This window comes from Stenotrophomonas sp. A3_2 (genome assembly GCF_036624925.1).
Taxonomy (GTDB): Bacteria; Pseudomonadota; Gammaproteobacteria; order Xanthomonadales; family Xanthomonadaceae; genus Stenotrophomonas; species Stenotrophomonas hibiscicola.
Window position 1 is genome coordinate 55,998 of sequence record NZ_JAZKVY010000327.1, and the last position, 57,417, is coordinate 113,414.

49 protein-coding genes and 2 pseudogenes (2 of these 51 running past the window's edge) are annotated in these 57,417 nt (G+C 62.5%); 33 read left to right on the forward strand and 18 right to left on the reverse strand.

Features of this window, described 5'->3' with window-relative positions:
- From R5H29_RS15315 to R5H29_RS15330, 4 genes are all read left to right on the forward strand, one after another.
- On the forward strand, positions 1-84 hold the end of the coding sequence (locus R5H29_RS15315; protein WP_019661618.1) for a hypothetical protein. 441 nt of this gene lie to the left of the window's left edge; only the last 84 of its 525 coding nucleotides appear in the window; its start codon lies off the left edge, out of view; it ends in the stop codon at positions 82-84.
- Between the two features lie 52 nt (positions 85-136).
- Complete coding sequence (locus R5H29_RS15320; protein WP_332329395.1) at positions 137-712, forward strand: hypothetical protein; 576 nt, start codon at positions 137-139, stop codon at positions 710-712.
- Between the two features lie 122 nt (positions 713-834).
- Positions 835-2,559, forward strand: a complete 1,725-nt coding sequence (locus R5H29_RS15325; protein ID WP_251102170.1) for a peptidoglycan-binding protein — start codon at positions 835-837, stop codon at positions 2,557-2,559.
- 141 nt (positions 2,560-2,700) lie between these two features.
- A complete protein-coding gene (locus R5H29_RS15330) occupies positions 2,701-4,113 on the forward strand; it encodes a TPM domain-containing protein (RefSeq protein ID WP_332329396.1) in 1,413 nt (470 codons plus the stop codon).
- Position 4,114: 1 nt separating this feature from the next.
- Here R5H29_RS15330 and R5H29_RS15335 read toward each other — a convergent pair whose 3' ends face one another.
- From R5H29_RS15335 to R5H29_RS15345, 3 genes are read right to left on the reverse strand one after another with little or no spacing between them, the layout of a single operon-like run.
- On the reverse strand, positions 4,115-4,786 hold the full coding sequence (locus tag R5H29_RS15335) for a VOC family protein (protein WP_332329397.1): 672 nt from the start codon (positions 4,784-4,786) through the stop codon (positions 4,115-4,117).
- Between the two features lie 54 nt (positions 4,787-4,840).
- The gene (locus R5H29_RS15340) at positions 4,841-5,884 is read right to left on the reverse strand and encodes an alpha/beta hydrolase family protein (protein WP_407073538.1); all 1,044 of its coding nucleotides are present in this window, start codon (positions 5,882-5,884) and stop codon (positions 4,841-4,843) included.
- A gap of 49 nt (positions 5,885-5,933) precedes the next feature.
- Complete coding sequence (locus R5H29_RS15345; protein WP_021201967.1) at positions 5,934-6,761, reverse strand: AraC family transcriptional regulator; 828 nt, start codon at positions 6,759-6,761, stop codon at positions 5,934-5,936.
- A gap of 201 nt (positions 6,762-6,962) precedes the next feature.
- Here R5H29_RS15345 and R5H29_RS15350 point away from each other — a divergent pair, with 201 nt between their 5' ends.
- Positions 6,963-9,365 carry a TonB-dependent receptor gene (locus R5H29_RS15350; protein WP_332329399.1) on the forward strand — a complete coding sequence of 801 codons (2,403 nt, stop codon included), beginning with the start codon at positions 6,963-6,965 and terminating at the stop codon, positions 9,363-9,365.
- On the forward strand, positions 9,365-10,666 hold the full coding sequence (locus tag R5H29_RS15355) for an aminotransferase class V-fold PLP-dependent enzyme (RefSeq protein ID WP_332329400.1): 1,302 nt from the start codon (positions 9,365-9,367) through the stop codon (positions 10,664-10,666). The genes R5H29_RS15350 and R5H29_RS15355 overlap by 1 nt, the downstream gene beginning before the upstream one ends.
- Here R5H29_RS15355 and R5H29_RS15360 read toward each other — a convergent pair.
- From R5H29_RS15360 to R5H29_RS15375, 4 genes are read right to left on the reverse strand one after another with little or no spacing between them, the layout of a single operon-like run.
- Positions 10,611-12,182 (reverse strand): PLP-dependent aminotransferase family protein, encoded by a 1,572-nt coding sequence (locus R5H29_RS15360; protein ID WP_332329401.1) that lies wholly within the window; start codon positions 12,180-12,182, stop codon positions 10,611-10,613. The two genes, R5H29_RS15355 and R5H29_RS15360, sit on opposite strands and share 56 nt — an antisense overlap.
- A 9-nt stretch (positions 12,183-12,191) precedes the next feature.
- On the reverse strand, positions 12,192-12,791 hold the full coding sequence (locus R5H29_RS15365) for a DUF6436 domain-containing protein (RefSeq protein ID WP_012481503.1): 600 nt from the start codon (positions 12,789-12,791) through the stop codon (positions 12,192-12,194).
- Positions 12,791-13,069 carry a hypothetical protein gene (locus R5H29_RS15370; RefSeq protein ID WP_227853757.1) on the reverse strand — a complete coding sequence of 93 codons (279 nt, stop codon included), beginning with the start codon at positions 13,067-13,069 and terminating at the stop codon, positions 12,791-12,793. The genes R5H29_RS15365 and R5H29_RS15370 overlap by 1 nt, the downstream gene beginning before the upstream one ends.
- 55 nt (positions 13,070-13,124) lie before the next feature.
- Complete coding sequence (locus tag R5H29_RS15375; protein WP_332329403.1) at positions 13,125-14,540, reverse strand: PLP-dependent aminotransferase family protein; 1,416 nt, start codon at positions 14,538-14,540, stop codon at positions 13,125-13,127.
- A 183-nt stretch (positions 14,541-14,723) separates the two neighbouring features.
- Here R5H29_RS15375 and cyoA point away from each other — a divergent pair, with 183 nt between their 5' ends.
- The 5 genes from cyoA (at position 14,724) to R5H29_RS15400 (ending at position 19,392) form a co-directional block, all read left to right on the forward strand.
- Positions 14,724-15,629: a ubiquinol oxidase subunit II gene (gene cyoA, locus R5H29_RS15380; protein ID WP_010482114.1), complete on the forward strand. Its 906-nt coding sequence runs from the start codon at positions 14,724-14,726 to the stop codon at positions 15,627-15,629.
- Between the two features lie 5 nt (positions 15,630-15,634).
- Positions 15,635-17,611: a cytochrome o ubiquinol oxidase subunit I gene (cyoB, locus tag R5H29_RS15385; RefSeq protein ID WP_006474876.1), complete on the forward strand. Its 1,977-nt coding sequence runs from the start codon at positions 15,635-15,637 to the stop codon at positions 17,609-17,611.
- Positions 17,608-18,243, forward strand: a complete 636-nt coding sequence (gene cyoC, locus R5H29_RS15390; protein ID WP_329846286.1) for a cytochrome o ubiquinol oxidase subunit III — start codon at positions 17,608-17,610, stop codon at positions 18,241-18,243. Before cyoB ends, cyoC begins: the two co-directional genes overlap by 4 nt.
- Position 18,244: 1 nt before the next feature.
- On the forward strand, positions 18,245-18,577 hold the full coding sequence (gene cyoD, locus R5H29_RS15395) for a cytochrome o ubiquinol oxidase subunit IV (RefSeq protein WP_005411473.1): 333 nt from the start codon (positions 18,245-18,247) through the stop codon (positions 18,575-18,577).
- Positions 18,578-18,720: 143 nt separating this feature from the next.
- Entirely contained in the window at positions 18,721-19,392 is a 672-nt protein-coding gene (locus R5H29_RS15400; RefSeq protein ID WP_010482109.1) for an SCO family protein, read from the forward strand.
- A 105-nt stretch (positions 19,393-19,497) separates the two neighbouring features.
- On the opposite strand, the gene R5H29_RS15405 is transcribed toward R5H29_RS15400, so the two are convergent.
- The gene (locus tag R5H29_RS15405; RefSeq protein WP_332329404.1) at positions 19,498-20,076 is read right to left on the reverse strand and encodes a DNA breaking-rejoining protein; all 579 of its coding nucleotides are present in this window, start codon (positions 20,074-20,076) and stop codon (positions 19,498-19,500) included.
- Positions 20,076-21,842: a S8 family serine peptidase gene (locus tag R5H29_RS15410; protein WP_332329405.1), complete on the reverse strand. Its 1,767-nt coding sequence runs from the start codon at positions 21,840-21,842 to the stop codon at positions 20,076-20,078. Before R5H29_RS15410 ends, R5H29_RS15405 begins: the two co-directional genes overlap by 1 nt.
- A 251-nt stretch (positions 21,843-22,093) precedes the next feature.
- Here R5H29_RS15410 and R5H29_RS15415 point away from each other — a divergent pair, with 251 nt between their 5' ends.
- The 3 genes from R5H29_RS15415 to R5H29_RS15425 all read left to right on the forward strand — a co-directional run bounded on the left by R5H29_RS15415 (position 22,094) and on the right by R5H29_RS15425 (position 24,356).
- Positions 22,094-22,504, forward strand: a complete 411-nt coding sequence (locus tag R5H29_RS15415; protein ID WP_242015502.1) for a hypothetical protein — start codon at positions 22,094-22,096, stop codon at positions 22,502-22,504.
- Positions 22,505-22,612: 108 nt separating this feature from the next.
- Entirely contained in the window at positions 22,613-23,053 is a 441-nt protein-coding gene (locus R5H29_RS15420) for a DUF2231 domain-containing protein (RefSeq protein WP_021201954.1), read from the forward strand.
- Positions 23,046-24,356, forward strand: coding sequence for a sorbosone dehydrogenase family protein (locus R5H29_RS15425; protein ID WP_188249700.1), 1,311 nt, complete (start codon positions 23,046-23,048; stop codon positions 24,354-24,356). The genes R5H29_RS15420 and R5H29_RS15425 overlap by 8 nt, the downstream gene beginning before the upstream one ends.
- Before the next feature lie 90 nt (positions 24,357-24,446).
- Here the strand turns inward: R5H29_RS15425 and R5H29_RS15430 are convergent, their stop codons facing one another.
- Positions 24,447-25,109, reverse strand: a complete 663-nt coding sequence (locus R5H29_RS15430) for an exopolysaccharide biosynthesis protein (protein ID WP_111098655.1) — start codon at positions 25,107-25,109, stop codon at positions 24,447-24,449.
- Between the two features lie 149 nt (positions 25,110-25,258).
- On the opposite strand from R5H29_RS15430, the gene yidA reads away from it, so the two are divergent.
- The 3 genes from yidA (at position 25,259) to R5H29_RS15445 (ending at position 29,265) form a co-directional block, all read left to right on the forward strand.
- Complete coding sequence (yidA, locus tag R5H29_RS15435) at positions 25,259-26,092, forward strand: sugar-phosphatase (protein ID WP_332329406.1); 834 nt, start codon at positions 25,259-25,261, stop codon at positions 26,090-26,092.
- A 363-nt stretch (positions 26,093-26,455) separates the two neighbouring features.
- The gene (locus R5H29_RS15440) at positions 26,456-28,774 is read left to right on the forward strand and encodes a TonB-dependent receptor domain-containing protein (RefSeq protein ID WP_332329407.1); all 2,319 of its coding nucleotides are present in this window, start codon (positions 26,456-26,458) and stop codon (positions 28,772-28,774) included.
- A gap of 104 nt (positions 28,775-28,878) precedes the next feature.
- Positions 28,879-29,265 carry a hypothetical protein gene (locus tag R5H29_RS15445; protein WP_332329408.1) on the forward strand — a complete coding sequence of 129 codons (387 nt, stop codon included), beginning with the start codon at positions 28,879-28,881 and terminating at the stop codon, positions 29,263-29,265.
- 70 nt (positions 29,266-29,335) lie between these two features.
- Here the strand turns inward: R5H29_RS15445 and R5H29_RS15450 are convergent, their stop codons facing one another.
- A complete protein-coding gene (locus R5H29_RS15450; protein WP_332329427.1) occupies positions 29,336-29,968 on the reverse strand; it encodes an Abi family protein in 633 nt (210 codons plus the stop codon).
- Between the two features lie 196 nt (positions 29,969-30,164).
- Positions 30,165-30,629: pseudogene (locus tag R5H29_RS15455) on the reverse strand (ATP-binding protein); the annotation flags it as partial.
- A gap of 394 nt (positions 30,630-31,023) precedes the next feature.
- Here R5H29_RS15455 and R5H29_RS15460 point away from each other — a divergent pair.
- The 9 genes from R5H29_RS15460 (at position 31,024) to qatD (ending at position 43,444) form a co-directional block, all read left to right on the forward strand.
- On the forward strand, positions 31,024-32,736 hold the full coding sequence (locus tag R5H29_RS15460) for a hypothetical protein (protein ID WP_332329409.1): 1,713 nt from the start codon (positions 31,024-31,026) through the stop codon (positions 32,734-32,736).
- A gap of 70 nt (positions 32,737-32,806) precedes the next feature.
- Complete coding sequence (locus tag R5H29_RS15465) at positions 32,807-33,463, forward strand: hypothetical protein (protein WP_332329410.1); 657 nt, start codon at positions 32,807-32,809, stop codon at positions 33,461-33,463.
- Between the two features lie 38 nt (positions 33,464-33,501).
- On the forward strand, positions 33,502-35,490 hold the full coding sequence (locus R5H29_RS15470; protein WP_332329411.1) for an AAA family ATPase: 1,989 nt from the start codon (positions 33,502-33,504) through the stop codon (positions 35,488-35,490).
- On the forward strand, positions 35,487-37,394 hold the full coding sequence (locus tag R5H29_RS15475) for a UvrD-helicase domain-containing protein (protein ID WP_332329412.1): 1,908 nt from the start codon (positions 35,487-35,489) through the stop codon (positions 37,392-37,394). Before R5H29_RS15470 ends, R5H29_RS15475 begins: the two co-directional genes overlap by 4 nt.
- A 441-nt stretch (positions 37,395-37,835) precedes the next feature.
- Positions 37,836-38,270 (forward strand): NIF family HAD-type phosphatase, encoded by a 435-nt coding sequence (locus R5H29_RS15480; RefSeq protein ID WP_308308008.1) that lies wholly within the window; start codon positions 37,836-37,838, stop codon positions 38,268-38,270.
- A gap of 332 nt (positions 38,271-38,602) precedes the next feature.
- Positions 38,603-40,474, forward strand: coding sequence for a P-loop NTPase fold protein (locus R5H29_RS15485; RefSeq protein ID WP_332329413.1), 1,872 nt, complete (start codon positions 38,603-38,605; stop codon positions 40,472-40,474).
- Positions 40,475-40,722: 248 nt separating this feature from the next.
- The gene (qatB, locus tag R5H29_RS15490) at positions 40,723-41,337 is read left to right on the forward strand and encodes a Qat anti-phage system associated protein QatB (protein ID WP_332329414.1); all 615 of its coding nucleotides are present in this window, start codon (positions 40,723-40,725) and stop codon (positions 41,335-41,337) included.
- Complete coding sequence (gene qatC, locus R5H29_RS15495; protein ID WP_332329415.1) at positions 41,334-42,695, forward strand: Qat anti-phage system QueC-like protein QatC; 1,362 nt, start codon at positions 41,334-41,336, stop codon at positions 42,693-42,695. The genes qatB and qatC overlap by 4 nt, the downstream gene beginning before the upstream one ends.
- Positions 42,692-43,444: a Qat anti-phage system TatD family nuclease QatD gene (gene qatD, locus R5H29_RS22980; RefSeq protein ID WP_407073537.1), complete on the forward strand. Its 753-nt coding sequence runs from the start codon at positions 42,692-42,694 to the stop codon at positions 43,442-43,444. Before qatC ends, qatD begins: the two co-directional genes overlap by 4 nt.
- A gap of 132 nt (positions 43,445-43,576) precedes the next feature.
- On the opposite strand, the gene R5H29_RS15500 is transcribed toward qatD, so the two are convergent.
- Positions 43,577-44,149 carry a cyclin-dependent kinase inhibitor 3 family protein gene (locus R5H29_RS15500; protein ID WP_332329416.1) on the reverse strand — a complete coding sequence of 191 codons (573 nt, stop codon included), beginning with the start codon at positions 44,147-44,149 and terminating at the stop codon, positions 43,577-43,579.
- Between the two features lie 510 nt (positions 44,150-44,659).
- Here R5H29_RS15500 and R5H29_RS15505 point away from each other — a divergent pair.
- Complete coding sequence (locus R5H29_RS15505) at positions 44,660-44,884, forward strand: helix-turn-helix domain-containing protein (protein ID WP_220084291.1); 225 nt, start codon at positions 44,660-44,662, stop codon at positions 44,882-44,884.
- Between the two features lie 54 nt (positions 44,885-44,938).
- Here the strand turns inward: R5H29_RS15505 and R5H29_RS15510 are convergent, their stop codons facing one another.
- From R5H29_RS15510 to R5H29_RS15530, 5 genes and pseudogenes are all read right to left on the reverse strand, one after another.
- Positions 44,939-45,373 (reverse strand): hypothetical protein, encoded by a 435-nt coding sequence (locus R5H29_RS15510; protein WP_332329417.1) that lies wholly within the window; start codon positions 45,371-45,373, stop codon positions 44,939-44,941.
- Positions 45,360-47,069 carry a hypothetical protein gene (locus tag R5H29_RS15515; protein WP_332329418.1) on the reverse strand — a complete coding sequence of 570 codons (1,710 nt, stop codon included), beginning with the start codon at positions 47,067-47,069 and terminating at the stop codon, positions 45,360-45,362. The genes R5H29_RS15510 and R5H29_RS15515 overlap by 14 nt, the downstream gene beginning before the upstream one ends.
- 231 nt (positions 47,070-47,300) lie before the next feature.
- Positions 47,301-48,557 (reverse strand): hypothetical protein, encoded by a 1,257-nt coding sequence (locus R5H29_RS15520; protein WP_332329419.1) that lies wholly within the window; start codon positions 48,555-48,557, stop codon positions 47,301-47,303.
- A gap of 508 nt (positions 48,558-49,065) precedes the next feature.
- Positions 49,066-50,310 carry a hypothetical protein gene (locus R5H29_RS15525; protein WP_332329420.1) on the reverse strand — a complete coding sequence of 415 codons (1,245 nt, stop codon included), beginning with the start codon at positions 50,308-50,310 and terminating at the stop codon, positions 49,066-49,068.
- A gap of 51 nt (positions 50,311-50,361) precedes the next feature.
- Positions 50,362-51,405: pseudogene (locus R5H29_RS15530) on the reverse strand (YifB family Mg chelatase-like AAA ATPase); the annotation flags it as partial.
- A gap of 388 nt (positions 51,406-51,793) precedes the next feature.
- On the opposite strand from R5H29_RS15530, the gene R5H29_RS15535 reads away from it, so the two are divergent.
- From R5H29_RS15535 to R5H29_RS15560, 6 genes are all read left to right on the forward strand, one after another.
- A complete protein-coding gene (locus R5H29_RS15535; RefSeq protein ID WP_155030256.1) occupies positions 51,794-52,510 on the forward strand; it encodes an ABC transporter ATP-binding protein in 717 nt (238 codons plus the stop codon).
- 12 nt (positions 52,511-52,522) lie between these two features.
- A complete protein-coding gene (locus tag R5H29_RS15540) occupies positions 52,523-53,821 on the forward strand; it encodes an ABC transporter permease (RefSeq protein ID WP_155030255.1) in 1,299 nt (432 codons plus the stop codon).
- 73 nt (positions 53,822-53,894) lie between these two features.
- A complete protein-coding gene (locus tag R5H29_RS15545) occupies positions 53,895-55,124 on the forward strand; it encodes an ABC transporter permease (protein ID WP_155030254.1) in 1,230 nt (409 codons plus the stop codon).
- A 170-nt stretch (positions 55,125-55,294) separates the two neighbouring features.
- On the forward strand, positions 55,295-55,480 hold the full coding sequence (locus tag R5H29_RS15550; protein WP_155030253.1) for a hypothetical protein: 186 nt from the start codon (positions 55,295-55,297) through the stop codon (positions 55,478-55,480).
- Positions 55,481-55,510: 30 nt separating this feature from the next.
- A complete protein-coding gene (locus R5H29_RS15555) occupies positions 55,511-56,809 on the forward strand; it encodes a radical SAM protein (RefSeq protein WP_155030252.1) in 1,299 nt (432 codons plus the stop codon).
- A gap of 9 nt (positions 56,810-56,818) precedes the next feature.
- Positions 56,819-57,417: the 5' end (the start) of an aKG-HExxH-type peptide beta-hydroxylase gene (locus R5H29_RS15560; RefSeq protein ID WP_155030251.1), read on the forward strand. 625 nt of this gene lie beyond the right edge of the window; the window shows 599 of its 1,224 coding nt (coding positions 1-599); it begins with the start codon at positions 56,819-56,821; its stop codon lies beyond the right edge, outside the window.

Consider the following 57,417-nt stretch of genomic DNA (forward strand, 5'->3'; position numbering starts at 1 on the left):
CCCGATACCAGCGACCAGCAGATCTACACCTTTGCCCAGAAGCCGTGCTGGCAACTGGTCAAGCGTGAGGACGAATCGATCTGACCCCTGAGCGACCGCCTTCGGGCGGTCGTGTGATTCACCCAAGGAGCACCGCATGCGTCTGTCTCCCGTTGCCCCCTTGCTGGCCCTGATGCTTGCTGCCTGCAGCGGCCCTGAGGCGGCTGCACCGGCGGCGGCCCCCGCTTCTACTGACCCGGCAGCGACGCCGGCCGCACCAGCGGCTGCCGTTGCGGACCTTCCCACCTCTCTTACGCGCGACGAGACCGGCATGCATATCGATTGCCAAGGCACCCGCCTGCACCTGGCGGCCCAGCCCACCCAAGACACGGACGCTTCCCGGCTGACCACGCTGGAAATCGAAAAGGACGGCGCACGCCAGGCCATTGCTGCGCCCAAGGAGATGGACGGCTATACCGCCGTTGGCCTGGCCTGCGTGCAGGACCGCAGCGGTACGCCGTACTTCGTCGTGCAGTACGGTGAACTGCCGTTCGGCTGCAGCTTCTGCGAGTGGTACTACCTGTACGACGCCAGTGGCCGCCAGTTGACCCACAGCACACCCCCGCTGCGCGGCGCGGAAGGCGAGGAGCAGGAGCCCAACAACGACGAGTACGAGACGTTGATCGACTCGCTCGGCATCAAGCACCCGGAGGTGAACTACATCGAAGACTGAGCGCAGCGGCAGGACGTCGCACGCGCGCTGTGAACGCAGCACCGCAGTACCGCAGTACCAGAAGTACCAGGAGCAGTACCCCTTAAGGAAATCCCCTTTTTCATAGAATGGATAGCACAGACATGGCAGACATCTACCAGGACATGGTCCAGCCCCGCGGGGCGGCCTACAGCAGTGACCGCATCAAACCGTGGAGCCACTACCGGGAGCCGATCGACCAGAGCGACGGCCGCCTGCATGGCAATTCCCGCCGGTGGGGCGATGCGACCCCGGAAGTACAGTCACGGGTGATCGACACGATCATCGAGTCGGCGCGCGAGAAGGGCCTGACCCCGCGCGAAACCGCGCACGTGCTGGCCATCGCCCGCGTTGAATCGGGCTTCAACCCCGATGCCGCCGCTGGCACCACCTCGGCCTCGGGCCTGGGCCAGTTCATCGACAAGACCGGCAACCACTACCACCTCAACAGCCGCAACCGCTTCGACGTCGGCGCACAGTCCGATGCACTGGTTGACCATTACATCGATAACCGCACGCTGGCGCACAAGCGCGGCCAGGGTGAGGAGTACATCTACAAGTACCACCACGACGGCCCGACCCGCGATTACGGCGGCCTCACCCTGTCTGAAAAGAAGGTGATGCCGTACGTGGACAAGTACGAGCGGTTCGTGGAGCAGCGCCTGGGCCTGACCCACGGCCAGTCCCATGGCAGCCACGCGGCCCCCGCCGCAGCTGCGGCCACCCACGCGCAGGCCAAGCCGGCAGCGGCGCATGCCGAAGGCCAGACCCGCACCTTCGAGCAGACGATGCAGGTGATGCTGCCCCCGCAGAACGGGGTCAAGCCGCACATTACCGGTGAGTTCGGCGAACACCGCGCGCACAAGCCGCACGGTGGCACCGACTTCAACTATGTCGGCGGCCAGCACGGCCGTAATCTGCAGCACCCGACCGTCAACGCGCCGATCTCCGGAACGGTGACGTTCGTCGGTGGCGACTACGGTACGGTGAAGATCAGGGATGCACAGGGCAACTCGCACGAGATCCTGCACCTGCACTCGACCCAGGTGAAGGAAGGCCAGCCGATCAAGGCGGGCGAGCCGATCGGCACCATGGGCGGGCGTGGCCCGGGCGGTGCGGGTCAGTATGCCCAGCACGTGCATTACCAGTTGAAGGATCCGCACGGCAAGCTGCTCAGCCCGCAGGACTTCTGGGACCACGGCAAGCTGAAGGAAACCGGCAAGGGTGGCCATTCGCATGATGCCGACCACAACGGTGTGCTGCGCCAGGGGGCCAAGGGCGAGGAAGTGACTGCGCTGCAGAAGGAACTCAACCGCCTGGGCGTGCGCGACGGCCAAGGCAATCCGCTGAGCGAGGATGGCAAGTTCGGTGCCAATACCAGGGACGCACTGATCGCCTACCAGAAGCAGCACGGGCTCACCGCCGATGGCGTGGCGGGTCCGGCGACGCTGGGCAAGCTGGCCGAAGGCCGCAGCCATGCCGAGGCGGCGCCGAAGGGGCCGCAACTGGGCGACAAGGCGCATCCGGATACGCCGCTGCACAATGCGATCCGTGGCCACATGCCGGGCATGATCTGCAACGAGATGAGCGCGCATGTGACCGCCCAGGCCAAGGCCGCCGGCATCGATTCACCGGAGAAGCTGCAGGGCGTCACCGTGCAGGATGGCAAGGCCTTCGTCATCGGCACCGTTCCCGGCTTCCGTACTGCGGTGGACATGACCCAGACGGCACCGAGCCTGCAGGAGACCAGCGCTGCAATGCTGGCCAAGCATGAGCCTTCGCAGCAACACGTGCAGGACGAGCAGCAGCGCGTGGCCATGGGCCGTTGACCGCTGCGTGTGAAGAGGTGTGTGGTAAAGGAGGCCGGCCGGGGTAATCCGGCCGGCTTTTCCGTTCATGGGGCAAGGACATACACGGATGCCGTTTCGCATGATGCACAGCACGCCGCCATTGCAAAGCATGGCGTCCACATGAGCCGGATGCTGCGGTGGCGCAACGCATGGCAGCGGGTAGGGCTGGCACTGCTGCTCTGCCTGTTGCCGCTGCCAGTGCTGGCGGCGGCCGCGATCCCGGCACTGGATGATCCGGTGGTGGACACCGCCAACGCGCTGTCCGCCAGCACCCGCGCCACGCTGCGCGAGCAGGCATTGCAGCTGCAGGCACGCAAAGGCGCGCAACTGCAGGTGCTGGTGGTGCCCAGTGTTGGCGATGACGGCATCGAAGCCTATGCACAGCGCGTCTTCGAACAGTGGCAGCTGGGCCGCGCCGGTGTCGATGACGGGGTGTTGCTGCTGGTGGCAGTGCAGGACAGGCGCGTACGCATCCAGACCGGCTATGGCCTGGAAGGCACCATTCCCGATGCCTATGCCGCGCGCATCATCGACAAGGCGATCGTGCCGCGCCTGCGTGAGGGAGACCTGGACCAGGGCCTGCTGGACGGCAGCAAGGTGCTGGTGGGGTTGATCGATGGCGAGCCGCTGCCGCCCCAGGAAGATTCATCCGCACGCAACCTGTTGCCAGCGGATTGGCGCACAGGCGATTCGGTCGTTGCCCTGACGTTGCTGGTGGGGTTCCTGGCCGGTCTGTGGCGATCACCGCCGCGCCTGCTGGCCACCAGGACCGAGGCCGAGTTCAGCTTTAAACGCCGTGAGCGGCGGCGCAAGGCATTGGCAGCCAATGCGGCAATGCCCAGGCCGAATTGGCCGACATTGCCTGCCTGGGGTAGACCGCTGCTGGTAACGGCAGTGATGGCCGCTGGGTTGGTTTCGGCGACGCTGCTGCTGCCGCGGCATGTGCTGCCTGCGCTGTTCTTCGTGCTGTTACCTGCTGTACCGGTGGCGGCGCTGCTGGGATGGTGCTGGCGTCGCAGCCGTGGTGTGCGCATCGTGCTGTGCGGCATGTTGGCCGTCAGTATCGGTTTCTTCGCGGTGATGCTGGTCCGTGGCCAGTTGCCGCCCAGCCTTGCCCTGCACACGTTGCTGAACCTGGCGGTCGCCCTTGCCGCCATGCTGGTGTTCTTCCTGGTGCAGGCCGGCCGCGCGCGCTGGCGCAAGAACCGCAACAGCTTCGCCGTGCGGCTGGTGGTACTGGTGCTGTTGACCGGCGCCTATGCGCTGGGCGCGCTGCTGGCCATCGACCGGGCCAGCGACGAGAACGCACGCGTGTTGGCGATGATCGTGTCCAGCGTAGGCACGCTGTTCCTGTACTTCATCTGGCTGTTCACCCTGCTGCCCGGCGAAAAAGCACGCAGCGGACGAAGGTCGTCCCAAGGCTACCGTTCCTCGTCCAGCACCTCGTCGTCGAGTTCGTCCTCGAGCAGTTCCGGCGGCTGGTCCGGTGGTGGTGGTCGCAGTGGCGGCGGCGGCGCTTCGGGCAGCTGGTAGCTCAGGCCGCCCACACCCGCCAGCCCAGCGCGGCATCGCGCAGTTCGCCGCTACCGTTCACATCACCCACCTGCAGCTGCACGCCCTGGGCACTGGGCAGGTCTTTCTGCTCGGGGAACCAGCGCCGGTCCGCAGCAACCACGATCAGCAGGCCTTCGTCGTCGCCCATCGGCGCGAACTGCGGCGACGGCGGGCTGATCGGCTGCAGGCCGAAGCGCTGGCTGGACTGTTCGCGCACCGCATCGACATCGTGGCTGGGTAGGCCAACCTCGCTCAGGCAGGTCAGCTCGCTGCCATGGAAGGCGCCTGCGCGCGTGCTGACTGGCAGACGGCGCCGGCCGATCAACTCGAGGATCAGGCCATCAGGACCGGTGAAGTACACCGACTGCGACTGCCAGCTGCTCTCCAGCGCAAAGTAATCCAGGCCCTCAGGATTACGTTGCAGCGGGGCCCGTTCGCGCAACCAGGCCATCGCCTCGCCGAAGCGGTTGTCCGATACGTTGAAGGCCAGGTGCACGCCACCGACGGGGTAATCACCCGCCGGCTGCAGTTCGATGGTGCTCCAGCCGATGTGCACATGGTTGCCGACCACGCGCTGCTGCAGCACATCATGGAAATACGCGGCCACGGAAGCGACGTCGGATACCGGCAGTGTGAGGTGCAGCAGGCGCATGATCGATTCTCCGTGGACGCGCCCACTGTAGCGCCGGGCCACGCCCGGCGGCCACTAGCGCAGTGAATGGTCGAAGAACCGCACTGCTGCGTCCACTGTCTGCGCGTGGGTCTTTGCCTTTGGCACTGACGTGCTGCAGAGGTCCTGCAGCCGCTGCTGCCCGGTCGGGGTGCATGCGGCGAGGAAATCGTAATGGCCGACACCTGGCAGCAGCTGCAGTGCAGCGCCCGCAATCACTGCACGCGCGGCCGCGCCATTGGTCTGTGGCGGCGCAACCGTGTCAGCCTCGCCAAGCACAATCGACACGGGCAGCCGCAACGAGGACAGCTGCTCGGGCGCGAAGGCCTGGATGATCGCCGGTGCCATCAGGAACACCGCGCGCACGGCGGGAATGGCGCGTGCGTCGTTGGCGTGTGACATCCACGGCGACAGCTCGGCCGAAGCCGCAGCGGCAACACGCGCCTCCATCGTGTGCGTTGCCGCTTCCTGTTGAGGCCGGCAGACGCCGTCATCCGGATGCGCCGTGCAGAACGCCAGCAGTCGCTGCAGGTCCGGTTGCGCCCCAGCCGCCAACAGCGCGGTGTAGCCACCGGCCGAGAAACCGGCAACACCCAGGCGTTCAGGATCGACGTGCGGGCCCAGCACTGGATCGGCCTGCACGGCCGCCAGTGCGGCGCGCAGATCATCCGCGCGCAGCCAGGTCAACATGCTGCCATGGAGGGTCATCTGGTCGGCACCATTGTTGCCGGGATGATCGACCGCGATCACCAGATAACCTTTCCGTGCCAGCGCGGTGCCCAGCCAGCCCATCATGCGCGCGCTGCCGCCGTTGCCATGCGACAGCAGCAGTGTCGGCAGGCGAGCGCCTGCGGGCGGCGCATCCATCGCCGAGCGACCAACATCGAACAGGGGCGTGCCAGGCGGCCCGATGGTCACCTCGACTTCGCTGCTATCGGCCGGTGCCGGATACCACACCGTGTAGCGCAGGGTGCTGCGGTGCTGCGCATCGCGCACGGCGGCACTGGCCACCGTCGTGGTGCCATGGCGCTCGCCGGCTTTCCAGGTGTCGCCTGCGTGGGCGGAGAGCGCCGCTGCCATCAGCAGCAGCCCGACAATTGTGATGTTCACGCGCATCTTCAGCTCCATGTCAGCAGGGACCTTCGTCTACCGGCAGCCAGATCTCCACGCCGCCGTTGCCAGTGTGCTCGTTGAACCGGGCGTCGTAGCGCTCCAGGTCCGGCGCGTCGGCCAAGCTGAGGCCGGCGCTGGGCAGGTAGTGATCCAGCAACCAGAACCAGGTCGAGCGGATGGCCGAGATGTGCCCGCCGTGCCAGGCCACCAAGTAGCGTCGTGCGGGCACATCCACGCGCTGCCAGTGCGCGGGTACAGGGCCAAGTGAACCAATCGGCAGCGCGGCGATATAGTCGAAGCCGCCGTCGTCGTCGTTGTTGCAGCACACCCCAAAACTGACCGGGGCCGGCGCCGGCCATTCCCGGTTGAGCTGGGCCCACTGCCCGGGAATGGCACCGCCGCTGTTGCGGGTATGGCGCATGCCGATGCCGGCCAGCTGGAAGGCCGGGGTGTCGAGCAGCTGTGGCGCCTCAGCGCAGGCAGCCGGCGCCTCGTCCACGCGGATCGCCTGCACCAGCGCCAGCCCATCGGTGCCCTGTTCGCGTACCCGTTCCGGTGTCTGCCCGAACTGTTCGCTGAAGGCACGGGTAAACGCAGCATGAGTGGTGTAGCCCGCGCCAATCGCCACCTGCAGGATGTCGCATGCGCCGTTGGCCAGCCGCTGCGCGGCCGTTGTCAAGCGGCGCCCACGCAGGTAACGGACCACCGACGTGCCGGTGCGGGCCTGGAACAGGCGCGACAGATGGAATGGCGACAGTCCCACCGCAGCGGCGATATCGGCCAAGGCCAGCGGCTGCTCCGCATGGGTTTCGATGTACCACACCGCCTTGCCTGCCGCACTCATCCTGTCGTTCCATGAATCCGATGCTGGACACAGTAGCGGATCGGCAGGCGCGGCGTTTAGCAGTTCTTGCGCCTGCGCGGACTCAAGCTGTCGCACTGACGTCATGCCTCCTTCACAGATCGCGCCGAGACTGCGCGCCTTGTCCAGGCCTGGGATATCCCTGCAGGTGCTGGCCCTGTCGCGTCCTCCCGGAGTCCTGCCGTGCATCGTTCGAAGCTTTCGCGTTCCATCCTCCTCGCCCTTTCCATGGCCAGCGCAGGAGGCGCGATCGCAGCGGAGGCCGATGCGGTCGATGCCGCAGGCGGCAGCCGCGCCGCGCCCACCCAGCTTGATGCAATGCTGGTCACCGGTACCCGTGCCTCCAACCGCACCCAGTTCGAAACACTGGCGCCGGTGGACGTGTTCAGCAAGGAAGACATCAGCTCCGTTGAATCCACCGATCTGAAGGACGTGCTTGCCCAGCTGGTGCCATCATTCGTGGTGCAGCGCCTGCCGATGGCGGACGGCCAGGTGTTCGTGCGTCCGGCTACGCTGCGTGGCCTGTCGCCGGACCAGACCCTGGTGCTGGTCAACGGCCGCCGCTTCCATCGCAGCGCGCTGCTCGGCAACCGTGGTGCACAGGCGGCCGACCTTGCACAGATTCCGACCAGCGCGATCAAGCGCATCGAAGTGCTGCGCGACGGCGCATCGGCGCAGTACGGCTCGGACGCCATCGCCGGTGTCATCAACATCATTCTTGAGGACGGCCCCGGCACCGGGATCACCGCCGGCTATTCGCAGTACGCGCAGGGCGACGGTGCCTCGCGCGACTTCAGTGCGCGCACCGGCTGGTCGCTGGGCGACTATGGCAGCCTGGTGCTGTTCGCCGAGTCGTCCAATTCAGACGCCACCTCGCGTACCCGCCAGCGCCCGGATGCGATCGCCTTCCAGGCTGTACATCCGGAGCTGGAGGTGCCCAACCCGGTGCAGCGCTGGGGCCAGCCGGAACTGGAAAGCCGCCGCGTCGGCTTCAACGTGAAGGCCAATGCCAGCGAGACGCTGGAGCTCTATGCCTTCGGCCTGTACAGCCACAGCGACGGTGTCAGCGATTTCAATTGGCGCAACCCGGATACCACCACTGGCGCGTATCGCACCACCGCCATCTTCCCGGGCTGGAACCTGCGCTCGCTGTATCCGGTCGGCTTCAGCCCGCAGTACGGCAACGTCCAGAATGACCTGCAGCTGGTCGGCGGCCTGCGCGGCGAGATCACACCGAAGCTGCGCTGGGACGTGAGCGCCTCGTATGGCCGCAACGCCATCGACTACAGCCTGAAGAACTCGATCAATGCCTCGCTCGGCCCGGCCAGCCCGACCGACTTCGATCTCGGCCGCCTGACCCAGACCGAGAAGAACGCCAACGCCGACTTCAACTATGAGTGGGACGTGGCCGCGCTGACCAGGCCGATCAACGTCGCCTTCGGTGGCGAGTTCCGCCAGGAGACCTACCAGGTGCGCGCCGGTGACCCGGCGTCGTACGCGGTGGGTCCGGGCGCGGCTGCAGGCCTGGAGGCCAATTCCAATGGTGCGCCCGGTTTCTCGGCCAGCCAGGCCGGGCAGTGGAGCCAGCGCAGCAAGGCTGCCTACGTGGACATGGAGGTGCCGCTGGGCGAGCGCTGGAGCATCGGCGCGGCCAGCCGCTACGAGGACTTCTCCAGCTTCGGCAGCACGCTGGACGGCAAGCTGTCGGCGCGCTTCGCGATCACGCCGGATGTAGCCCTGCGCGGCACCGTGTCGACCGGCTTCCGCGCACCGACGCCGGCGCAGCTCAACACCACCAGTACCACCCAGGGCCTGGACACGCGCACGCTGCAGATCTTCACCAGCGGCCGCCTGTCGCCGAACGATCCGCTGGCGCAGCTGCTCGGTGCCAGGCCGTTGAAGCCGGAAGAATCGCGTACCGCCTCGCTGGGCCTGACCTGGCGCACCGACCTGGGCCTGTCCGGTTCGGTGGATGTCTACCAGATCCAGCTCACCGACCGCTTCAGCCAGTCGGCCAGTTTCGCCATTCCGGCCGGTACGCCCAATCCGCTGGGCTATACCTCGGTGAACTATTTCACCAACGACTTCGATACCACCACCACCGGCGTGGACGTGGTCGGCAACTACCTGCGCGACCTCGGCGCGGGCCGCATGACGCTGACCCTGGCCTACAACTACAACCGCACCCGCGTGGACAACGGCAGCACCTCGGTGGCAACCAATGAGACCCAGCGCGTGCTGTTCGAAGACCGCCTGCCCGAGCACAAGGGCAGCCTGACCGGCAGCTGGGACATCGGCGCCTGGTCGCTGATGGCGCGCATGCGCTACTACGGTGCCTGGACCGACTCCAGCGGCAATGCAGTGGGCGATATCTACCAGCGCTTCGGCGCGATAAGCTTCCTCGACCTGGCTGTCGGCTATCGCATCAACGAACATCACAGGCTGCGCGTGGGTGCCGACAACGTGTTCGACCGCTACCCGGATGAGGCCACGTTCCAGGCCAGCCGCGGCCTGGTCTACTCGCGCAACGCGCCGTACGACACCGACGGTGCCAATCTGTACGCGCAGTACCGGCTGAGCTTCTGATGGACCCGGCCCGCCGTTCCCTTCTGCGTGCAGGTACCTTGCTGCCGGCTGCAGCTGCACTGTCTTCACTGCCCGCCACGGCTGCCGCGCGTTACGCTGCACCCATGCAGATTCCCGCAACGACCGTGGCGCCGGACGTGCTGGCCCGCGATGAAAACTACTGGACCGCCGTGGCCAGTCACTTCGACATCACCGACGAAGTGAACCATCTGGAGAACGGCTACTGGGGCGCGATGGGGCTTGAGACGCTGGCCAGTTACCAGCGCCATACCGCTGAAGTGAACCGTGGCAACGCCTGGTATGGCCGCCGTGAGTTCCCGGCGCAGTACATGGCGGTGCAGCGGCAGGTGGCCGAACTGCTGGGCGTGGGCGCCGACGAGATCGCACTGACCCGCGGTGCCACCGAGGCGATGCTGGCGCTGATCGGCGGCTACAACCGCCTGCAGCCCGGCGACCAGGTGCTGTACGCCGATATCGACTACGACAGCATGATCGGCGCGATGCGCTGGCTGCAGCAGCGCCGCGGCGTGCAGGCCGAGAGCATCGCGCTGCCGGCAGTGCCCGACCATGCGCAGATCCTGCAGGCCTACGAGGCCACGTTCGCGCGGCTGCCACGCCTGAAGCTGGTGCTGCTGACCCAGGTCAGCCATCGCCATGGGCTGGTGCTGCCGGTGGCCGAAATCGCCGAGCGCGCACGCGCACGCGATATCGACGTGATCGTCGATGCGGCGCATGGGTTCGGCCAGATCGACTACGCGGTGCCGCAGCTCAAGGCCGACTTCGTCGGCATCAACCTGCACAAGTGGATCGGTGCGCCGGTCGGCGTCGGCGCGATGTATGTGCGCAAGGGCCGCGTTGCGGACCTCGACCCGTACATGGGTGAAACCGACGATGGCCGCGTGGGCAGCCGTGTGCACACCGGCACGGTCAACTTCGCCGCTTACCTGGCGCTGCCAGAAGCGATCGCATTGCACCAGCGCATCGGCGTGGCCAACAAGCAGGCGCGCCTGCGCTTTCTTCGCGAGCGCTGGACCGTACCGGCGCGGCAGATGGCGCATATCGAAGTGCTGTCTTCGCCGGATCCGGCGCTGGCCAGCGCCCTGGCCAGCTTCCGCCTGCGCGGGCGCACCAGCGTGGCAGACAACATGGCGCTGCAGAAGCGCCTGCTTGATGAACATCGGATATTCACCACCCATCGCGACGGCTTGGACTCCGGCGCCTGCGTGCGGGTGACGCCGTCGGTGTTCACCCGGCCCGAGCAGATGGATGCGTTGGTGACGGCGCTCTCCGCCTTGGCCTGATCATGAACGGTAGTGCCGGCAACGCATCGGACAACAACAACCGGTCAATCCGCCGCAACGCACTCTCCAGCTGCCGTCGGTCCGCCGCCAGCCCCAGCGACAACCGCACGCCGTACTGGAGCGAGACCCCCGGCGGACAGAACGCCGATGACGGCGCAATCGCCAGCCCCTGCAGCTGTGCGGTACGCACCAGCGTGGCGTCGGTCCAGGGTGCCGGTATCCGGCACCAGGCATGCAGGCCCTCCGCGCGCTGCAGCAGCGACGGCGCGAGCAGGTAACGTGCCATGCGCATGCGCTCGCGTGCCTCGGCGCGTACCTGGGCCAGCAGTGACTGCGCCGAACCATCCAGCAGCAGCTGGCTGGCCAATGCCGAGACCAGCGGATGGCCCATCAGCCGCGTCGCCCGCAACGCCGCCGTCATCGCCTCGGCGTGCGCAGCGCTCGGGCACTGCACGAACGCGGTGCGCAGGCCAGGGCTGATCACCTTCGACAGCGTCGCCACATAGAACACATGGCGCGGTGCCAGCGTTGCCAGGGGTATCGGTGCATCTTCGGCAAGGTGCCAGTACGGATCATCCTCGATCGCCAGCAGGCCTTCGCTCTCCAGTACACGCGCCAGCGCCTCGCGCCGCTGCAGCGGCAGGGTCAGCGCGGTCGGGTTCTGGCAGGTGGGATTGAGATAGACCAGGCGCGCGCCGCTTTCGCGTGCCTGCCGCAGCAGCGCTGCAGGACACATGCCGTGTTCGTCGCCGTCCACCGGCAGCAGCCGCCGGCCCAGTGCGGCGGCGGCCTGCAGCAGGCCCGGGTAGACCAGCGCATCGCACAGGATCGTATCGCCATCGCGGCCCTGGCTGACCAGGATCGCGGCCAATGCCACCTGCGCGCCTTCGGTCAGCAGCAGGCAGTCGTCATCCACGGCGCCCAGCATCGGCTGCAGCCAGCGCGCCGCAGCATGGCGATCAGTGGGGTTGCCGCCACCCAGGTGATACGTCATCAGGTTCGGCGCGTTGCTGCGTGCAAGCACGGCGGCGGCACCGCGGCGCAGTGTCTCGGCCAGCGCATCGGCGTCGGGCACCGGCGGCACGTTCATGCTCAGGTCCACTGCCTGGTCGAAGCCGGCTTTGGGCGGTGCGATGAAACTGCCCTGTGGTCCGCGTGCTTCGATCAGGCCGCGCTTGCGTGCTTCATCGAACGCGCGGGTGACCGTGGTCAGGTCGATGCCGAGCTGCTGTGCCAACGCGCGCTGCGAGGGCAGGCGCTGTCCGGGTGCGAGGCCGCCACGGCGCACCGTGCGTTCCAGCGAATTGACGATGCGCAGGTAGATCGGCCCGCTGTGCGCGAGCACGTCCTGCACCCACTCGCGCGCTGCGACATCCGGTCGCGGCATGTACGGAGCATGTCGGGGCGTATCGTTGCTTCCAACGGCGGGAGCCTGTCCATAACCATCGGTCGGTTCGGACAGGTGACCGCCGTTGTTGTTTGCGGCGGTCGCGTCACCCAGAGCCAGTGATGTCATTGCGCGTCCTCAGCGCTTGGCCTGCCAGGGGCAGTAGCAGCCCACGGCAAGCAGTCCCTTGGGGCGCACGGTTTCGCCGCGCACCAGTCTGTCCAGCAGCGGTTCGACGAAACTGTTGGCCGAGTTGCAGACCATGCCGATGCTGTACGGCCCGGCGTAGGCCAGATGACCCTGCCGGTCCCAGATCGCCACGGCAGGGCTGGCCGGAATGTGCTCGATGCCATCGATGGTCGGCAGGTTGATCACCTTGTTGCGCAGCGGCTCGGGCAGTTCGCCCTGCGTGCCAGGGCGACGGATCGCGTAGAAGTCGATGCCGGCGCGGCGGTACATGCTGATCAGGTAGCTCAGGTGGGCACCGGTCTCGCGGTTGCACACCCCGCAGGCCGGGTCCCAGAAATGCACCACGCGGATGCGGCCGGTATCTCCGGCCAGATCGGCCGGCAGGCGCAGCTGCGAGTCGTCGAAGACGATGGCCTGTTCGGTGAACGTGGACTGCGCGCTGTAACCGAAGTACTGCCACAGTGCAGCCGCCACGCCGGCCATGAACAGGCAGGCGAGGGCGATCATCGTCGGCAGTAGCCAGCGGCGGCGCGGCGCGGCTGCGCCCATCAGGAGTCTTCCCCGCCGAACTTGTGCACGTACTGCTTGCGCATCTCGCGGCAGGAATCTGCCTGCGCGCGGCGCTGGATCTCGCTACGCGACGGATCCTCGCTGCGCTGCACGCATTGCTCGATGGCGTGGCGTTCGGCGGCCTTTACGTCCACGGTCTGCGGCTGCAGGCAGACCCAGGCCAGCGCGGCCAGCATCAGCACCACAAAGCCACCGCACCCGGCCATCACCAGGTGGAACTTCAGTTTCTCGGCGCGCATCGATGCACGTCCCTTCATCCATACATTGCATAAAAAATATCATCTTGTATGGATGTCGTGCCACGTGGACGACTCAGACGATGGCGCTGTGCCGGGCCTCGGGGGCTTCAGACAGGATCTCGTTCAGCTTGGCCAGCGCCCCGGCCAGCGCGCCCTGGTCGACCGCGCCGCCCAGCGACAGTCGGATGGCGTTGCCCGGCGGCGGTTCTTCCACGCTGAAGGCGTCGGAACTGGCGATGCCCAGGCCCTGTTCCTGCGCGGCCTGGATCAGCCGGTACTGGTCAAGCCGTGGCGGCAGCGGCAGCCACACATGCAGGCCGGCCGGATGGGCCTGGGCGCGGGTGGGCAGATACCGGGCGGCAATGGCCTGGCGCTCGCGCAGCTCCTGCTGGAAGCGCTGCACCATGTCCTGGGCCTGGCCACTGCGGATCCACTGCGAGGCCACCGCCACCATCGACTGGGTCGGCATCAGTGCGATCGCGCGCAGGGCGTCCAGCACTGGCTCCATCGGCTCGCCGGCCGGCACCACCAGGTAAGCGGTGCGCAGGCCCGGGGCCAGGCACTTGGACAGGGTGGAGATGTAGTAGACCGGGTAGCCGGCGTCGCGGTGGGCGGCCAACGGCGGCGCGGCGTCACCAGCCAGCAACCAGTAGGGATCGTCTTCGATCACGGTCAGATCGTGGCGCTTGGCAACCGCCAGCAGGGCCTGCCGGCGCTGCGCCGACATCGTCGCCGTGGTCGGGTTCTGGATGGTCGGCACCAGGTACAGCAGGCGCGGGCGGCGCAGCTGGCAGGCTTCTTCCAGTGCCTCGGGCAGCATGCCTTCGGCGTCCATCGCCACCGGCACTACGCCCCGCTGCAGCACGCGCGCGGCGGCCAGCAGGCCCGGGTAGGTCAGCTGCTCGGCGGCGATCAGCTCGCCTGGCTGGGTGCGGGCCAGGATCAGCGCGCACAGCGCGGTCTGCGCACCGGGGCAGATCACTACCTGGTCGGTGCCAACCGTCCCCAGCATCGGTGCCAGCCACTGTACGGCGGCGGCGCGGTCCTCGCGGGTACCGGCGCCGACGTGGTAGCTCATCAGTTCACCCTGGCCCAGCTGCTGGCCCACGTGCTGGAAGCCGGCTTCCATGCCCTGCGCGAACGGCGCGCTGCCCAGCAGCGGCGGGATGTTCATGCTCAGGTCGACCGAGGTGCTGCGGTTGCCGGCCGACAGCGCGATGAAGGTGCCGCCCGCGCCCTGCGCGTCGAGCAGGCCGGCCTGGCGCAGTTCGGCAAAGGCGCGGGTGACCGTGGTCAGGTCCACGCCCACCTGCTGGGCCAGGTCGCGCTGCGGCGGCAGGCGGTCGCCCGGGCGCAGCACGCCGTCATCCACCGCCTCGCGCACCTGCTGGGCAATCTGCAGGTACAGCGGGCCGGCGCCCTCGCGGAAGGGGCGGACCCAGGTGCGATTGGGGCGTTTCAGGCGGCGGCCGGCAGCAGGTGGCGTCATCGGTCAGATTTTTCCATACGTGCAGATGCACAGGTCCATACAATGCTGTATCTTGTATGGGCTTGATTGGAGTGGCTCGCCTGCTTGTAGGCGACCTCGTACCCACAGTGTAGCCGCTCCACGCCCGGGCGCTGCGCGCAGGCGAGCCGGTCAAGCGCGCTTCTTCAACAGGGTTGACCTCCAATGAATATCTGCTGGAACCGCATCCGCCTGGCGCTGGTCGCCCTGGCCTGCGTCGGCCTGTCGGGCTGTGACTGGGTGCTGCTGGATTCGAAGGGCATGGTCGGGCTCGCCCAGCGCGACCTGATCCTGATCTGCATCGGCCTGATGCTGATCGTGGTGATACCGGCCATCGTGCTGACCTTCGTGTTCGCGTGGCGCTACCGCGCCGGCAACACCAAAGCGAAATACACGCCGGACTGGTCGCACTCCACCAAGGTGGAGATCGTGGTCTGGGGCGTGCCGCTGATCATCATCGCGGTGCTGGCGGTGATCGTGTGGAAGTCCACCCACGAGCTGGACCCCTACAAGCCGCTGGACGTGGCTGGCGAACCGCTGCACGTGGACGTGATCGCCACCGACTGGAAGTGGGTGTTCGTGTACCCGGACCTGGGCATCGCCACGGTCAACCAGCTCAACTTCCCGGCCAATCGTCCGCTGGCATTCAACATCACCTCCAACTCGACGATGAATACCTTCTTCATCCCGCAGCTGGGTGGGCAGATCTACGCGATGGCCGGCATGCGCACGCAGCTGCACCTGATCGCCAACGAACCCGGCCAGTTCCGTGGCATGTCCGGCAACTACAGCGGGCATGGCTTCTCGAACATGAAGTTCATCGCCACTGCCAGCAGCAACGAAGACTTCGAGCGCTGGGTGGCCGAAGTGCGCAGCGCGCCCGACGCGCTCAGCTTCACGCAGTTCAAGGCGCTGGCCGCGCCGTCGAAGAACGCACCGGTGCAGCACTTCTCCAGTGTTGAACCGCTGCTGTTCAAGAAGGTCATCGACCAGTTCATCGGCGTCGGTGAGAACACCGCTGCTGCTACCCCGGCGGGCGCTGCCGGCGGTGCTCAGGTTTCCCAGGAGTAACGAACATGTTGGGTAAATTGACGTGGGAGGCCGTGCCGCTGCACGAGCCGATCGTCGTGGTCACATTGGCGGCCATGGTGCTGGGTGGCCTCGCGCTGCTTGGCGCAGTGACGTACTTCAAGCTGTGGGGCCCGCTGTGGCGCGACTGGTTCACCACCGTGGACCACAAGAAGATCGGCATCATGTACGTGGTGGTGGCGCTGGTCATGCTGGTGCGCGGCTTCGCCGACGCGCTGATGATGCGCGCACAGCTGGCCGCGGCCGGGCCAGGCAGTGACGGCTTCCTGCCGCCCGAGCACTACGACCAGATCTTCACCGCGCACGGCGTGATCATGATCTTCTTCGTGGCCACCCCGTTCGTGGTCGGCCTGATGAACATCATCGTGCCGCTGCAGATTGGTGCGCGCGACATGGCGTTCCCGTTCCTCAACGCCTTCAGCTTCTGGATCTTCGTGGTCGGCGCGGCGCTGATGATGATCTCGCTGGGCGTTGGCGAATTCGCCATGACCGGCTGGGTCGCCTATCCGCCGCTGTCGGGCATCGAGTTCAGTCCAGGCGTAGGTGTCGACTACTACATCTGGGCCCTGCAGGCGTCCGGCATCGGTACGTTGCTGACCGGCGTCAACCTGTTCATCACCATCCTGCGCATGCGTGCGCCGGGCATGACCCTGATGAAGATGCCGGTGTTCACCTGGACCGTGCTGGTCACCAGCGTGATCATCATCGCCGCCTTCCCGATCCTGACCGTGGCGCTGGGCGCGCTCACCCTGGATCGCTACCTGGACTTCAACTTCTACACCAACACATTGGGTGGCAACCCGATGATGTACGTGAACCTGGTGTGGGCCTGGGGCCATCCGGAGGTGTACATCCTGGTGCTGCCGGCGTTCGGCATCTTCTCTGAAGTCACTGCCACGTTCGCGCGCAAGAAGCTGTTCGGTTACAAGTCGATGGTGGGCGCCACGCTGGCGATCGGCATCCTGTCGTTCATCGTCTGGCTGCACCACTTCTTCACCATGGGTTCCGGTGCCAGCGTCAATGCCTTCTTCGGCATCATGACGATGATCATCGCCATTCCCACCGGCGTTAAGATCTTTACCTGGCTGTTCACCATGTACGGTGGCCGCGTCGAGTTCAGCGTGCCGATGCTGTGGACCATCGCGTTCCTGGTCACCTTCACCATCGGTGGCATGACCGGCGTGCTGCTGGCCATTCCGGGCGCGGACTTCCTGCTGCACAACAGCCTGTTCCTGGTCGCCCACTTCCACAACACCATCATCGGCGGCGCGCTGTTCGGCTACCTGGCCGGCTTCGCCTACTGGTTCCCGAAGGTGTTCGGCTTCACCCTCAACGAGCGCCTGGGCAAGTGGTCGTTCGCCTGCTGGGTGATCGGCTTCTACCTGGCCTTCATGCCGCTGTACATGCTGGGCTTCATGGGCATGACCCGTCGCATGAACCAGTACGACAACCCGGCGTGGACGCCGTACCTGATCGCTGCCTTCATCGGCGCGCTGTTCGTGTTCGCGGGCATCATCCTGATGCTGGTGCAGATCTACGTGAGCGTTCGCGACCGCAAGCGCAACCTGGACCTGACCGGCGACCCGTGGAATGCGCGCACGCTGGAATGGGCCACGCCGTCGCCGCCGCCGTTCTACAACTTCGCGGTGGTGCCCAAGGCCGATGAGCTGGACGCCTTCCACGAAGCGAAGAAGCGCGGCCTGCCGCCGCCGCCGAAGAAGTACGCGCCGATCCACATGCCGAAGAACACCGGCGTGCCACTGATCCTCAACATCTGGATCCTGGTGCTGTGCTTCGCCCTGGTCTGGCACATCTGGTGGATGGCCGCGGCCAGCTTCATCGCGATGATCGTCACCCTGATCGTGCGGTCCTACGACGAGGACGTGGACTACTACGTCAGTTCCGAAGAGGTGGCGCGCACTGAAGCGGCCAACCTTGCCAAGCTGAAGGAGGTACGCGCATGAACCTGTTGACCCGCCCCGAGCTGGCCACCGGCACGCAGGCACACGAGGACCACCACGAACACGACCACAGCCACGAGCAGGGCGGCATGAAGGTGTTCGGCATGTGGGTCTACCTCATGTCCGACCTGGTGCTGTTCGGTTCGCTGTTCGCCTCGTATGCGGTGCTCAGCACCGCCTATGCCGGCGGCCCCACCGGCAAGGAGCTGTTCTCGTTGCCGTTCGTGATGGCCGAGACCTTCCTGCTGCTTGTGTCCAGCATCACCTACGGCCAGGCCGTGCTGGCGATGCATCGCCACGATGCGTCGGCGGTGCTGCGCTGGCTGGGCGTGACCTTCGTGCTCGGTGCCTCGTTCATCGGCATGGAGATCTATGAGTTCTCGCACCTGATCCACGAAGGCGCAGGCCCCAGCACCAGTGCCTACCTGTCGGCGTTCTTCGCGCTGGTCGCCACCCACGGCCTGCACGTGGCCAGCGGCCTGATCTGGATGGCGGTGGTCATGCACCAGGTCTACCGCCGTGGCCTGACCCCGACCAACATCACCCGCGTGTCGTGCCTGAGCCTGTTCTGGCACTTCCTGGACCTGGTGTGGATCTGCGTCTTCACCTTCGTCTACCTGATCGGAGCCTTCTGACATGGCCCACGTCGAAACCTCGCGCGCCGGCAATGCGCACGGCTCCACCAAGTCCTACCTGATCGGCTTCGTGCTGTGCGCGCTGCTGACCGTGGTGCCGTTCGCGCTGGTGATGAACCCGGTGCTGTCGCGGCCGCTCACGCTGTTCCTGCTGGTCGGCTTCGCGGTGGCGCAGATCCTGGTGCAGCTGGTCTATTTCCTGCACATGGACCGCAAGTCCGAAGGTGGCTGGAACCTGGCCAGCTTCGTGTTCACCCTGGTGATCCTGTTCATCATCGTCGCGCTGTCGGTGTGGATCATCTGGAGCATGCACTACCACATGATGATCAACTGACCGTGGCCGGGGTGATCGGCACGGATCGCGCGATCACCCCGGCACCTCAGCCCTCTATTCCCCCAAGGGCAGGCCTGACCGAGACCCCGCCCGCATCTGCGTTGGTGGTACCCGTGAAGCGTCCTGCTGCTGTTGTCCGTTCGTTGTTCTCTCCTCGTTTCCGCCTGCCGCTGCTGGCAGGCCTGGCCATCGGCCTGCTGGCTGGCTGCAGTGCGCAGTCGCGCATGGACTTCTACTCCAAGGACATCGCCTGCGAAGAACTTGGTCAGCAGTGGTCGATGCCCGATAGCCACGGAACCGTGCGTGGCCCGAAGGACCTGCAGGGGCAGGTGACCTATCTGTTCTTCGGTTTCACCAGCTGCCCGGATGTGTGCCCGACCACCATGGTCGAGCTGAGCCAGGTCAAGCACCTGATGGGCAAGGATGCCGACCAGCTGCAGGTGGTGTTCGTCAGCGTCGACCCGGCGCGTGATACGCCGGAGGTGGCACGCACCTATGTGGAAGCCTTCGACCCCAAGGCGATCGCACTGGTTGGCAACGAAGCGCAGTTGGCCGCGATGGCCAGCGACTTCAAGGCGTTCTACGAGAAGGAACCCGGCCAGGTGCCGGAGACCTACACCATGAGCCACATCGCGGGCGGCTACGTGTTCGACCGCCAGGGCCGCCTGCGCCTGTTCGCGCCCTATGGCATGCCGGTGGACAAGCTGTTCTCCGACGTGCAGCGCCTGCTGCTGGAGCCCGCTCATCCAGCCGCCGGCAACGACGCACTGGCCAGCTGCAGCCGCAAGCACAGCGACACACTCGCCGCCCGCTGACGTCACCTCCACCGCGGTGGGTGCGACCGTTGGTCGGCACTTCCCCACACACCCATCCCCCGGCCGGCCAGGAGAGCCGACCGGCCGGGGGCACCACTCAACGCCCTACTTGGTCTCTTCCCACTGCACCACGTCCGGCTCGGTGGCGCGGATCCCGGCGGTGGACAGCAGCCTGGTGGTCGCATCCAGCGCCGCGTTCACCGACGGATACTCCACGATGGCCTGGCCCGACGCCTTGGAGACCTTCACCACGGTGCCGCCGGTAGCCGTAGCCGCACGCTGGGCCGAGGCCGCATCGGTGAAGAACACCTTGACCCGCGAGGTCGCCACCACCGGCGCGCCGTCACGGGAGACCGCCGCCGCGAACTTGCCGGCGCCGGCATCAGCAGGCGCGGCGGCGGCGCCATCCAGCGAACGCTTGGTCCGCGAGCTGGTGGTCGCCGCCGCCTGCGGGGTGATCGTGAACTGGCCGCCGCTGGCCTGCTTCACGGTGGCCGAGGGCGACAGCTGGAAACGCGTGCCGCCCACGTCGAACGAGCGGCCGGTAGCGGATGCCTTCAGTTCCTGCGCATCCACGGTCGACAGGGTCCTGGCCGGAGGGGTCTGCCCCGAGCTCTGTGCCCAGGCAGGGGAGGTCATCACCGCGAAGGTGAGCGTGCTCAACAGAATGGTCGTCTTCATCATCAGTGCCCCAGAACGCGGATCTTGAAGAATTCGAGGTTGCCACGCGATGCAGCGGTCGCGGCCTGCCCCATGTCGGTCACTTCCAGCGTCCAGGTGCCTGTGGCGTTCTCATCCAGGAAGGCATTGCTGGACAGCAGGTCCCAGCTGGTGAAGTTGCTCTGCGCGCCACCCGTGCCCGAACCGATCACGGTGAACGCCGGCTGCACCACGCTGCGGGTGCCGCTGGGCGACACCAGCACGAACTGCAGCTGGCGCGTGTTGCGGTGGTTGACCCGGAAGCCCAGCTGCACGCTCTCGATGTTGCGCGCGCCGTTGGCCAGCTGGAAGGTCAGGCGTGCGGCGGCGGCCGAGGTGTTGCCGATGGCCACGGTACGCGTGGTGTTGCGCCAGCCGCTATCGACCAGCGCACCGAGCGACTGGAAGTTCTCGGCCACCTGCACCGCGCGTGCAGCGTTGACCACGCCGAAGCCATACCAGTTGCTGTAGGCACGGCCGGCAGCATTCACCGTCCAGCCCGGCACCAGCGTGCGGCCGTCGGCCAGCGTCACCGCCGGCTGGTTCGGGTGGTTGCGGGTGGCGGTGGTAGCCAGGATGTACTTCACATCGCGATAGGACAGGTTCGGATTGGCTTCCAGCACCAGCGCCGCCACGCCCGAGACCATCGGCGCCGACGCCGAGGTGCCGTTCATCTTGGCGGTGTAGTTGCAGGTGCTGTCGATGGCCGACAGGTTGCTGTCCAGGGTGTTCTGGCGGTTGGTGTTCTTGTTGCTGCCCTGCGCGCACCCGGTCACGTCGGTGGTGACGATGGCCGGGTCGTAGGCGCGTGCCACCAGGCCGGGGGCGTACTGGGCCTGCAGGCCGTACTCACCGCCAAAGGCCGAGACCCACAGCGCCGAGCCGGTGGAGGAGTAGGACGAGCGCACGCCATCGGCACGCACCGCGCCTACGGTGATCACGTTGAACAGGTTGTTGCGCGGATCGCGTCCGGCCGGCACGCAGCCGGTGTTGCGGTTCTTGGTGTCGGTGGTGCAGACATCCTGGGTCTGGCTGATCGAGGCATTGTTGAAGTTGTTGCCGGCCGACTTCACGTAGATGCCGCCACGGCCACCGCGCGTGCCCGACAGTGCCTGCTCATACGAACGAATCGTGTTTTCGCTGTACGCCAGCGGCAGGTTCGGATTGCCCGGGCCGGCACCCCAGCTGTTGTTGAACACCTGCACGTCGGCCGACTCCGCGCCGTCCCACCAGGCGTACTCGATGTTGCTCTGCTGGTTGCCCAGGGCCGAGCGCGAAATCGGGTTGAAGCCTTTCAGCGTCGCCGCCGGCGCCACACCGCGCACGCCCAGGTTGTTGGCGCCCACCGCGCCCGCAATGCCGCCGACCATGGTGCCGTGGTTGTCGACATCCGGGTTGGTCGGGGTGGGGTTGTTCGAGCCATTGGTGAAGTTCTTGCCGGCCACCGCCGCCACGTTGGCGGCCAGGTCCGGGTGCGCGATCTGCAGGCCATCATCGACGATGGCGATGGTGACGCCCTGGCCGCGGATGCCGTTGCGGAACAGGCCATCCACGTTCAGGTCGTTGCCGGCCACCGGCAGGGTGTCAGCCGGGACCGTCTGCCCGGTGTTGAGCAGGTGCCACTGTATCCCCGCCAGTGGATCGGCCTGTTGGGCCTGGGCGGTGACGGCCAGACTGCCCAGCACCAGGGCAGTGGCAAGGGCCAGGCGCGCAGAGCGCGGTGGCGCGGAGCGTTGCGTGTGTCGCTTCATACACGAATCCTTCTGTTGTGAATCGGCATGGCAGGACGGCGGGGCGGATCTGCCCCATCGCAACGAGCCAAACGCGACACAACGAACAAACCCCTACCTCTTCACACCCGCAATGTGCGAATGTGCCAATTGCGTCACAAACACTTAGTACGTCAAGTTATGACGGGGCACTCGAATGCCTTCACGCCATCATCGCGTGCTTGCTTCGAGGTACGGGGAACGTGGGTAATCGCATGCAGGTGAAGTCACACATGAAGAAGGCACGCCAGCGTGCCCGTGCACGCGCGGACCAGACTCCGCTCTCGGTTGCCGTCATCCGCAAGGTGGTGCTGTCCGTGCATACGCGCAGCCACGACTATGGCGACGATGCCGATATCAGCGAGTTGCTGCCCGAGCTGGCAGCCTTCGGCATCACCACGGTGAAACCGCTGCGCCTGTTGATGAAGAAGCATCGTCGCGCGCTGCTGCAGGAGGAACGGATCGTCATGCGACGCGCAGAGACGCTGCATCTGCGCACCGAGTGGCGGCCTGGTGGCATAGACGTGCATGCCAACACCAGCCGCTACGCCATCGGCGGTCTGGTCCGCACCAGCATGGAACACGAATTCGGCTTCGAGACGATGCTGCCCTTCCACGAGGTGCGCGAGGACGAATCCACTTAGCGCGGTGCCTGCGCGGAGGGTGTGGCAGCCCCGCCGGGTCATCATCGCGCGCCCTCACATCGCGCTGTGCTACTACAGCCCGTGCACCCTTCCGCACGGAGCACGATGATGGTCAATCCGCTCGCCCAGGCTCATCGCGGCCTCGGCACCACACTGTTCAGCCTGTTGAACCCGATACCCTTCGGTTTCTTCGTCGGCGCACTGATCTTCGACGCGATCTACCTCAACAGCGCCGAGGTGATGTGGGGCAAGGCAGCCGCCTGGCTGATCACCTTCGGCCTGCTGATCGCCATCGTGCCGCGCCTGATCAACCTGTTCGCGGTCTGGCGCCGCAACGGCACGGCCACCCGCATCGACCGCATCGACTTCTTGCTCAACCTGGTCGCGGTGGTGCTGGCCATCTGGAACGCCTTCGTGCACAGCCGCGATGCGTACGCCGTTGCGGTGCCGGGCACGATCCTGTCGGCGCTGACCGTGGCCCTGATCGCCCTGGGCCTGATCCTGCTGTCACTGCAGCCGCCGGTGCTGCAGGGAGGTCGTCATGGCTAAGCACATCCTGCCCACCATGGGCGCCCTGGCGCTGGCCGTGATGCTGTCGGCCTGCGCCGGCAAGGCTGAATACCATCCCGCCGACCAGTCGGGCCCGCAGCCGCCGCTGCCCAAGCCGGCCAACTTCCTGATGCCGCCGATGCAGGTGCCCAAGGGCGTCGGCTGGGCTGATGGACAGACCCCCACGGTGGCCGAGGGCCTGAAGATCGAGCGCATCGCCGCCAACCTGCAGCATCCGCGGCGCCTGCTGACCCTGCCCAATGGCGACGTACTGGTGGTGGAAGGCAACGGCCCCGGCGAAGAACCGGTCACCACGCCCAAGCAGTGGATTGCAGGCAAGGTCAAAGCGCGCTCGGGCAAGGCCGGCAAGGGCGGGAACCGGGTCACCCTGCTGCGCCGCGCGCCGGGAACGAACACGTGGACCCAGCACGTCTACATCGAGGGCCTGCATTCGCCGTTCGGCATCCAGCTGATCGGCGACACGCTGTACGTGGCCAACACCGGCAACATCATGCAGTACCACTACGTGCCCGGCGAAACCCGCATGTCGGACAAGGGCCGCGAGTTCACCGACCTGCCCAGCACCATCAACCACCACTGGACCAAGGAACTGCTGGCCAGCCGTGATGGCCGCAAGCTGTATGTGGGCGTGGGCTCCAACAGCAACATCACCGAGAACGGCCTGGCCGTCGAATACCGCCGTGCGGTGGTGCTGGAAGTGGACGTGGCCACCCGCGGCAGCCGCATCTACGCCTCGGGCATCCGCAATCCGACCGGGCTGGACTGGGAGCCGAGCACCGGGAAGCTGTGGGCTGTTGCGAACGAACGCGATGAGATCGGTGCCGATCTGGTGCCGGATTACCTTACTTCGGTGAAGGAGGATGGCTTCTACGGCTGGCCCTACAGCTACTACGGCCAGCACGTGGACGAACGCGTGCAGCCGCAGCGGCCGGACCTGGTGGCCAAGGCGATCACACCGGACTACGCGATCGGCTCGCACGTGGCGCCGCTGGGGTTGCTGTTCTACACCGGCCAGGCACTGCCGGCGCAGTACCACGGCGGTGCCTTCATCGGCGAACACGGCAGCTGGGACCGTTCACCGCTGAGCGGCTACGAAGTGGTGTACGTACCATTCAAGGATGGCAAGCCGACCGGGCGGCCGCAGACCGTGGTCAGCGGCTTCACCTCGAAGGACGAGAAGACCCTGATGGGTGCACCGGTGGGGATGGCCATGGATGCAGAGGGCGCGCTGCTGGTCGCCGACGACGTGGGCGACGTGGTGTGGCGGGTGTCGGCCAAGTAGTTCTGTAGAGCCGAGCCCATGCTCGGCTGCTCTTCGTTCGGTGCACGGAAACCCGCGCGGTGCGCGCGTAAGTCGAGCATGGGCTCGGCTCTACAGTTCCGCAGTACTGCTGCGGAACCCGCTGAACACCGACTCGGCGGCAAACCCCACGCCGCCCAGCAGCACGCCGAAATACACCACCGTTGCCACTACGAAACCATAACCGGCCGCCACCGCCGCGCCATCGCGCTGGATGAAGCCAATCGCAAACGACATCAGCGCCAGTGCCGGCAGCGTGTTGCTGAAAGGAATCGGCCCGGCCGGCGCCATCAGCAGCAGGGTCGCGAACACCAGCATCAGGTTGTTCAGGCGCATCATCTTCTTCGAGCGCACCATCACCGCCAGCCGCATCGGCCGCGACAGCCGCTCCATGCGGTGCACCCACTTCAGCGCACGGCCCAGGTTGGCCTTCAGCTTGTCGGTGGCGATCTCGCGGCGCGCCAGCTTCTGCGGCACCCACAGCGGGCGGTCGCGCACACGGCTCAGGCCGATCAACAGGATCGAGGCGCCAAACACGGTGCTCAGCCCTGGAATGGACACCGGGATGATGAAGATGGCCGAGAGCAGGATCACGATCAGCAGCAGGCCCTCATCGCCCAGCGCGCTGAGCAGGGTGCCGACGCGCACCTGGTCGCCGGGCAGCTCGTCGATCATCTGCTCGATCTGCTGGGCCAGGGGCGCGCTGTCATTGGTTTCGGGGGCACGGTAGGTCATGCGTCGCAAGGTTCTCCAGGGAAGGGCGGTCAACGGGCCGTCCTGCGGTGGGGGACGCACAGGCTCCCGCAGTATCCCGGCCAACGTGGGCAAAGAGGTGAACCGGGCATGAGGGGGTAAACTGGCGTGCCCCGCACGAGTTGAACGCAATGGACATGGGCCGCAGGCAATCGACCATCGAACTGGTCGCCATCGACATGGATGGCACGCTGCTGGACCCGTCGCACCAGCTCACCGCACGCGCTCGGCAGGCCATCGCGCAGGCGCGCGCGCTAGGCGTGCACATCGTGCTGACCAGTGGCCGCCCGGTTCCGGGCCTGGCGCCGTATATGCACGAGCTCGGCATCATCGGCAACGACGACTACTGCATCGCCTGCAATGGCGGCCTGGTGCAACGCATCGGCACGCGCGAAACCGTGGTCGAGTATCCGCTCAGCTTCGACGATTTCCTGTTCTGCGAGCAGGTGGCCCGCGAAGTGGGCGTGCACTTCCAGGCGCTGGACAGCCAGCGCATGTACACGCCCAACCAGGACATCAGCTATTACACCGTGGCCGACTCGCATCTTTCGCGGATGCCGCTGTCCTACCGCCGCGTCGAAGACATGGACCCGTCGATGTCCTTCATCAAGCTGATGATGATCGACGCGCCCGACGTGCTGGATGCCGCCATCGCGCGCCTGCCCAGCGAACTGACCGAGCGCTTCGCGGTGCTGAAGAGCGCGCCGTACTTCCTGGAAGTGTTCGACCACCGCGCCGGCAAGGGCCCGAGCCTGCAGAAGCTGGCCGAGCACCTGGGCATCGACCGTGCCAACGTGATGGCCATCGGTGACCAGGAGAACGACCTGACCATGCTGCAGTACGCCGGCACCAGCGTGGCGATGGGCAATGCCATCGACGCGGTGAAGGCGGTGGCGCGGTTCGAGACCACCAGCAATGCCGATGAAGGCGTGGCGCGCGCGATCGAGCGTTTCGTTCTGCAGTAACCGCGCGTCCAGTTGCCCAGGTAGGTGCCAATCTTGGTTGGCACACACAAACGGCAAGCGCCAACCGAGGTCGGCCTCTACCACGGCGGGGCTATACCCACGTATAGCCCACCCATCCCCATCGCCATCGGCTCTGTACCACCGCGCAATAGCGGATGCGGCAGCGCGATGCAAGAATTTCGCACGTCGAAATCACGCCATCGAATCCCACGGCAGATGATCGTCTTCATCTGCTGACCGACGCGCGCCGCGCTTTTACCCCCTCAACGCGATCGCACTGCCAGCCAGGGCGCCGACACCGGCGCTGCAACGCGCTGGGCGTGCGCCTGCGCCGCTTTCCCCCTACACCCTGGATCTGCTGCCATGAACACCCCACCCACGACACGCCTTGCCTTGGCGATCATCGCGGCCATCACAGCCCCTGCGTACGCCGCAGAAACGCACGATGCCGCGCACGACACGCCCACTACACTCAACGCCCTGCAGGTCATCGCCACACCGCGCGGTGCGGCCGTGGCACCGACCCAGGTGATCGGCCCCAACCGCTACATCATCAAGGCCGAAGACCTCGACGCGATGGTCACCGGCAACAACGGCCTGGCCATGCTCAAGCAGGTGCCCGGTGCCAGCTACACCGCCACCGATGGGCTGGGCCTGGATATCTCGGCCACCAGCCTGTTCGTGCGCGGCTTCCGCATGAATGAAATGGGCATCACCTTCGAGGGCGTGCCGCTGAACGACAACGGCTTCCTCTCGCTCACCGGCACCAGCGTGGTGAACGTGGGCGTGCCCGATGGTATCGGCGCGATCACGGTCAGCCCTGGCGGCGCACCGGTCAGCGTGTTCTCCAGCAGCGTCAACGGCGGCAGCCTGGAATACCGCCTGCGCGAGCTGCAGGACACGCCCAGCCTGCGCGTGAAGCAGGGCGTGGGCAGCAACAACACGCTGGTCACCACCGTGTCCGGGCAGAGCGGCCAGCTCGGTGAGCATGGCCCGAAAGTGCTGGTCGACCTGCAGCGCGTGTCCGCCGACAAGTACCAGGGCGAGGGCACGCAGAACTTCCTGCGCGGCGACCTGAAGCTGCAGCAGGACGTCGCCTGGGGCGATGTCACCGTGTTCCTGTCCGACAGCAAGGCCAAGGTCTGGGGCTACAACAACATCTCCTTCGACATGATCCGCAAGCTGGGCTGGAAGGCCGACATCTTCTATCCCGATTATGCGTGGGCGTGGTACGTGGCCTCGCCGGAAAACGCGGACAAATCCTGCGGCGCCTACACCTGCGGTGAGCTGTCCGAACTGATTCCGTACGACACCGGCCAGACCACCCGCGACCGCGTGTCATCGATCAACCATCGCTTCCAGATCACCCCGGCGCTGAGTGGCAACGTGCAGCTGTACAACGCCAACAGCCACACCCAGGCCACGCTGACCGACCCGACCGTACCGCCGCCCAACGGCGCACCGTTCTCCGAACAGGTACAGACGCCGCGCCTCAACCGCCTGGGCGGCATGGTCAACCTGCAGTTCGAGACCGGCGCGCACACCTTCACTGCCGGTTTCTGGCAGGAGAAGAGCAAGGCCGCGGCCAAGACCGAGTGGTACCAGCAGCCACTGCTGGGCGAGGGCCCGCCGCTGAAGGCCACCGGTCCGTTCGATGTGTACGGTCCCGCGTTCAAGACCGACAACGCATCGAGCTGGGTGACCCGCTCGCGCCAGTTCTACCTGCAGGACGACATCGTGTTGAACGACACGCTGAAGCTGGGCGTTGGTTTCAAGGCCGTGGACTTCCGCACCAGCGGCGGCGGCCTCGGCGATGCCAAGGACCGGCCGGTGAACGGCACGCTGCGCGCGAAGAGCAACTTCCTGCCGCATGTCTCGCTGTTCTGGAGCCCGACCGAATCCACCGATGCCTTCATCGACCTGGCCAATACCATGAACGGCTATCGCGTCGCTCAGCGCGGCAACATCGGTTACACCGCCTCGGCGTGGACCATCACCGACCAGGAAGAGTTCGACCGCGTGGCGGGTACCCTGCGTCCGGAAAAGAACTGGAATCTTACCGTGGGCGCATCGCACCGCTTCGACCGGCTGACGATCACCGGCGATGTGTTCTACAACGACATCCGCAACCGCCTGCTGTCGGCTGCCATCGGCACCCAGTTCGCACAGATCAACACCGTGCGGTTGATGCCGAAGATGCACGTGATCGGTGCCGACCTCGGCATCACCGCCGACCTGACCGACCACCTGCAGTTCTACCAGGGCGTGGCCGTGGCCCGTTCGTACTATGACAGCGATTTCGTGGTGGGTGACACGGTGTACCCGATCAAGGGCAACGCCCAGCCGGGCTACCCGCAGATCTCGCTGGTCAGCGACCTGTCCGCCCACTTCGGTGACTGGCGTTTTGGTGCCACCAGCACCTCGTACCTGCGCCAGCCCTTCACCTACGAGAACGACATCCGCGTGCCGACCTTCTGGCAGGTCAACACCTACGCCGCTTACCGCTTCGGTGCGGACAGCGCCGTGCCCGGCCTGGAGCTGCGGCTGGACGTGAGCAACCTGTTCAACCGCCACAACATCGGCACCGCCACCATTGCCGGCTCGTCGTTCTCGGGGGACTACCAGACCCTGCAGCGCAGCGCGCCACGGCAGCTGATGTTCAGTACCTCGATGACCTTCTAGGTAGATCCACGCCATGCGTGGATGCACTTGGCGGCCCCCAAACCCACCTGGCCCCCCTTGGGCAATCAACAGGGATTTTCTGGCGGCGACGCAAGGTTCCCACAATGTTGCTGGGTCATGCTGTCGACATGGCTCAGTACAACCCGCGAACCCCGCTGTTCGGCATCCGGGGCCCAGGACGGCCCCGGCAGGCGCCGTCCGTGACACCTGTGATCGACCTGCAGGCCGAGTACCAGTTCTGGCACGTCTACGAGCGCGTGGTCCGTCCGTTGCCCGGTGGGGGGCTGCGGCTGGCCTGGCTGGTGTGCCAGAAGGTGTACCGGGACCGGTGGCAGCACCCGGACGACAGCGACGAGGCGGCGTTGTCGCGGGTGCTGTTTGGCGGGAACATGACGGCTGACCGGGCGTCGGAGCTGGCGGAGCTGCACGCGCTGGTCAGCCGTCGGGTGGCGCTGCTGGCGAAGCGGGGACGGTTGCATTCGGCAGCCTGATGCCTGCCCTTGGTGGGGTCGACTGTTAGTCGACCGCTCTTCGCACCCGGCTGCAGGAGGACACGCGCAGTCAGCGTCTATTCGACTCGGGCGAACATACCAAGGTGATTCCGTCTTCCGGGTATGCCTGGGGAAAGCGGTTGTTCTCACGACACCATGTCGCGGCGGGCGGCGATAGCCATTCGATCAGCGTCAGAATCTCATCGTGGTGCCCGCGCAGGTTCCAGCCGCGGATCGGTTCGTGATGGGCGATGCGGTTGCGTAGCACGCGTATGCGAGTCAGCGGTCCCGAAAAGCTCCTCCTCTTCAGTCCCCTGGGCGCACTGGGGTCCGCAATCCGGTGAAGGATCTGCTGCCAAAGGGCCTCGTAGTCCTTGTTGAACATTGTTGTCCAGAAACTGAAGGTGAGACTGGCGACCACACCGCCTGCTGTTACCGTCTTTCCCGCTCTGACCAATTCGTTGACGGCTTTGGCGACCTGCTCGAGTTGATGAGCAACCTTCAGGGCGCCAGCGCCTCGGCCGTACCACGCCTCGCCCTTGGCCTGGGTCAGAACGGTGTAGATGCGGTTTCGCAGTGCCACTTCCAACGTCCGCAGTGGTGCGTAGAGGCTTTCAGACAAGTGGGTATTGCATCCATACAGGGCGATGGCTCGGCTACGGTCGCCCCCCGCCCAATCCAGGTAGCGGCCAACGCGCTCCAGGGAAAGGGCTTCTTAGAATCTGTCATGGCTCATCGCTGCCTGGACGCCTCCACTGGTGCCGATTGCAGTGTGCCGCCGTGTGGGGTACGGTGGTCAGGTACACCCCGGTACCGTCTCTGTCCTTCTGGGCACGCGGCCGGGGTATTTTTTTGATTGTTGCTGCTCCCGTGCGGACGAGGGCTCCCGGCAATCAGGCTCATGCATTTCCCCGATCCAACTGCCGATAGCCAATCGCCTCAGCCAGATGCGCGGTCTGGATACCCTCGCAACCCGCCAGATCGGCAATCGTGCGCGCCACCCGCAGAATCCGGTGCATCGCCCGCGCCGACAGCTGCAGGCGCTCGATGGCCTGTTCCAGCATGTCCTGATCTGCCTCGCTCAGTCGGGTACAGGCCCGCAGTGCCGCCGGCGGCAGATGCGCGTTGAGCCCGCCACGCACCTGCTGCTTGGCATGGGCGGCTTCCACCCGTGCACGTACCGCAGCACTGGGCTCCCCCAGCGGCGTGCTCTCCCGCAGCTCCACCGCGTCCATACGCGCCACGCTGATATGCAGATCGATGCGGTCCAGCAACGGACCGGACACGCGCGCACGGTAGCGGTTGATGCGTTCGTCGCTGCACAGGCAGCGGTTGCTGCGGTCGCCGGCCCAGCCACTTGTGCACATGTAACAGCCGCTGCATAGACGCCAGGAAATGACCTTATAAATCAGTTATTTATGTGACCCCTCTGTGTCCACTGCAGGGGCAGACTTCTGATGGACAGTCTTAGCCACACTTCCGTGGTCTGGTCGGTGATTTCCCTCTGGAATGGATGCCGCTTTTCATGAGGATCTCCTCGCTTCGGGCTCTACGGGATTACGTAAAGTTTGAAATTCGACGCAAGCTTGCCAGCGTTGCATCAGAGTGGGAGCCCTTTGCGCGAACAAAGCAGACAGCGGGCGAATACTGGGGATGCTGCAAGCTGTTACCTGTAGAAGAGTGTAGGCTTCAGAACTAATGCGCATTGCCGTTATGTAACCAATACGGGTGAATAGAGACTACAAAGGAACTGCCTTGATGGACCAAGTACGACAACACGGTCGTGGCGACTACGGGGCGCAACTAAAATCGATGCTGGACGCGACATCGCAGGCGGTGGCACGCAGCCGTGGCGCGCATGAAATCGCGAGACAGGATCTATGCAACGCACCAAGCGTTCCTAACCTCAAATCAGCTGAAGAGCTACTGGAGGAGTTCCTCAGTGGAGCGCGGAAGGAACTGACTGCCGCGCAAGAACTTGTGCGTTCCAGTGGCGAGGCTAGCCTGCTGCGCCGCCCAATTGCGGTCTTTAAGGCGAAGCGGGCACTAAGTGAGGCAAAAGCTAAATTCAACGAGCGGTACGAGCACGCCACCCAGCTCGAAGTCACGGCCCAAAGAGAGGCGGTTGCGGCCGGCATGCGAGATCAGCACGCGCTCCATATAAGTCGTAGGAAGGCTGCTAAGGAGGCGGCCACAAAACTCGCTATATTGAGCCAGTTTCACGTTCAACTAAGAACTTTGATTGAGCCGCTAGCAGATGCGATCGAACGTAACGCATGGATTGCGCCAGGGCTGGGGAATCTCTTAGCCCAAGTCAATAGCGAGATGAAAAAGGGACTGCTCAACAATGCACTTGAACTGCTTGGAAGTGCGCAATACCAACGACTTCCCACTGAGTCAACGCTGAGTGCATGGGCACAAGAGCGAGAGGAACTCATTGTCAGAATGGAGCACCTGCGACCTGGCTTCTCGGCAATCGCGCCATTCCAGGGATTGGTAAGCACTACGCTAGAAATCATTCAGAGGGGCTGCCCGGGACCACCTTGGGCGGCCGCAATGGCAGAATTCGAACATTGGTCGGATCGCTGGCATGCGATCCCAAGATGTCTTCTCTCGCCTGCACATCTCGCCGATCCCGTGCAGTGGATTCTCTACTGGGCAATTCTGAGTCAGACCCAAGTGTTCACCGAGGATCTGCATGATTCCATTGCCAATGAGGACGTGCTCACCGGGGTTGTCACCGGAATGCTTAGGCAAGAGCTGCGAGGTTGGGCCAAAAATCGCCTGAAGGATCTCGGCTACCCCCGAGCAAAGGCGGAGCTGGAATTGGTCCAGATCGCCGGTACGCGAGGCGAGCGTCAGACTGGAGCCGATCTTGGCGTCATCGTGCAAGTAGACGTCGGGGACCTGCGCGTTCACAAGGTAGCTTTACTGCAAGCCAAGATTAGTGAGCGTGGGAAGGCCAACATTGGAAGCAAGCCCTCTGGCGCGCGTAAACTTACTCAGTTGCAGAAGTTGACGAACGCAAGCAAAGACCACTTCCTCTTCTATCACATCGCGAAGAGTGGCTCTCCGGCCATGCTCCCCACCGTCAGCCCAGTGCGTCACTTTATAGAGACCTACAATCTCGACGAGGCGGGGATGGCGCGAGAACACATTCCGGTCGACACTCGAACGCAAGGCTCAGACTTGGCATCCTTCGTGGCCTTCGGACTGTGCAGGCCTCTTGGGGAGGGCCTGGGGCAAGATGTCCTACCTGAGCAAGACGCGCTAGACGTGCTTAGCTCCGGCGGGGCAACTGAGCTGCCTAGCTACGTGGTGGTCGTCTCCATGACGGACTATGACCGAAGTCCTCAGCATGTGCTTAGCAAGCTTGCTAATCGAGGGTACAGCTCGCCATCAAGGGGGAAAGGGGTAACGCGACGTTGCTCGCCAGAGCCCTCACGGGATGAGCCTGAACTGGATATGTAGTGCCTCAGATCGCATAGCTGAATCTAACTCCGCACCAGACGTCAACTGCGATGATATTGGAGGGCATTGAATGCAGCAGTTCATTGAACGTGTTAGGGACAACATCCTCCCCCTGTCTCTCGCCAAGAGTCTCCCGCTTGCGTTCCAGGAGTGGCGATTCACTGAGAACACATACGATCACGAGCAGCCATCCGAAACTTGCGAGCTGTGTGAACAGGAGCAGCTTCGATATCAGTTCGAGATTGCCAACGAGCATAATGGGAACAAGATGCTCGTGGGTTCCACGTGCATTCTTCGCTTCCAAGTTGCCGTCTACGACGAAGGTCGAAGGCTGAGCGAGGTGGAGGCGCGGGCCAAGCTCAGCAAGCTGACTGACAAGATGCGACAAGATAGCTGCATTGAGCAGTTGCAGCGTGTTAGCGACGCAGAACAGAAGGGCAAAAGTGGCAAAGAGGACATTCTGTCCAATGCACTTGCTTACTATCGGAAGAACGGAAGGCTGACCCCGAAGTATGCCTTCGTCGTGCTTTGGCGTCTGAAAACGCACGACATCGATCACAACCCTGGCTTTTTCAAGATATCGCTAGCAACCGACAAGCACAAGGAAGACCTCAGGGTCATGCAGACCGGCAGGGTGCATCTCATCTGGCCTTCCCTAACATCCCAGCAGCGGAAGATTGCAGAGCGACTTGGCCATAAACCACCGCCTGGCACCGCCAACAGCTGACGCTCTTTCGTACAACAGGCCGTAGAAGGAACGGAATAATGCACCTGCACCGCATCAAGGCGAAAGGATTCAGGGCGTTCGGAGGAACAGCGGCCTCACCCAGCTTGGATCTCACTCTCAACGAAGGCCTGAACCTTCTGATCGGAGAGAATGACGCTGGGAAGACCACGATCATAGATGCCATACGTCTACTCCTCTGGACGACCAGCTACGAGAACGTTCGGCTGCAAGAGTCGGATTTCCATGCCCAAGGCACGTCCCAGGTTGATACTCTGACCATCGAGGCCTGTTTAAAGGGGCTGTCTGTTCCACAGGAGGCAGCGGTCCTCGAATGGTTGACCTACGAGAGTGACGGAACCAGATCGCTGATTCTTCACCTTAAGGCTACTCGCATACCCGTAACACCCGGAAAGCGCGCGAGGGTCTTTGCGGTCACACACAGCGGCGTTGGCGGCGCAGGGCCGGAGATCGGCGCCGCTGTGAGAGAGTTGGTGCGTGCTACGTACCTGCGCCCTCTCCGGGATGCCGAAGCAGAGCTACGACCAGGTCGCATGTCGCGTCTTTCGCAGATACTGGGAGCGCACAAATCAATGGTTGCGCAAGATAGGAACGACTTCGACCCCGCTGCGACCGACCCTCCTGAGACTCTAGTAGGCATGATGAGCCGGGCTCAGTATGACATTCAACGCCACGCGACAATCGGGATTGTCCAGGATGACATCAATAATAACTATCTCTCAAAGATGTCCTTTGACGGGGAGGAACTCACATCCCGGATTCGTATCGCCGGCTCAAGCAACCTGACGCAGATCCTCGAGCGATTTGAGCTGTCCCTGACTCCACCCACGGCAGTTGATCAGGATGCGAAGTGCGGGCGCGGGCTGGGGTACAACAACGCGCTCTTCATGGCCACAGAGCTCGTGCTGCTGAGCGGGGATGACGAAGGGCTTCCGCTTCTTCTTATTGAGGAGCCGGAAGCTCATCTACACCCGCAACTGCAGGATCGCGTTCTCAAGCTGATGCAAGCGAAGAGTGGTGACGTCGACTCACCGGTTCAGGTTCTAATGTCTACGCACAGCCCATCCTTGGCCACCACTGCGCCGCTGGAGTCGCTCATTCTGGTACGTAAGGCGCGGACGTATCCGCTCCGCCAAGCCGATACGCGTCTTGACCGGCTGGACTACGAGTACCTTGAACGCTTCTTGGATGCTACCAAGGCTAACCTCTTCTTCGCCCGTGGCGTCTTGGTGGTTGAGGGGCCGGGCGAGGCGCTGCTTCTTCCTGCCCTTGCTGAAGCAGCTGGCCTCTCCCTCTCCGCCCACGGAGTCTCGATCGTCAATGTGGGTGATGTAGGCCTCTATCACTACGCTAGGATTTTTCAGCGAGCTGAGAGCGCGGTCTCTATCGGAATGCCAGTAGCGTGCATTACGGACCGGGATATCGTTCCAACAATGGCCTCTTATGTCGCTGTGCCCAAGAAGAAGGGCGTAAAGCGATTTGAACACGACTACGATTCTGCTCAAGCAGACGCAGCTGTCCAGAAGAAGGTCGATAGGGTTCAGATCGCCGGCGACGATGCAGTAAGGGTCTTTGTCTCCGATCATTGGACACTTGAGTATGACCTTGCACTCAGCGGCTGCTCGGAGCTCATCTTCACGGCGATTGCATTGGCATGCATCAAGCGCTCGCAAGGGGAAGGGTTTGACGATTCCAAGATCGACGAAATGGTGGCAAACGCCGCTGCAGAATGGATGATTCTGAGCGCAAAGCATGTCGGTAACCCAACGGCCCTTGCGTGTGAGATCTACGAGCCGCTGTACGCGGGGGATGCATCAAAGGCTGTTACGGCGCAGTTTGCCGCCCGGCTCTTGGCGAGCGGGAAGTACGGAAAAGGCAGGGATCTGCTCGACCGACTTCCGGCGTACCTTCGGCATGCGCTTGTCCACGTGACATCCTTGACAGACGATGCCTCCGGGCCAAGTAAGACCGGTGACGCTGAGCCCGAGCATGAGGGGACAGCAGTATGAGCTTACCAACGATCTCAGACGAAGACTTGGCGCTGCTATCGGACGCGATGCCGGGTCTGGACTTCACGGATCCAGAGAGGGCGGCAGTTCTTCGTATGATGGGGTCTTGCGATGTCCAGGCTGCGCCTGGCAGCGGCAAAACAACACTTCTCGCAGCCAAGTTGATCCTGCTTGCTTCGAAGTGGAAGCATTCCAATAGAGGGCTCTGCGTTATCAGCCATACCAATGTGGCTGCAGCGGAGATCTCCAAGCGTCTGGCTGACAGTCCGCAAGGTGCGCCCCTCTTGGGGCACCCACATTTCATTGGCACTATTCACTCATTTATAAATACCTATCTCGCACTCCCGTTTCTTCGATCACATGGCATCGATGTTGACTCGATCGACAATGAAATATTCGGAAAGAATGCGCTCCATCTGATGTGGAAGAAGCCGGCGCTTCGCAATTGGCTGAAGAGGCAGACTAACGGTGAAGACATCGTCCGAACGCTCATCCATGTCGGTGCGGATCTGGCGATTGGCACCGAGAAGGGGCAGCTTCCTAGCAAAGAATCTCCGACGGGGAAGCAGGCGAGTGAGATCAAATGGGAGCTGTCTAAGCGCGGGATCTTCCGTCATGCAGATATGTTTGCGTTCGCCAACCGTCTGCTGAGGGATTTCCCTGCGGTCAGTGTCGCCGCATCTTTTAGGTTTCCGCTGGTGCTAATTGATGAAATGCAGGATACGGATGCGGAGCAAGAGGCAATGCTCGATTCCATCTTTGGCGACGAGGTGGTAGTCCAACGTTTCGGTGATAGAAATCAGCGCATCCTGTCCGGCGGAAAGGAGGAGGCTAAGCTTACATTCCCCAGGGATGGGGCTCTCACTGTCAGCTCGACGAAGCGATTTCCGACCGACATCGCCTCTGTCGTTTCATCGGTTCAGGACTATCCCGCAAGTGTGGTATCCCATCGTCCTTCTGAGCAGCCACCTACGCTCATTCTTTACGATGATGCGACAGTCACCAATGTCATTGAGCGATTCGGGAGGCTTGTTCTTGAAGAACTGACTGACACACAGCTCGCGAGCGCGCCCGTCAAGGCAATCTGCGCGCGCAAGACGGGGGATTCTGGATCGGGCCTAGGCCGACATGTCGGTGACTACTTCCCGGTGTATGCGATGAATTCCTCAACGAGTGGAGGGAAGGAGAGTGTCAGGACACTCCTGACGGACCCAGCAGGATGGGGCGGCTCCCCCTTGGGCTTGGCCTCACGTACCCGGGACGTGTCCCGTGCATTACTCCTCAGTCTGAGAGCCGGTAACAGTCCCCTAGTGAAGGATCTGCGAGATGCGAATCGGCTCATACGAGCACTAGAGCGCAAAGGTGTGGACCTGGAGCCTATCCGTCGTCTGCGTCATCACCTCGTCACCTCAACCGGTCTTGCCGGAACAGACAGCTGGCAAGGCACGATGTCGCATATGTTCAACACGTTGCGGTCATATCTTGATGATGGTGTGGACGAGGCAGCTTTCATTGCGGCATTGGAGGATGGCGCCGGTGCCGGCCTGGCTCATTCCATCCCGGACAACGTTATGCGGGTTGATGACGGTGACCGCTCTGTGTCGATTGAAATAGCGACGACTGCATCCGTGAAAGGTGAGACGCACCTTGCTACGCTCGTTCTTGATTCGATGGTTCACTATCTGAGAAGGCACGATATTGGAGCCGCAATGGACAGCATTGCACTAGGGAGTCCTATCCCAAGCAAGCCAAAGTCCATCAAGTCGGCTTACCGGGGTCTCTACGTTGGCATGTCACGTCCGACGACCCTCTTGGCAATTGCAACTCACAAGGACCGCGTCAGTACTGCACACCTTGCTGCACTTGAGTCAAACGGATGGAGGGTGATTAGGATCCATCCCTAGAGTCGGTGTTCGATAGCGAAGGTAACGAGTTGTTGACTAGGACATCAAACCAATGGTGCTTGCTCAAGGCGAATCTCTGACGTTGTGACTTCCTAACCTCGTCGGTGATAAGAGGACAGCTTTGCAACAATCTTGCCGCACTGCGGCGCACGCCTGCCATGGTTTTCTGGGGTCCAATAGTATCTCAGCGCTGCTCATTGATTGGGATGCATGCATAGATGCGGGCTAGGAGCGGTCAAATGCGGTCTGCCTTTCGCATTCTCGAGGGTTTCAGAAGTGGCCAGCAGTACGATGCTTTTCGTTGTAGCGTCATGGCCGTACCAGTAGGCTCACAAGCTGCACCAGTAGGCTCACGATGTAGACAAGGCCGGCTGTTGCGAGCATGGTGTTTGCACTACTGCCGTGACCTGTAATGACTCTATGCGCCCGAGAATTCTCGCAATGGATCTTGAGGGTACGCTCATATCCAATGCTATTAGTCAGATTGCAAGGCCTGGACTGGCTGAATTCCTTGCCGGCGCGCGGCTTCAATTTGAGACGCTGGTGATGTTCACGACGGTGCCCGAAGCGCGCTTTCGGAGCATCGCGGAGCTCTTGGTGCGTGAGCGGAGCGCCCCGGAGTGGTTCGCAGATATTCACTTCGTCCAATGGTCAGGAAAGACCAAGGATCTCAGCTTCGTCTCAAAGAGGATCGGTGATGCGTTGCTTTTGGATGATTACGCTCCCTATGTCCATCTAGGACAGGAGCACCTCTGGGTTGAAGTTCCACTGTTCGCCTCTCCCTACGCGATGAGTGATGATGGGCTCAGCGTGGCCTCTGGGCGCCTCCTTGAGCGCGTTGAGGAGCTCAATGCGGCCTCCGGGAAGATGAGCTAGTCCCATGCGACCTCCAGCCTTGTCGCACAAGCACATCGAGCCAGAACGCCTAAGCGGTAACGTCCGTGGTCGGTCCCAATTGCAGGTGGTACAAGGTGGGCCTGGCCTCGCATGAACTTGGCTATTTGTAACGCTGAGCTGTGAGCAGGCGTTATTGAGCCTCCGGTTCCTTGCGGAGAGGTGTGCTTGGACAGTTGAAGTTCCGCAGGCGTGACCTTTACAAGGGTTGCAATAGGGCATTATCTATAGCAATCTGAATCGCGAGTAGGCACGGGAACGCCTGCCGTATGGCATAGGTGGAGTCGGCCGTATTAGCCCCAGGGGGGGGGGACATGCAAGGACTGCTGATTTTTCCAGACGACGTTGCAGTCGTAGATCTGCTGCACGCTGAGCCACTGGCTCGGACGATCGCCGAAGTGATTCGCGCCCATCCCGACCATGGCCTAGTGCTTGGAGTGCACGGCGACTGGGGGGCTGGCAAGTCCACAGTGCTGTCATTGGTGGAGCGCTCACTGAAGGACCAGTCGGGGGTGACCACCCTATGGTTCAATGGCTGGGAGTATGAAGGATTCGAAGATGCCAAGATCGCAATCCTTGAAGGTATCGTTCGCCATCTTCAGCAAGAGAAGACCTTCGCTTCCAAGGCAAAGGACTTGTTCCGTCGTCTGCGCAAGCGGATCGACTATCTGAAGCTGGCTAGGGCTGGCGTGGTCGCGGGCGTCGGTGCAATGGTTGCTGGTCCCGCCGGACTGGCGCTGCTACTGCCAACACTGCTATCGAAGGATGCAGCGGGAGAGACTTTCGATAAGGTCTCCGACGTTCTAGGCAAGGACGATCCAGCGGACGATCCCTTAGATCTGCACGGATTCCGCCGTGATTTCAATGAGTTGTTGGACAAGGCCGCGATTAAGCAACTTGTGGTCCTGGTCGACGATCTGGATCGATGCTTGCCGCAGACAGCCATTGGTACTCTAGAGGCGATACGTCTATTCCTATCGGGGCCGCGGACTGTTTTCGTGCTTGGCTGTGACCGACAAATGATCGAGTACGCGGTTCGCGAGCACTTTCCAGCACGTCCCGGACTGAAGGCCGACGAGTACGCTCGGAACTACTTGGACAAACTGATCCAAGTGCCTTTCGTGCTACCCATTCTGGGGCCAGTCGAAGTTGGCCATTACGTTCAGCTTCTCCTCCTTGAGGGAGTTCTAGGAAGTTCCGATCCCGGATTCGCGCAGGTGCTGGCCCAGGCCAAGGAGCTGCTGAAAAAGCCGTGGCTGAAACAAGAGCTTGATCTGAAGCCAGTCGAGAGAAGTATGGATCGGGATAGATCCCTGCAGCCTCTTCAATCCTTGATGCTGGGCATTGCGCCGGTCCTAGCTGCGGGCACTGACGGAAATCCGCGCCAAATCAAGCGCTTCGTCAATGCGGTGTTCGTCCGCCTACGTGCAGCGCACGCGCGCGGCTTGGACGACATCACCGTAGCTCCGCTGATGAAACTGATGCTTGCTGAGTACTTCCACCCAGACCTGTTCGATGCTATTGCATCGGAATCCCGCGATGGCAACGGTGATAGTCCGTTGCTGCGCCAGCTCGAGGGAAGTAAGAGCCCCGCGCCGGCACCGAAGTCGGCGCCCAAGGTACGAACTTCAAAGACGAAGGGTGAAGAGCCGGAGCCTTCCACGGACTTCATAAATGATCCAAAGATCGCCCGGTGGGCAAAGCTTGAGCCAAAGCTGGAGGGCACTGACCTGCGTCCGTATCTCTTCATTATTCGGGATGCGCGCCTGGTGACGAGCTCCGGGCTGCCAGATGACGTCGGCGAGCTGCTTGCTGCATCTGCAAGCGGAGTGTCCTTGCTTGCGCGCAAAGCTGAGGTGCTCAAGCTGTCAACTGAGGGGCGTGGGCTACTTGCATCCGAACTGATCACGCGATTGATCCAAGCCAGCGATCACGGTCGTCGAGATTCTTATGCCCAAAGCCTTGGCGACCTACTACGCCTCGATGCCGAAGGGGTGGCCGGCATCATTGATCGCGGCTTCGTCAGCATGCCGACAGCCGCTGCCGGCACGTGGCTGTCCCATTTCAGCGAGCTGGCTAAGTCGGGCAACAATCTCAGGGCTTGGCTGCAACGGGTTCTTGATGAGGATGCTCCGCGCCCGCTGGTCACCCTCATTCAAGCACTCCTCCAGAGCCGGGGCTCGTAACGATGGGTACCTCTGCAAGCTATTCCGGCCCGAGGGGCAGCAATCCATTGATTCCTTCTTGGGCTGACTTGCCGCTACCGGGAGAGGTTCCAGGCGAGGCAGGAGCCGAGTCGGCCGATGAGGGGGCTGAAGCCGACTCTCGTGGCGACGGCGTCCAACCGGAGCCTGCTTCCGACCCGCTACGACTTACGCCATTGCGCAGAGCCGTGCGCCGCTCCGCGCGAGCCGGTGGATCTGACGACACCGCCATGCGCGCAGCAGCCCGCCATTTCGCCAGTAGCGCGATGGGAGGGGGCGAAAGGGGCACCCGTCGCATGGGCTCAGCTCGCCGCGCCGGTGACCGTATGGTGCAGGCGTTCAGCGCTCTCGCTACCGGCGGCGGGCAAGCGCTCGCACGGGTGCTGCGCCTAGACTCACTAGCCGGTCTGTCCACCACGCAAGTATGGGACCGACTCGCTGAGTTCGTCTGTTCAGACGGCGCGTCGATCGACGAAGCCATAGTTCGCGTCGCCTTCTTTCAGACCCTGCGCTTTGAGATCGAGAACGGCTTGGACGATCTGTTGGAGGCAAACTCCGAGCAACTATCTGCGTTTTTCGAGCGCTTCATCGGTGAGTGCGTTCTGGAGCGTCTTTCACAGGACGGCGGCAGTTTGCTTGAGCAGAACGGCGTGTCCGCCGCAGCCGCGTTCACTCACCTCTCTACGTTGAGGGCGTTCGTCGTGGTGCAAGTACGTCAACGCCTGTCCGCCAGCCAAAGCCGATTTCTTCCAGCTCAGATCGATGCAGGCCGCTTTGACGAGATCGTCAGTCATACCCTCAGAGAAGCCATCACCGCCGTTGGAGACTGGGGAGCGCACGAATGAGCCGATTGGAAATCGTTCTTTCATGGGACGGTAGTAGCGTTGCAGGAGGCCTTGCTGAAGATTCTCTGCGCGTCACGCTTACCGACCGCCGTGGGAATCCTCGCTTCGGACTGCATCAATTTTTGGAGACAGTGCTGCGCACCGGTCGACAGCCAAGTGTGCAAGCGTTCGAGCTTGCTCTAGTCGCGCTCGGCGTATGGCTTGCTGATACGCGACTGTCACGCCAGCAGCACTCAGAGGACAACTGGACGCGCAACATCCACCTTTTAGTTCCCGTCCGCAATGTGGCGCGCTGGCAGAGTTGTGCGCGGCTTATCTGCCGCCTGCTAGGTACTCTAAGCGGTGACATCTGGTCGATCAGTTTCTACGCCGCATCTCCCGAAATGGGGGTCTATGCAGAGAGACTCGCGCTCGAGGATTCGCTGGATGCAGCCGCACCACCTGTTGCGCTTTTCTCAGGAGGGTTGGATAGCTTCGCGGGCGCAATCGACGCCTACGGGCGTGAGCCTCATGCCCCAGTATTCGTTAGCCAGGTCGATGGCGGCAACTCTCAGACCGTTGAGTCGTTGACAGAGCTTCTTACGACGCGCACGGGACGCCCGGTAGAGATTGTTAAGTGGGCTGTTTCCTCGCGCGCAGCAGACTTTGGCCCAGGATTCTCTGGGCAGGGCGAGCTGACTATGCGAGCCAGATCATTCCTCTTCTTCGCAGCGAGCGCTGTAGTTGCTTCTGCCTGGAAGAGCGCTCGCGTACTTGTACCCGAGAACGGCTTCATTTCACTCAACGTTCCGCTCGATCCTTGGCGGCTGGGTGCACTGACTACCCGGACTACCCATCCATTCGTCATCGCGAGGTTCAATGACCTCCTTGACGAGCTCGGTCTCCCCGCGCGCCTCGAGAATCCATTTCAGGGTAAGACTAAAGGTGAAATGCTCGCTCAGTGCGAGGACCGGAGCCTGCTTTGGGATGGCCTTGACCTGACCGTTTCATGCTCAAAACCGAAGTTCGTGCGGCGGTATCGCGCGGAGTTTGGAACAAGCCACTGCGGAACGTGCTGGCCATGCCTGATCAGGCGGGCAGCGATCAAGCATGCATACCCGACGCGTTCAGATCCCACGAAGTACGTCACTGAAGGACTGGACTACCTAGACACAGAGCCAGGAGCTAAGGGGCATGTTATTCGCTCGATCCAGTACGGCCTCAATATTCTGCGTCTACCAGACGATCAACTCCGGTGGGCTTTGGCGACGGTCGCACCATTGACGGATGTCGAAGGACATACGCAGGAGCTCCTGCGCTGCGTACGCAGCGGCTTGCTAGAAGTGGCGGACATCGCAGGTCTGGAGGCGCCTCAGTGAGCGGCTTTAGGCTCGTAGATGCCCACTGCCACGTCGACCTGCTACCGAAGTGGCAGGAGACCTTGGAGCTCCTAGAGTCAAGGCAGCAGTTCACTTTTGCTGTGACGACCACGCCACGGGCGTGGCAAGTCGAGAGGGAGATGGTGCGCGAGTATCGGTACGTTCGCGTTGGGATTGGACTTCACCCCCAGGTGGTACACGATCGTGTCTCTGAACTCGTCCCCCTTGAGCGCGGAATTCCCGAAAGTCCGTTTGTTGGTGAAGTTGGTCTCGATGGTTCGCCGGCGCACAGGGGTAGCATTGCGCAGCAAACCAAAGTACTTCAGCGGGTCTTCTCCGTGTGCAACGAGGTGGGGGGGAGAACCCTCTCACTGCATAGTTTGCGAGCCGCCACCGCCGTTCTCGACCTGATCGAGAGCTCAAGAGTGCACGAGCGGAACACCTTGATCTTTCACTGGTTCACGGGATCAATGACGGAGCTTCGACGCGCTCTCGATCTGGGAGCCATCATATCGGTCAACGCGGATTTGCTAAGCACCGCGCGTGGTCAATCTATAGCACGTGTGGCAGGCCCAAGTCGTACCCTTACGGAGACGGACGCTCCGTTCAGCAAGCGCCATGCAATTGGCAATGGAGTGCCAGAGCTTCAGCCCGTTCTAGACGCGCTTTCTCACTGTTGGGAAGCCGATGTGCTCAAAGTGGCTAGAGATGTAGAGAAGCTAGCTGGCGACGTATGGTTCCGACGTTGAACTGCGATGATGAATGGCTAAAGTTTGTGCTGCCAGTTCTTGATCCCGGAGATATCGATTAGCCGATAGTCCTCGAAGAGCTTCTTCGATCGGTCGTAGAGAGCGGACCGAGACCAAGCCGCCTTCCATCCTTTACTGACCCAGCGCCTTAGCCCACTTGCGGACGAAACGTTCCTGCTCGAGGGTCTCTATAGCCCCTGGACGCGCCGTTCGTACGGCAAGCATAGCGCTCTCTGCATCGCTGCTCGTCTTAGTGCTCAGTAGAAGAAGCGAAGCAACCGTTCCTGCACGGCCCAATCCTCCCTTGCAATGCACGACCACCCTTTTCCCGTCGAGCAGTTCGCGAATCAGATATGGACCTAGCTCTTTCCACGTTGACAGGAAGCGTTCGTCCGGTGCATTGCCGTCCGTAATAGGAAGCCCGTACCACATCAAGCCATGATCGCTGGCCTGAGTTGGCAGAGAGGAGATCCTGAGTTCGTCGAACTCGTATGGTTCAAGTAGCGTAATCAGATGTCGTGCGCCCCAGGAATGAATCGCCGCCAAGTCTGCATCGAGGTCGCGCGCCCAAGCGCCTGTCATGGCGTTTTCTTGAAACTTCCCTGGAGCAAACGTCACACCAATCGCCCCACCATTCGCTCCCACTGGCAACTCAGCAATACTTAACGGGTGGGTGAGGCTGGTCCGGCGCGTCGTAGCTATCATTTGTAATCGTCATCCCACGCTAGTGTGTGGTGCCTGGACCATCAGAAGGACTGGCAGCGCAAAGGCAACAGCTTCATGGCCAGTTGCCACGGGAGGCTATGAACAGATGCATGGCCTGACGGGACTCCATCGCTTGCTGCGGTAGTTCAATCTTTCGTTGGTAGCAGATCGTACGTGCATAGGCGATCTGCGCCTTTGTAGGCCTTTTGATGTCCCAGTCAAGCATCTCTGGCACCAATCTAGAGAGCTCCGCAGCAAGGCGCCTTGAAAGCCCTTCAGCGTCCGTGCTCTCTTGGAGCTTTGCGATCTGGCGTCGCAGGTCCTGCGCTGACTCTTGGCTGAGAGACAGCTCCAAGGCGAACTCTGACTCAGCATCCACTAAGAAGAAGCTCATTCCCGCCTGCCAAGGTCTGTAAGTGGTCCACACCGCCGGTGCGGGCTCGTGACGTTGCCAGGAGCGCTACCGTAAGTACTGTAGACCAAAAATACTACAAAACTAAAGCTTAGGGGGTGACCATCCCCAAGCCCCAGCAAGCTCTTGGAGCCGCCGTGAAGGCGAGACGGATGGCGCTGGGTGTGTCTCAGGAGGATTTTGCAGCTGAACTGGGCATGCACCGTACTCAACTTGGCCATATTGAGCAGGGCAAGAAGGATTGCCGGCTTTCCACCGTCATAAGGCTTGCCGATGCCTTAGGGCTATCGGCGTCCAGCCTACTCCATATTGCCGATCTTTAGCCGCCGGGCCCGAGAATGCAGGGTGGCGTCGGTCGCCATGGTCCAGTAGCGTTGTCATTCATCCTTGCTGGCACGCGGTCTCTGTGGGAAAGCCGTGATGTTGGTATTGGGGGCAAGGGCCCGAAGTCTCTCGCACTCCAGTGTCAGTTGGAGTACTTGAGCATCTGCCTCTAGTAAAAGCGCGGCCATCTTATCGCGCTGCTGTGTAAGGTCCTCGATCCGCCTGCGAAGGCTTCGAGCCTTCTGCCGCTGCAGAAGCGTGGAGCCGGATGTCGGCCTATCCGGTAGTGCATTTGCATCAATCCATTGCTGGATCATGGCTACAACTCGCGGAAAGCGAGACTTTCGGAGCGCTGACGGAGTGACGCCTGCCTCGCGAGCGACGCTGGCCTGAGATACCGCTGTTCCAATAGAGCACTTGATGGGTTTGCCCGCCTTCAGGCGCTCAAATGCTTCGATAAATGCCATCTCGGCCTTATTCACTTTCATTGCTTGACTCGCAGAAGCGGATTGCGCCTTCAAGTGCATGCACTTGTCCAGAGAGGGCCTCAAAAAGCGGGCTGCCGAGAGGCGCGCCCTCCAGCCGGCCCCTCGCGTCATCAAGGAGGACGTGATACTTATCTAGGCGGGTCGCATCATACAGTAGGTACTCACAGGGCTTGGGGAGACTGCAGGCGGCAACGTTCTCAAATCCACCGAACTTGCAGGGCTTCGGTGACGCGCAGCCGCCGAGCAAGTGCGCCCTGTATTGAATCTTTCCTGACTTGGCAGCAGACACAAGGGCCTTATGGTCGCTGGTGGAAACAATATTGATCAGCCGATCCTTGTGTCGATCGCCATAGGGGCTGATGTACTGGCTGCTTCGCAGGTTGGAAAATTCATATGCAAGAACTTGGTACATGTTGCGAACATACTCGCCCCGAGCACTTTCGTTCATCTGGGCGCCCAAGAGAACGTGTCCCCTACCGTAATAGCGGGACATCGTCAGGCCGGTATGCTTCAGCTGATACTGAAGGCTCAGATCGCTCACCAGTCCTGATGAAAGCATGTTTACGGCGCCGGTCCTGCGGAACTGATGCCACGCGAATCGCCAATGAAGCCCGACTTCAATTTTTGATACAGAAGCCATCGGATTGAGGTGGCGGCTTACCACCATGTCTGCTTCCATGATTGTCAGCTCTGATCTAGGTAGGAGCCTAGGGAATCTGGCTAACTCTCTCGCTAGCTCCTGGCTGTCCTTTGCAACGCTAAGATCCCAGTAGTGCTTGCCATTCCTTCCGCGACCGCCCTGCCATGGCTCGAACGACCGAGGGAAGAGAGGTGATTGCCGATCAATGTCCTCATTCAATCCCAGGCGCCGTTGCCTACATTCGAGACGCAGTTTTGCGATGACTGTAGCAGCGCTTACCGCGCGTACGCAGTCAGAGGATACGATCCACCTGGCGTCGTCGTCCTTGACTGTCTTAGTTGTTCTTCCACGTAGCAAGTAGACGGTGTCGCCGATCGCATCGCGTTCGATCAAGAGGCAGTCTAGCGGGAGGTTGGATGCCTCTTCGATGCGCATGAGCGAGTACGATACGATCTGTATCGAGGCACACAGATTGACCAAGGTGGCAATACTCGAAAGAGCGTCTGAGAGGCTTTCGGTGCGCAACAGCCACTTCGAAATCAACGACTCCAGCGCGACAGTGGGTTGTGCGGTGGCGGCACTGTCTTCCTCGAGCTTTTCGGCAACGAGGTGTTTGAACGCTCTCCTGTAGTCGTCAGCTACAGCCAAAAATTCATCTATGAATGTCAACGATCGCTGCATCAGTAGCGTCCAGATGCGAGGCGGAATATAGGGCGTCTGGACCTTCTGATGCTCCGGCAATTCTGAAGCGAGGGCGACAATCTGATCGCGGGATAGGATGAAGAAGCCGATGCTATCCCGGGACTCGTAGATATCGTGGAGGATACGAATAGTGTGCCTAGCGGCAGACGGCCGAATCAGCTTCGCAACCTTCGCAAGGATACGTGGGTGCCGATGGAGCCGGTCCGCTGTTACTTTGTGCTCGCTGCAAAGTCTGAAGATAGGCCGAAGCAAGTCTGTTCGCTGGAGCATTTCTGCGCTAGTTGTAACGGCAAGTGGTCCCCACAGCCAGTAAGCGGCAATGGTGCGAAAGACCGCGCCGTTGGCTGCATCCATGATCCTCCTCGGGTCATCGGCGCCATCGCGAAAGTAGACACGGGTGACCTTTCTGGACATTGGGGTCAGATCCCAGCATGGGTCACCGACCCTGCTTAAAACTGAGCCGTCTGATGCTAGGGAAACTGGATGATCCAGGGGAGGTGGGAAGCAAGGAAGTTTGAAGTTGGATGCTGCGGGAGCTACGTTTGGGTGTGTCAGGTTCAAGCAGAAGTGCACTTCAACTTCCTTCTAATCAAGCATCTCAATAGATACAGCCCAAAAAGGGTGGTAATTTCTTTCGGTGACGCGTTCTATGGATTCTTCGATCCATTGACCTCTTACCGCGCTGGACTCACCAAATGCGGCCACCTTCTGACTAATGCGCGTTAGTACCGCTTCTATTGGTTGAATCAGTGAGTGCTTGTTGTTAACGAGATGGTTGCTGGCAAGCTCCATACGCTTGAGGTGCTGATACGTGACCAATGACCATGCATAATCGAGGCTGGATATGTCTCGATGATGCCGACAGAACATGCAGCCAGATGCGGTCGCGCAGTCGGGCGATGCAACACCCTCCGGTATTTCTGACAACGGGCTGGGTCCGTTGTCTCCACCTGCGCAGCCTCCAGCGGCAGGCGGTGCGCGATTGGTTTCACTCTTGGCGTGAAATCTTGTGATCTCACTGGCGGCGACGGGGTGGGACGGTCTCACATAGATGTCACGGAGTGTGCGCTGACTGTGCTGGGCCACTTCTGCGGCCAACGCATCATTCGCCCTCACGCGGAACCAGTTCACGCGGAGGTTCCGCAGCTTTTGAGGGCCAACGAATGGTAGACCAATCTTCTTGAACTTGATTCGGGTGGAGCTGAAGTTCGGGGGCGAATCCTCCGCAGGTATCGCAGAGGGATAGTAGAATGGGAAGAGCCGATCATCATGCTCAATAGGTACGAAATGATCGAGCCAATCCAGGTATCGCTGAAGAATTCGCTTGTATTCTCTGAATACTGTGAACCGTACTTCTCCGCCCTTGCGAGCTTTGTACTGCGCGGCCACGCGGACGTCGCCATCAGAACTCTGATAGCGAAACTGCGATCTTCCCAGCATCTTGGCCTGGGCTAGATTCATGCCCGTCTGAGAGAGGAAGATCAGCATCTCGCACTCAATTCTCAAGTTTATTATCGAGTACCTTGTTCGGATGGTTCCATCTTCCTCCCACGCCTTCCGCTCGCGCTCGACCACAACTCTTTGGTGAATTGGTGTGAGCCCCTGAAGGGACTTGATTTTCTCGGGTGGCCGCAGCCCGCACCACTCCGAGAACGTGTGCCCAGCACTGAGTTCGATTTGGACGGGAAGGGGAGAGCGCACCTTTTCAGCTGTCAGCTGGTCGCAGATCTCCAGCAGAACCTTGCCACTATCGGCTGCATCCTCAGCGGAAACTGCATCGCTTTTTTTGTAAGGAGCACGGCCTTTGGCGGCAAGCGCTGGAAGTCGGGTGAAACGCACCATTGGACGTTCCATGCCAATTGCTGGGGTGAGTACGCTTGATACACGGGAGGCTTCGTCGCGTGCTGTCTCGAAGCTTATCTTATCTTTGCGTTGCTTCCGCCTTGGCTTCGTACCTGGCGGACCAGCCGGCAAAGATGGCAGCTTCACTTTGCCGTTAGCTCTATCGATAAGGTGATTGCACCAGTCTGTGAAGTCTGAGACGGCTTCAGGTGCACCTCCAAGTCGCCCCTCCCGGTCGCACCATGCGAAGAAGTAGCGGAGTGATCTGATGATGTTCCTGATCGACGTCGGACGTAAGCCGCTCTCGATCATATTCGAAAGCGCTCTATGTATCCCTGCTAGCAACCCGACTCTAGTGACGATCGGCTCCCCAGCCTGGCGATTAAAGATCGCTTGGGCTGCGTGGGTGGTCACGGCTTCGGACATACCCAGGTACAGGTGATGCTGCAGGTCGATCTGCACTTGAGACGGACCGTGTGGCAGGCTCGGGAAAGTCAAGCAAGGAATTTTAGGTTTCTTTGCCAGCATCAGTCAGCTTCAGGTAGCTTCGCGTGTACTCATCTGCAAGAGAGGAGATAAGATCACCGGTTTGTATGAATTTCACGTACTTGAGCGTTGTCGCGATATCGGAATGAAGCATTAGCTCCCTGAGAAGGCCTAGTGCGTCTGCGACGCTGAGATGCCTGAGGAACAGCCGAGCGGTGTTCGTTCCAAAGGTTGCACGGGTTCTGTGGAACTTGAAATCGTACATCGGAGCAAAAAGTGCCCTTCTTGCGCGAGATCTCAGTCGGGATATCTCCATCTCCATCGCGCGGTACTCAGTCACCCCCGCCTTCCCGGCGTATGGCTGCCCGGATCTGGTAAGAAAAAGAAGGTCCCGGTGGTGGTGGGCCGCGCGCTCCACTCTTTTCAAGCGCCTGGTACTGGTTGCGTGCTCAATGAGGGCATCCAGATCGTTCTGATGTAAGGGGATGGTGCCGTTCACACCGTTCTTAGTGGCAACCGGCGGCTGAGCCCTTGGCCCGATGCTGATTCTCATAAAACCGGTCATGTTCGGATCCGGCGTTGCCCTATAGAGCGTCTGCACCTTGAGGTCAGAGATCGTTCCTAGCCGGAGACCTGTGCGGAAGCCGAGACTGAAGAAGAGTTGCAATTCCTCCGTGCCATACCGACGCGCGTACGCCTGGATAGCCGCTTGGTCATCTACTGAGAATGGTACGAGGTTGTCCTCTAGAGCGATCGAAGAAGCCGTCGAGCCCGCTCGGATACGCAGATCTGTGCTCAGCTTCAAGATCGTTCTTTCAAAGCCGAAGTTGGTAGAGACACGCACGCCGATGTGCCGGTCTTCCCACATGGGCCATTCAGGAGATATGACTCGGTGGGTGTGGGCCCATCGATAAAATTGAACTATGGCGCGCATCCTGGCCGCGGCAGTCCGAGGCTTGATGCTCTGGGTGCCAATCTCGCGGAGTAAAAATGCTCGGTAGAGAACTAGGCAGCGCTTTGCCCTGTCTACGGGGAAGTCCCACCAGTGGGTATTCGTCTGCTCAAGCCATTTGGCGTAAGCAAGGAGGTGCGTCATCAAGGACTTTAAGGTGGCGCCATCAACGCCCTTCTTTTGCGAGATCCATAAGTTCACCTCTCGCCAAGGGTTGTTGTCCTGCCAAAACAACGCCGGGAGACTGTTCTTCTCCGCTCCGGTGCCTGGGTCTTCTCCCTGACTGGGCCGGGCAATCTGTTCCAGAACAGCCATTGATCCATTCATGAAGTTACGTTGGCGTATTCATCTTATCATGTTACGTGTGCAGGGGCAGGGATTCATCGCCGCCACCAGTTGAAAGCGCGCCGGATACTGCACGCTGCGTGCCGCGCGGGCGATGCGGATGTGGCCGGATTCCAGTGGCTCGCGCAGGGTTTCCAGCGCGCTGCGGTTCCATTCTGGGAGCTCATCAAGGAAGAGGACTCCATGGTGGGCCAGTGATATTTCACCGGGGCAGGGCGGGTTGCCCCCAACCACCAGCGCCGCCGCGCTCGCGCTGTGATGGGGCGCTCTAAAGGGCCGCTGCCGCCAACGTCTTGGGTCCAGCCCTTCGCCACTCACCGACGCAATCGCGGCAAGCTGCAGCGCCTCAGTCTCTTCGGTATCCGGCAACAGGCTGGGCAGGCGCGAGGCCAACAGCGTCTTGCCGCAGCCAGGGCTACCGATCAACAACAGATGGTGACCACCTGCTGCGGCCACTTCCAACGCGCGCCGTGCATGCGCCTGCCCGCGCACGTCGGCCAGATCGGGCAGTGGCAACGGTGTCGAGTCCACGCGCTCCACGGGTGGCAACAGGCGCGGATTGCCCAGCCCGGCGCAGCATTCCAGCAACGTACGCGCTACACGCACATCGGCGTGCTCGGCCAACGCAGCCTCTGCGGCATTCCCCGGAGGCACCACCAGAATGCGCCCAGCCTCGGCGGCGGCAATTGCGGCGGGCAGTGCACCCGCCACTGGCCGCAGCTCACCGGTCAGGCCAAGCTCGCCCAGGAATTCGTACTGCAGCAGTGACTGCGGATCGACTTGACCACTCGCGGCAAGAATGCCCAGGGCGATGGCCAGGTCGTAACGTCCACCTTCCTTGGGCAGGTCGGCGGGCGCGAGATTCAGAGTGATGCGTCGCTGCGGAAAGTCGAAGCGCGCGCAGAGCAGGGCGGCACGCACGCGCTCGCGTGATTCGCGGACGCTGGTCTCGGCCAGGCCCACGATCTGGGTGACAGGCAGGCCGCCAGAGAGATGCACTTCCACCCGCACCAGCGGGGCATCGACCCCGGCGCGGGCGCGGCTGTGGACCAGCGCCAGGCTCATGTGTGGTTTCCTGCGGAAGGTCGCTTGATGGTGCGGCAGGTGATCTGTGGGTCGCCATCGGGTATTGCCGGAGATGTGGCTAGGGATATTCCCGCCTCTACCAGGCCGTCGATCGATCAGGTACCCCGGAAGATCTGTATGTAGATTCCTAGATGAAGGAGGACGGTCCCGCTTCCGTCTGTATAGAACGTCCATGAAGCTGGCATTTCCGCGAACGATCGAAAGGGGGCGTTCGCGACGTATGGGTTCAGGCAGGAGGTGCAGGCGTGTCGGGCGCATCACAAGACCTTGCTCCGTGTTGCAAAGTAGGTGAACATCGACTGACTGCTGGTGCTAACTTCAGGCCCGCTTGCTGCACGTTTCGCGACGTTGGACGAAAGGACGCCGAATGCTCGAAATGACAGGAGTTTCAAAGGTTTTCCGTACCGGCGAAGTGCAGACCAGCGCGCTTCGATCGATGGATCTGAAGGTTGCCGAGGGTGAGTTCGTTGCTGTGACGGGCCCATCGGGCTCTGGCAAGAGTACATTTCTCAATATTGCCGGGCTGCTCGAGGATTTCACCTCAGGCACATACCGGCTCGATGGCGAGGATGTCTCCCGGCTGGGCGACATCGCCCGCAGCCAATTGCGCAATCGCAAGATCGGTTTCATTTTCCAGGGGTTCAACCTCATCCCGGATCTGAACCTCTTCGACAATGTGGATGTGCCACTCAGGTATCGGCGCATGCCCGCAGGCGAGCGTCGCCAACGCATCGAGCAGGCATTGACCCAGGTCGGCCTGGGTTCGCGCATGAAGCACTTCCCGACCCAGCTTTCCGGTGGTCAGCAGCAGCGTGTGGCCATCGCGCGCGCGCTGGCCGGTAGTCCACGCCTGCTGCTGGCCGATGAGCCGACCGGCAACCTGGACACGGAAATGGCCCAGGGCGTAATGGCGTTGCTGGAGCAGATCAACGCCGCTGGCACCACCATCGTGATGGTGACCCATGATCTGGAGCTGGCGTCCCGCGCACGCCGCAATGTCCACATCATCGATGGCCAGGTGACCGATCTGCTGCGGCCCCTGCACCTTGAACAGGAATTCTGCGAACTGTCGGTCAACGGCTAAGGATGGTGGTGGATGGTGGGTTACTACATAGGCCTTGCACTGCATAGCCTGAGAAGAAACAAGGTACTGACGGCCCTGATGATCCTTGCGATCGGCCTGGGCATTGCCGCCTCGACAACCACGCTTACCGTGCTGCACGTCCTGTCTGGCGATCCACTGCCCGGAAAGAGCGACCGGGTGTTCCGCGTCCAGCTGGATGCGGCGAGCCTGCAGGGCTATCAGCCGGGCCGCGAACCCGACGAACAGGTGACCCGCCTGGACGCAGAGACACTGCTGTCGCAGGCCAAGGGCGCGCGACAGGCGATGATGTCCGGCGGCGGCGCCAGGGTCGATGCCGGTGTGGACGGGCGTGCACCGCAGCAGACCGATGTGCGCTTCACTACCGCCGACTTCTTCCCCATGTTCCAGGTGCCGCTGCGTTACGGGCGCACCTGGACGGCGGCCGAAGACGCGTCCCATGCCCGTGTGGCCGTCATCAGCGAGGAGCTCAACGCCGCGCTGTTCGGCGGTGCCGACAGCACCGGCCGGACCATCCGCGTCGCCGGCGGCGAACTGCACGTGATTGGCGTGCTGTCCGCATGGCGCCCGGTGCCCAAGTTCTACGACCTCAACACAGGCAAGTTCCGCGCGGTGGAAGGGCTGTTCCTGCCGTTCACCACATCCCGCGATCTGGCCATGAAGTTCCAGGGCAGCAGCACCTGCTGGGGCAGCAACAGCGACATGTACGACCTCAACGCGCCCTGCGCGTGGCTGCAGTACTGGGTCGAGCTCCCAGGTGTGGCCGATGCATCAGACTACATGCGCTACCTGGAAAACTATGCAGCAGTGCAGCATGAAACAGGTCGCTACGCGCGCCCGGTGAATGTACGTCTGCGCAGCGTAAGCGACTACCTGCAGTTCAAGCAGGTGGTTCCAAGCGATGTGCGCATGCAGGTCTGGCTGGCGTTTGGCTTCCTCGCAGTGTGCGTGTTGAACACGGTCGCGTTGCTGCTGGCGAAGTTCCTGCGGCGCACTTCGGAAATCAGCCTGCGCCGGGCGCTTGGCGCCAGCCGGATCGATGTGTTCGCCCAGTGTTTGGTCGAGGCGGCCGTGATCGGTGCTGCCGGTGGCGCCCTGGGTCTGCTGCTGGCATGGCTGGGGTTGTGGGCCGTGCGCCAGCAGCCGGTCAGCTACGCCGCGCTGGCACATCTGGATATGGCCATGCTGCTGGTATCCCTGGCGATCGCTCTGGCAAGCAGCCTTCTGGCGGGGGCGCTGCCCGCATGGCGCGCAATGCAGGTCGAGCCGGCATCCCAACTCAAGGCCGAATAAGGCCCCGTTCGCCAACGCCAGCGTGGCCGTTGCCATGGCCACGCCGGCGAGATTCAGTTCCCGGGAGTGGACCATGGACGTAGCACCCATCGTTTCAGCCATGCGCCGGCACAAGATTGCCGTGTCATTGATCGTGCTGGAGATCGCGCTGAGCTGCGCGATCATCTGCAATCTGCTGTTCCTGATCAACGAGCGCCTGCAGCGCCTGCAGATCGACAGCGGCGTGGCCGAGACCGAGCTGATCCGCATCCAGGCAGCCAACCCCCGGCAGCTGGAAGGTGGCGGGGAGAGCCAGGACCGCAGCTTGGCACTCCAGTACCTGGCCACGCTGCGCGCGGTACCGGGCGTCAATGCTGCTGCGCTGGCCTCCCAGGTACCTTTCAGCAGTTCCAGCAGCACCAGCACCGTTCGCCTCAGCGCCGATCAGCAGGATGAGAGCCTGACTGCCAGCGTTTACCTTGACGAAGGCGGACTACTGCAGGTGCTGGGCACGCGGCTGATTGCCGGGCGCAACTTCAATGCCGATGAGTATCGCGACATGAGCGCCTTGGAGGACGCCGGCGGCGACCAGGGCGTGCCAGCGGTCATCATCAACCGCAGCATGGCCGAGCAGCTCTTCCCGGGCCGCAGCGCGATAGGCCAGTCCATCTTCAGCTGGGGCACCTCACCGACACGGGTGGTCGGGGTTGTAGAGGAGTTGATCCGGCCGAATGGATTCGCCGATGGGACCTACACAATGATCCTCCCGGTGCGCAAATACACGGCAGGCATGCACATCGTGGCGCGCGTGTCGCCGGCCCTTAGGGGCGGGGTGCTGCAGGCGGGTGTCGCAGCGCTCAGGGCGGAGGATCCGAACATCATCATCTTCAACAGCGACACGCTTAGCGAGATGCGCAGTGATTACTTCCGCCAGGATCGCGCAATGGCCGTCATGCTGTCGGTGGTGGTGACGGCGCTGCTGATTGTCACGGCACTGGGCATAGTGGGCCTGGCCAGCTTCTGGGTGCAGCAGCGCACGCGCCAGATCGGTATCCGTCGCGCGCTTGGCGCGCGTAGGGTCGATATTCTTGCGTATTTCCAGACCGAGAATTTCCTCATCACCTCCGCAGGCATAACGCTGGGAATGCTCCTGGCCTACGCCTTCAATCTGGTACTGATGAAGGCCTACGAGCTGTCGCGCATGCCCTGGTATTTCCTGCCTGCGGGCGCGCTGCTGTTGTGGATTCTCGGGCAGCTGGCGGTGCTCGGTCCCGCTCGTCGCGCATCGCAGGTCAGTCCAGCAGTCGCAACGCGTGGCAAGTGAGTGCGCAACGCACGTCCTGCAGAGAATGGTTCCTGCAGTGAGCAAAGCTATTGGTTGACTTCACCAACACGTTGTGTGAAAACAACTTTGACGCATCTGATTATGCGTCGTTCATGTGCAGTGCGAATCCAAGTAGTTCAACTTCACTTGTACAAAGAAGGGAGTCTTGAATGGATCTGAAGCTCCGTAGTCTGTCTGATCGTCTCAAGTCCAAGATTGAAAGCAGCCCGCAGGCTGTGTCTGATCTGGACGGCATGAGTGACCTGGTCGATGCTCACCTGGAACTGGTGAGCGCGGCCCATGGCTCGGCCCATGCATCGGGCCACCTGTCGGCCAACCCGGAAGTGCTGGAGTAATTTTCCAGCCTTGAGACGTGGTGCCGGCCTGTGGCCGGCACCTTTGATCGCATTCCAATGCAACTCGCAGCCACCTGCGGGACAGGGAAGTCTTTGCCCATGAGTAACTCATTCGGTAATCAGATCGACGTCGTTCTCAAGCTGGCCGAGCGCTGCAATCTTGCATGTCCCTACTGCTATTACTTCTTCCAGGAAAACAAGCTCTCAGAAATCAGTCGCCCATTGATTCCTGAGAAAACTGTCCACGTGCTTGCTGCCTTCCTCAAGAAGGGCGCACAGGAGCTGGACATCAAGCATATATACCTGGGGCTGCACGGTGGTGAACCGACGCTGCTGCCGAAGGCACGTTTCGACCGCCTGTGTACCGTCCTGCGCGAAGCACTCGATGGTGTCGCCGAACTGCATCTTGGAATGCAGACCAACGGCACGCTCATCGACGATGAGTGGGTCGATCTGTTCGCAAAGCACCAGGTGATGGTGGGTGTCAGCATCGACGGCCCGAAGGATGTCCACGATGCATCGCGACCCGATCGTCGCGGTCGGGGCAGCTATGACACTACTGTGCGCGGGCTGCGCCTGCTGCAGGCCGCCAGCGCGCAGGGGCGCATTCCGCCGACCGGTGTGCTGTGCGTAGCCAACGCGGATCTGGATGGGCGTGAGGTGCTGAGGCACTTCTCCGAAGAGCTGGGCGTATCGGGTCTCAATCTCCTGTTGCCGCGGCAGGGACACGACGATGCAACGCTCGCGCCGCAGGCGCAGTGGACGCGATATTTCAGCGAGATCATCGACTACTGGATGAACTCGGCGCAGACCAAGCCGATCCGCGTCTACATGATCTCCGAGATCATGAACGCCATGATGTCCGAGCAGAACGCGCAGCGGCTGGACTTCCGCCGCGCCAACCGGCACAACGTCATCACCATTTCCGCCGAGGGCTACCTGGGGCCGGACGACAACATCATGGCGCTGGACGAGGCGTTCTGCAGATCTGACGTCACCATCGAGAACACCAGCCTGAGCGAGTTCTTCGCCAGCCCGATGTGGCGGTCCCTGGTGGAGGACGTGGATTCGTCACCACAGAAGTGCACCGATTGCGAATGGTTCCGGACCTGTCGCTCCGGTGACCTGTTCAATCGCTACAAGAGCGGCCAGGGCTTTTCTTCACACTCGGTCTTCTGCGAGACCTTGGACTCGATCCACTCCACGCTGGCCAAGATCGTGGTCAGCCGCGACGGATTGGAAAAGGTGGCAGGGATTCTCGCCGCACCGCCCACCATGAAGGCATCGCAGTTCATGAACCCGACCGTCGGCGCCCAGGTGATGGCCTAGGACTGTCCCATGGATGTCTTCCGCTATCTTTCGCACCCTGCGGTGGGCGATTTCCGCAGCCTTGCTGCCGAGCTGTGCACCCTGCAGTTCCACGCATTCGTCAGCCGCACCCGCGATCGCCTGACGCAGCTGCAGCACGCCGCACTGTTGGACGAAGTGCTGGCTGGCCTTGCGGCCACACCCCCTCACCGCGGTTACTGGACGCCGGAGGTCAGCTGGATCCAGGCCGGCGAATCGGCCCGCGCTGGGTACGCCCGCCTTGCGCCGCACGAAGAGTGGCAGGTGGCGCAGATCGCCACAGCAGCATTCCTGACCGGCATCCTGGACCGCATTGCGCTGCGCGTGACGCTTGAATTCCCTTTGCTTGTGGCAGGACGCACCTTTCTGGGCGAAGTGCTGATCGAGGGGCACGGCGACCTGCTGCGGATCCAGTCCGGTGTCTCCACGCTCGCCACCTTCGTGGCGGTGACCGCGTGCGAGCGTTGCACCGTGTGGATCGACGCCAGGATTGGTGTGCAGGGCGTAATCAATCTGCACGGTGAATCTCCCATCCGGTGCGTTGGCAGTGATTGGCACCGCTCTGACTGGATCGGCATGGACTGCCAGGA

Bases quoted from the DNA above. Each gene is read 5' to 3' on its own strand.
- R5H29_RS15320 (WP_332329395.1), top strand. From the start codon at position 137: ATGCGTCTGTCTCCCGTTGCCCCCTTGCTGGCCCTGATGCTTGCTGCC.
- R5H29_RS15325 (WP_251102170.1), top strand. From the start codon at position 835: ATGGCAGACATCTACCAGGACATGGTCCAGCCCCGCGGGGCGGCCTAC.
- R5H29_RS15330 (WP_332329396.1), top strand. From the start codon at position 2,701: ATGAGCCGGATGCTGCGGTGGCGCAACGCATGGCAGCGGGTAGGGCTG.
- R5H29_RS15335 (WP_332329397.1), bottom strand. From the start codon at position 4,786: ATGCGCCTGCTGCACCTCACACTGCCGGTATCCGACGTCGCTTCCGTG.
- R5H29_RS15340 (WP_407073538.1), bottom strand. From the start codon at position 5,884: ATGGCAGCGGCGCTCTCCGCCCACGCAGGCGACACCTGGAAAGCCGGC.
- R5H29_RS15345 (WP_021201967.1), bottom strand. From the start codon at position 6,761: ATGAGTGCGGCAGGCAAGGCGGTGTGGTACATCGAAACCCATGCGGAG.
- R5H29_RS15355 (WP_332329400.1), top strand. From the start codon at position 9,365: ATGGACCCGGCCCGCCGTTCCCTTCTGCGTGCAGGTACCTTGCTGCCG.
- R5H29_RS15360 (WP_332329401.1), bottom strand. From the start codon at position 12,182: ATGACATCACTGGCTCTGGGTGACGCGACCGCCGCAAACAACAACGGC.
- R5H29_RS15365 (WP_012481503.1), bottom strand. From the start codon at position 12,791: ATGGGCGCAGCCGCGCCGCGCCGCCGCTGGCTACTGCCGACGATGATC.
- R5H29_RS15370 (WP_227853757.1), bottom strand. From the start codon at position 13,069: ATGAAGGGACGTGCATCGATGCGCGCCGAGAAACTGAAGTTCCACCTG.
- R5H29_RS15375 (WP_332329403.1), bottom strand. From the start codon at position 14,540: ATGACGCCACCTGCTGCCGGCCGCCGCCTGAAACGCCCCAATCGCACC.
- cyoA (WP_010482114.1), top strand. From the start codon at position 14,724: ATGAATATCTGCTGGAACCGCATCCGCCTGGCGCTGGTCGCCCTGGCC.
- cyoB (WP_006474876.1), top strand. From the start codon at position 15,635: ATGTTGGGTAAATTGACGTGGGAGGCCGTGCCGCTGCACGAGCCGATC.
- cyoC (WP_329846286.1), top strand. From the start codon at position 17,608: ATGAACCTGTTGACCCGCCCCGAGCTGGCCACCGGCACGCAGGCACAC.
- cyoD (WP_005411473.1), top strand. From the start codon at position 18,245: ATGGCCCACGTCGAAACCTCGCGCGCCGGCAATGCGCACGGCTCCACC.
- R5H29_RS15405 (WP_332329404.1), bottom strand. From the start codon at position 20,076: ATGATGAAGACGACCATTCTGTTGAGCACGCTCACCTTCGCGGTGATG.
- R5H29_RS15410 (WP_332329405.1), bottom strand. From the start codon at position 21,842: ATGAAGCGACACACGCAACGCTCCGCGCCACCGCGCTCTGCGCGCCTG.
- R5H29_RS15415 (WP_242015502.1), top strand. From the start codon at position 22,094: ATGAAGAAGGCACGCCAGCGTGCCCGTGCACGCGCGGACCAGACTCCG.
- R5H29_RS15420 (WP_021201954.1), top strand. From the start codon at position 22,613: ATGGTCAATCCGCTCGCCCAGGCTCATCGCGGCCTCGGCACCACACTG.
- R5H29_RS15425 (WP_188249700.1), top strand. From the start codon at position 23,046: ATGGCTAAGCACATCCTGCCCACCATGGGCGCCCTGGCGCTGGCCGTG.
- R5H29_RS15430 (WP_111098655.1), bottom strand. From the start codon at position 25,109: ATGACCTACCGTGCCCCCGAAACCAATGACAGCGCGCCCCTGGCCCAG.
- yidA (WP_332329406.1), top strand. From the start codon at position 25,259: ATGGACATGGGCCGCAGGCAATCGACCATCGAACTGGTCGCCATCGAC.
- R5H29_RS15440 (WP_332329407.1), top strand. From the start codon at position 26,456: ATGAACACCCCACCCACGACACGCCTTGCCTTGGCGATCATCGCGGCC.
- R5H29_RS15445 (WP_332329408.1), top strand. From the start codon at position 28,879: ATGTTGCTGGGTCATGCTGTCGACATGGCTCAGTACAACCCGCGAACC.
- R5H29_RS15460 (WP_332329409.1), top strand. From the start codon at position 31,024: ATGGACCAAGTACGACAACACGGTCGTGGCGACTACGGGGCGCAACTA.
- R5H29_RS15465 (WP_332329410.1), top strand. From the start codon at position 32,807: ATGCAGCAGTTCATTGAACGTGTTAGGGACAACATCCTCCCCCTGTCT.
- R5H29_RS15470 (WP_332329411.1), top strand. From the start codon at position 33,502: ATGCACCTGCACCGCATCAAGGCGAAAGGATTCAGGGCGTTCGGAGGA.
- R5H29_RS15475 (WP_332329412.1), top strand. From the start codon at position 35,487: ATGAGCTTACCAACGATCTCAGACGAAGACTTGGCGCTGCTATCGGAC.
- R5H29_RS15480 (WP_308308008.1), top strand. From the start codon at position 37,836: ATGGATCTTGAGGGTACGCTCATATCCAATGCTATTAGTCAGATTGCA.
- R5H29_RS15485 (WP_332329413.1), top strand. From the start codon at position 38,603: ATGCAAGGACTGCTGATTTTTCCAGACGACGTTGCAGTCGTAGATCTG.
- qatB (WP_332329414.1), top strand. From the start codon at position 40,723: ATGCGCGCAGCAGCCCGCCATTTCGCCAGTAGCGCGATGGGAGGGGGC.
- qatC (WP_332329415.1), top strand. From the start codon at position 41,334: ATGAGCCGATTGGAAATCGTTCTTTCATGGGACGGTAGTAGCGTTGCA.
- R5H29_RS15500 (WP_332329416.1), bottom strand. From the start codon at position 44,149: ATGATAGCTACGACGCGCCGGACCAGCCTCACCCACCCGTTAAGTATT.
- R5H29_RS15510 (WP_332329417.1), bottom strand. From the start codon at position 45,373: ATGAAAGTGAATAAGGCCGAGATGGCATTTATCGAAGCATTTGAGCGC.
- R5H29_RS15515 (WP_332329418.1), bottom strand. From the start codon at position 47,069: ATGGATGCAGCCAACGGCGCGGTCTTTCGCACCATTGCCGCTTACTGG.
- R5H29_RS15520 (WP_332329419.1), bottom strand. From the start codon at position 48,557: ATGGTGCGTTTCACCCGACTTCCAGCGCTTGCCGCCAAAGGCCGTGCT.
- R5H29_RS15525 (WP_332329420.1), bottom strand. From the start codon at position 50,310: ATGGCTGTTCTGGAACAGATTGCCCGGCCCAGTCAGGGAGAAGACCCA.
- R5H29_RS15535 (WP_155030256.1), top strand. From the start codon at position 51,794: ATGCTCGAAATGACAGGAGTTTCAAAGGTTTTCCGTACCGGCGAAGTG.
- R5H29_RS15540 (WP_155030255.1), top strand. From the start codon at position 52,523: ATGGTGGGTTACTACATAGGCCTTGCACTGCATAGCCTGAGAAGAAAC.
- R5H29_RS15545 (WP_155030254.1), top strand. From the start codon at position 53,895: ATGGACGTAGCACCCATCGTTTCAGCCATGCGCCGGCACAAGATTGCC.
- R5H29_RS15550 (WP_155030253.1), top strand. From the start codon at position 55,295: ATGGATCTGAAGCTCCGTAGTCTGTCTGATCGTCTCAAGTCCAAGATT.